At 41.4% G+C, this 57,546-nt stretch carries 68 protein-coding genes and 1 pseudogene (1 of these 69 only partly in view); 63 read left to right on the top strand and 6 right to left on the bottom strand.

All coding sequences use genetic code 11. The features are described from left to right. The 45 genes from rplJ to rpsI form a co-directional block, all read left to right on the top strand. Positions 1-133, top strand: partial view of a 50S ribosomal protein L10 gene (rplJ, locus tag J7E81_RS26445; RefSeq protein ID WP_215047109.1) — the 3' end only. Its footprint begins 368 nt before the window's first position; only the last 133 of its 501 coding nucleotides appear in the window; its start codon lies beyond the left edge, outside the window; it ends in the stop codon at positions 131-133. Positions 134-338: 205 nt separating this feature from the next. After that, complete coding sequence (gene rplL / locus J7E81_RS26440) at positions 339-701, top strand: 50S ribosomal protein L7/L12 (RefSeq protein ID WP_101645926.1); 363 nt, start codon at positions 339-341, stop codon at positions 699-701. Positions 702-900: 199 nt separating this feature from the next. After that, the gene (locus J7E81_RS26435) at positions 901-1,500 is read left to right on the top strand and encodes a class I SAM-dependent methyltransferase (RefSeq protein WP_215047107.1); all 600 of its coding nucleotides are present in this window, start codon (positions 901-903) and stop codon (positions 1,498-1,500) included. 256 nt (positions 1,501-1,756) lie between these two features. Then, positions 1,757-5,317 (top strand): DNA-directed RNA polymerase subunit beta, encoded by a 3,561-nt coding sequence (gene rpoB, locus J7E81_RS26430; RefSeq protein ID WP_215047105.1) that lies wholly within the window; start codon positions 1,757-1,759, stop codon positions 5,315-5,317. 90 nt (positions 5,318-5,407) lie between these two features. Then, positions 5,408-9,007, top strand: coding sequence for a DNA-directed RNA polymerase subunit beta' (gene rpoC, locus J7E81_RS26425; protein ID WP_215047103.1), 3,600 nt, complete (start codon positions 5,408-5,410; stop codon positions 9,005-9,007). 161 nt (positions 9,008-9,168) lie between these two features. Next, a complete protein-coding gene (locus tag J7E81_RS26420; RefSeq protein WP_215047102.1) occupies positions 9,169-9,417 on the top strand; it encodes a 50S ribosomal protein L7ae-like protein in 249 nt (82 codons plus the stop codon). Between the two features lie 102 nt (positions 9,418-9,519). Then, entirely contained in the window at positions 9,520-9,942 is a 423-nt protein-coding gene (gene rpsL / locus J7E81_RS26415) for a 30S ribosomal protein S12 (protein WP_026565517.1), read from the top strand. Between the two features lie 43 nt (positions 9,943-9,985). Further along, positions 9,986-10,456, top strand: coding sequence for a 30S ribosomal protein S7 (rpsG, locus tag J7E81_RS26410; protein ID WP_215047099.1), 471 nt, complete (start codon positions 9,986-9,988; stop codon positions 10,454-10,456). A 48-nt stretch (positions 10,457-10,504) separates the two neighbouring features. Continuing rightward, on the top strand, positions 10,505-12,586 hold the full coding sequence (gene fusA, locus J7E81_RS26405; protein ID WP_215047097.1) for an elongation factor G: 2,082 nt from the start codon (positions 10,505-10,507) through the stop codon (positions 12,584-12,586). A gap of 129 nt (positions 12,587-12,715) precedes the next feature. Continuing rightward, on the top strand, positions 12,716-13,903 hold the full coding sequence (tuf, locus tag J7E81_RS26400) for an elongation factor Tu (RefSeq protein ID WP_215047095.1): 1,188 nt from the start codon (positions 12,716-12,718) through the stop codon (positions 13,901-13,903). Positions 13,904-14,825: 922 nt separating this feature from the next. Further along, a complete protein-coding gene (gene rpsJ, locus J7E81_RS26395) occupies positions 14,826-15,134 on the top strand; it encodes a 30S ribosomal protein S10 (RefSeq protein ID WP_007085291.1) in 309 nt (102 codons plus the stop codon). A gap of 38 nt (positions 15,135-15,172) precedes the next feature. Continuing rightward, on the top strand, positions 15,173-15,799 hold the full coding sequence (rplC, locus tag J7E81_RS26390) for a 50S ribosomal protein L3 (protein WP_215047093.1): 627 nt from the start codon (positions 15,173-15,175) through the stop codon (positions 15,797-15,799). A gap of 30 nt (positions 15,800-15,829) precedes the next feature. Further along, a complete protein-coding gene (gene rplD / locus J7E81_RS26385) occupies positions 15,830-16,453 on the top strand; it encodes a 50S ribosomal protein L4 (protein WP_215047091.1) in 624 nt (207 codons plus the stop codon). Continuing rightward, positions 16,450-16,737, top strand: coding sequence for a 50S ribosomal protein L23 (rplW, locus tag J7E81_RS26380; protein WP_215047152.1), 288 nt, complete (start codon positions 16,450-16,452; stop codon positions 16,735-16,737). Before rplD ends, rplW begins: the two co-directional genes overlap by 4 nt. 29 nt (positions 16,738-16,766) lie before the next feature. Next, complete coding sequence (rplB, locus tag J7E81_RS26375; protein ID WP_215047089.1) at positions 16,767-17,597, top strand: 50S ribosomal protein L2; 831 nt, start codon at positions 16,767-16,769, stop codon at positions 17,595-17,597. 60 nt (positions 17,598-17,657) lie between these two features. Beyond that, positions 17,658-17,936, top strand: coding sequence for a 30S ribosomal protein S19 (rpsS, locus tag J7E81_RS26370; protein WP_026565526.1), 279 nt, complete (start codon positions 17,658-17,660; stop codon positions 17,934-17,936). A gap of 17 nt (positions 17,937-17,953) precedes the next feature. Further along, the gene (rplV, locus tag J7E81_RS26365) at positions 17,954-18,295 is read left to right on the top strand and encodes a 50S ribosomal protein L22 (RefSeq protein WP_098533214.1); all 342 of its coding nucleotides are present in this window, start codon (positions 17,954-17,956) and stop codon (positions 18,293-18,295) included. 3 nt (positions 18,296-18,298) lie between these two features. Continuing rightward, positions 18,299-18,955 carry a 30S ribosomal protein S3 gene (gene rpsC / locus J7E81_RS26360; protein WP_098533212.1) on the top strand — a complete coding sequence of 219 codons (657 nt, stop codon included), beginning with the start codon at positions 18,299-18,301 and terminating at the stop codon, positions 18,953-18,955. 2 nt (positions 18,956-18,957) lie between these two features. After that, positions 18,958-19,392 carry a 50S ribosomal protein L16 gene (rplP, locus tag J7E81_RS26355; protein WP_098533210.1) on the top strand — a complete coding sequence of 145 codons (435 nt, stop codon included), beginning with the start codon at positions 18,958-18,960 and terminating at the stop codon, positions 19,390-19,392. Next, entirely contained in the window at positions 19,382-19,582 is a 201-nt protein-coding gene (rpmC, locus tag J7E81_RS26350; protein WP_098533209.1) for a 50S ribosomal protein L29, read from the top strand. Before rplP ends, rpmC begins: the two co-directional genes overlap by 11 nt. Before the next feature lie 23 nt (positions 19,583-19,605). After that, positions 19,606-19,869, top strand: coding sequence for a 30S ribosomal protein S17 (gene rpsQ, locus J7E81_RS26345; protein ID WP_066094707.1), 264 nt, complete (start codon positions 19,606-19,608; stop codon positions 19,867-19,869). A gap of 39 nt (positions 19,870-19,908) precedes the next feature. Then, the gene (rplN, locus tag J7E81_RS26340) at positions 19,909-20,277 is read left to right on the top strand and encodes a 50S ribosomal protein L14 (RefSeq protein ID WP_034676100.1); all 369 of its coding nucleotides are present in this window, start codon (positions 19,909-19,911) and stop codon (positions 20,275-20,277) included. Positions 20,278-20,313: 36 nt separating this feature from the next. After that, positions 20,314-20,622, top strand: coding sequence for a 50S ribosomal protein L24 (rplX, locus tag J7E81_RS26335; protein WP_215047087.1), 309 nt, complete (start codon positions 20,314-20,316; stop codon positions 20,620-20,622). Positions 20,623-20,648: 26 nt separating this feature from the next. Beyond that, positions 20,649-21,188: a 50S ribosomal protein L5 gene (gene rplE / locus J7E81_RS26330; protein ID WP_098533207.1), complete on the top strand. Its 540-nt coding sequence runs from the start codon at positions 20,649-20,651 to the stop codon at positions 21,186-21,188. Between the two features lie 24 nt (positions 21,189-21,212). Then, entirely contained in the window at positions 21,213-21,398 is a 186-nt protein-coding gene (gene rpsN / locus J7E81_RS26325) for a 30S ribosomal protein S14 (RefSeq protein WP_007085277.1), read from the top strand. A gap of 29 nt (positions 21,399-21,427) precedes the next feature. Beyond that, a complete protein-coding gene (rpsH, locus tag J7E81_RS26320) occupies positions 21,428-21,826 on the top strand; it encodes a 30S ribosomal protein S8 (protein WP_098533206.1) in 399 nt (132 codons plus the stop codon). A 31-nt stretch (positions 21,827-21,857) separates the two neighbouring features. Beyond that, on the top strand, positions 21,858-22,394 hold the full coding sequence (gene rplF / locus J7E81_RS26315; RefSeq protein ID WP_215047085.1) for a 50S ribosomal protein L6: 537 nt from the start codon (positions 21,858-21,860) through the stop codon (positions 22,392-22,394). A gap of 32 nt (positions 22,395-22,426) precedes the next feature. Next, positions 22,427-22,789 (top strand): 50S ribosomal protein L18, encoded by a 363-nt coding sequence (rplR, locus tag J7E81_RS26310; RefSeq protein ID WP_215047083.1) that lies wholly within the window; start codon positions 22,427-22,429, stop codon positions 22,787-22,789. 24 nt (positions 22,790-22,813) lie between these two features. Continuing rightward, on the top strand, positions 22,814-23,314 hold the full coding sequence (gene rpsE, locus J7E81_RS26305) for a 30S ribosomal protein S5 (RefSeq protein WP_215047081.1): 501 nt from the start codon (positions 22,814-22,816) through the stop codon (positions 23,312-23,314). Between the two features lie 13 nt (positions 23,315-23,327). Next, the gene (rpmD, locus tag J7E81_RS26300) at positions 23,328-23,507 is read left to right on the top strand and encodes a 50S ribosomal protein L30 (RefSeq protein ID WP_098533198.1); all 180 of its coding nucleotides are present in this window, start codon (positions 23,328-23,330) and stop codon (positions 23,505-23,507) included. A 32-nt stretch (positions 23,508-23,539) separates the two neighbouring features. Continuing rightward, positions 23,540-23,980, top strand: coding sequence for a 50S ribosomal protein L15 (gene rplO, locus J7E81_RS26295; protein ID WP_215047079.1), 441 nt, complete (start codon positions 23,540-23,542; stop codon positions 23,978-23,980). Further along, entirely contained in the window at positions 23,980-25,275 is a 1,296-nt protein-coding gene (secY, locus tag J7E81_RS26290; RefSeq protein ID WP_215047077.1) for a preprotein translocase subunit SecY, read from the top strand. Before rplO ends, secY begins: the two co-directional genes overlap by 1 nt. A 56-nt stretch (positions 25,276-25,331) precedes the next feature. After that, positions 25,332-25,982 carry an adenylate kinase gene (locus J7E81_RS26285; protein ID WP_215047075.1) on the top strand — a complete coding sequence of 217 codons (651 nt, stop codon included), beginning with the start codon at positions 25,332-25,334 and terminating at the stop codon, positions 25,980-25,982. Between the two features lie 276 nt (positions 25,983-26,258). Further along, complete coding sequence (gene infA, locus J7E81_RS26280; protein ID WP_034676129.1) at positions 26,259-26,477, top strand: translation initiation factor IF-1; 219 nt, start codon at positions 26,259-26,261, stop codon at positions 26,475-26,477. A gap of 41 nt (positions 26,478-26,518) precedes the next feature. Continuing rightward, positions 26,519-26,632 (top strand): 50S ribosomal protein L36, encoded by a 114-nt coding sequence (rpmJ, locus tag J7E81_RS26275; RefSeq protein WP_000868344.1) that lies wholly within the window; start codon positions 26,519-26,521, stop codon positions 26,630-26,632. A gap of 21 nt (positions 26,633-26,653) precedes the next feature. Beyond that, on the top strand, positions 26,654-27,019 hold the full coding sequence (gene rpsM / locus J7E81_RS26270) for a 30S ribosomal protein S13 (RefSeq protein ID WP_215047072.1): 366 nt from the start codon (positions 26,654-26,656) through the stop codon (positions 27,017-27,019). A 22-nt stretch (positions 27,020-27,041) separates the two neighbouring features. After that, complete coding sequence (gene rpsK, locus J7E81_RS26265) at positions 27,042-27,431, top strand: 30S ribosomal protein S11 (RefSeq protein ID WP_024027886.1); 390 nt, start codon at positions 27,042-27,044, stop codon at positions 27,429-27,431. A gap of 174 nt (positions 27,432-27,605) precedes the next feature. Beyond that, complete coding sequence (locus J7E81_RS26260) at positions 27,606-28,550, top strand: DNA-directed RNA polymerase subunit alpha (RefSeq protein WP_215047070.1); 945 nt, start codon at positions 27,606-27,608, stop codon at positions 28,548-28,550. A gap of 52 nt (positions 28,551-28,602) precedes the next feature. Continuing rightward, positions 28,603-28,965: a 50S ribosomal protein L17 gene (gene rplQ, locus J7E81_RS26255; protein ID WP_215047068.1), complete on the top strand. Its 363-nt coding sequence runs from the start codon at positions 28,603-28,605 to the stop codon at positions 28,963-28,965. 365 nt (positions 28,966-29,330) lie between these two features. After that, the gene (locus tag J7E81_RS26250) at positions 29,331-30,170 is read left to right on the top strand and encodes an energy-coupling factor ABC transporter ATP-binding protein (protein ID WP_215047066.1); all 840 of its coding nucleotides are present in this window, start codon (positions 29,331-29,333) and stop codon (positions 30,168-30,170) included. Then, positions 30,146-31,015 (top strand): energy-coupling factor ABC transporter ATP-binding protein, encoded by an 870-nt coding sequence (locus J7E81_RS26245; RefSeq protein WP_215047064.1) that lies wholly within the window; start codon positions 30,146-30,148, stop codon positions 31,013-31,015. Before J7E81_RS26250 ends, J7E81_RS26245 begins: the two co-directional genes overlap by 25 nt. After that, positions 31,012-31,809 carry an energy-coupling factor transporter transmembrane component T family protein gene (locus tag J7E81_RS26240; protein ID WP_215047062.1) on the top strand — a complete coding sequence of 266 codons (798 nt, stop codon included), beginning with the start codon at positions 31,012-31,014 and terminating at the stop codon, positions 31,807-31,809. Before J7E81_RS26245 ends, J7E81_RS26240 begins: the two co-directional genes overlap by 4 nt. A gap of 12 nt (positions 31,810-31,821) precedes the next feature. Then, positions 31,822-32,562, top strand: a complete 741-nt coding sequence (truA, locus tag J7E81_RS26235; RefSeq protein ID WP_215047060.1) for a tRNA pseudouridine(38-40) synthase TruA — start codon at positions 31,822-31,824, stop codon at positions 32,560-32,562. A 251-nt stretch (positions 32,563-32,813) separates the two neighbouring features. After that, a complete protein-coding gene (gene rplM, locus J7E81_RS26230; RefSeq protein WP_215047058.1) occupies positions 32,814-33,251 on the top strand; it encodes a 50S ribosomal protein L13 in 438 nt (145 codons plus the stop codon). Positions 33,252-33,273: 22 nt separating this feature from the next. Continuing rightward, complete coding sequence (gene rpsI / locus J7E81_RS26225) at positions 33,274-33,666, top strand: 30S ribosomal protein S9 (protein ID WP_215047056.1); 393 nt, start codon at positions 33,274-33,276, stop codon at positions 33,664-33,666. Positions 33,667-33,768: 102 nt separating this feature from the next. On the opposite strand, the gene J7E81_RS26220 is transcribed toward rpsI, so the two are convergent. Then, on the bottom strand, positions 33,769-34,230 hold the full coding sequence (locus J7E81_RS26220; RefSeq protein ID WP_215047054.1) for a hypothetical protein: 462 nt from the start codon (positions 34,228-34,230) through the stop codon (positions 33,769-33,771). 256 nt (positions 34,231-34,486) lie between these two features. Between J7E81_RS26220 and J7E81_RS26215 the strand changes: the two genes are divergently transcribed. The 13 genes and pseudogenes from J7E81_RS26215 (at position 34,487) to J7E81_RS26160 (ending at position 48,084) form a co-directional block, all read left to right on the top strand. Then, positions 34,487-36,472, top strand: a complete 1,986-nt coding sequence (locus J7E81_RS26215) for an outer membrane protein assembly factor BamB family protein (RefSeq protein ID WP_215047052.1) — start codon at positions 34,487-34,489, stop codon at positions 36,470-36,472. A gap of 238 nt (positions 36,473-36,710) precedes the next feature. Continuing rightward, entirely contained in the window at positions 36,711-36,785 is a 75-nt protein-coding gene (gene pqqA, locus J7E81_RS31455; protein ID WP_205182009.1) for a pyrroloquinoline quinone precursor peptide PqqA, read from the top strand. A 55-nt stretch (positions 36,786-36,840) separates the two neighbouring features. After that, on the top strand, positions 36,841-37,080 hold the full coding sequence (locus J7E81_RS26205; protein WP_215047050.1) for a hypothetical protein: 240 nt from the start codon (positions 36,841-36,843) through the stop codon (positions 37,078-37,080). Beyond that, positions 37,070-38,002: a pyrroloquinoline quinone biosynthesis protein PqqB gene (gene pqqB, locus J7E81_RS26200; RefSeq protein WP_215047150.1), complete on the top strand. Its 933-nt coding sequence runs from the start codon at positions 37,070-37,072 to the stop codon at positions 38,000-38,002. The genes J7E81_RS26205 and pqqB overlap by 11 nt, the downstream gene beginning before the upstream one ends. 2 nt (positions 38,003-38,004) lie before the next feature. Beyond that, the gene (gene pqqC, locus J7E81_RS26195) at positions 38,005-38,742 is read left to right on the top strand and encodes a pyrroloquinoline-quinone synthase PqqC (RefSeq protein WP_215047048.1); all 738 of its coding nucleotides are present in this window, start codon (positions 38,005-38,007) and stop codon (positions 38,740-38,742) included. A gap of 21 nt (positions 38,743-38,763) precedes the next feature. Beyond that, positions 38,764-39,102, top strand: a complete 339-nt coding sequence (gene pqqD, locus J7E81_RS26190; RefSeq protein WP_308162291.1) for a pyrroloquinoline quinone biosynthesis peptide chaperone PqqD — start codon at positions 38,764-38,766, stop codon at positions 39,100-39,102. After that, a complete protein-coding gene (pqqE, locus tag J7E81_RS26185) occupies positions 39,083-40,225 on the top strand; it encodes a pyrroloquinoline quinone biosynthesis protein PqqE (RefSeq protein WP_215047039.1) in 1,143 nt (380 codons plus the stop codon). The genes pqqD and pqqE overlap by 20 nt, the downstream gene beginning before the upstream one ends. A gap of 288 nt (positions 40,226-40,513) precedes the next feature. Next, positions 40,514-41,761, top strand: coding sequence for an MFS transporter (locus J7E81_RS26180; RefSeq protein WP_215047037.1), 1,248 nt, complete (start codon positions 40,514-40,516; stop codon positions 41,759-41,761). Positions 41,762-42,175: 414 nt separating this feature from the next. After that, positions 42,176-42,274 (top strand): annotated as a pseudogene (locus J7E81_RS31175) (hypothetical protein); the annotation flags it as partial. A 4-nt stretch (positions 42,275-42,278) separates the two neighbouring features. Beyond that, on the top strand, positions 42,279-42,530 hold the full coding sequence (locus tag J7E81_RS31170; protein ID WP_308162292.1) for a hypothetical protein: 252 nt from the start codon (positions 42,279-42,281) through the stop codon (positions 42,528-42,530). A 41-nt stretch (positions 42,531-42,571) separates the two neighbouring features. Next, the gene (locus J7E81_RS26170) at positions 42,572-44,533 is read left to right on the top strand and encodes a putative thiazole-containing bacteriocin maturation protein (RefSeq protein ID WP_215047034.1); all 1,962 of its coding nucleotides are present in this window, start codon (positions 42,572-42,574) and stop codon (positions 44,531-44,533) included. Continuing rightward, positions 44,533-46,476 (top strand): TOMM precursor leader peptide-binding protein, encoded by a 1,944-nt coding sequence (locus tag J7E81_RS26165; protein ID WP_215047032.1) that lies wholly within the window; start codon positions 44,533-44,535, stop codon positions 46,474-46,476. Before J7E81_RS26170 ends, J7E81_RS26165 begins: the two co-directional genes overlap by 1 nt. Before the next feature lie 21 nt (positions 46,477-46,497). Further along, positions 46,498-48,084, top strand: a complete 1,587-nt coding sequence (locus tag J7E81_RS26160) for a SagB family peptide dehydrogenase (RefSeq protein WP_215047031.1) — start codon at positions 46,498-46,500, stop codon at positions 48,082-48,084. A 169-nt stretch (positions 48,085-48,253) separates the two neighbouring features. Here J7E81_RS26160 and J7E81_RS26155 read toward each other — a convergent pair whose 3' ends face one another. From J7E81_RS26155 to J7E81_RS26145, 3 genes are read right to left on the bottom strand one after another with little or no spacing between them, the layout of a single operon-like run. After that, a complete protein-coding gene (locus J7E81_RS26155; protein WP_215047029.1) occupies positions 48,254-49,315 on the bottom strand; it encodes a Ger(x)C family spore germination protein in 1,062 nt (353 codons plus the stop codon). Continuing rightward, positions 49,302-50,399 (bottom strand): GerAB/ArcD/ProY family transporter, encoded by a 1,098-nt coding sequence (locus tag J7E81_RS26150; protein WP_215047027.1) that lies wholly within the window; start codon positions 50,397-50,399, stop codon positions 49,302-49,304. The genes J7E81_RS26155 and J7E81_RS26150 overlap by 14 nt, the downstream gene beginning before the upstream one ends. Before the next feature lie 15 nt (positions 50,400-50,414). Then, a complete protein-coding gene (locus J7E81_RS26145) occupies positions 50,415-51,884 on the bottom strand; it encodes a spore germination protein (RefSeq protein ID WP_215047025.1) in 1,470 nt (489 codons plus the stop codon). Between the two features lie 175 nt (positions 51,885-52,059). Between J7E81_RS26145 and J7E81_RS26140 the strand changes: the two genes are divergently transcribed. The 3 genes from J7E81_RS26140 to J7E81_RS26130 all read left to right on the top strand — a co-directional run bounded on the left by J7E81_RS26140 (position 52,060) and on the right by J7E81_RS26130 (position 54,557). Then, on the top strand, positions 52,060-52,503 hold the full coding sequence (locus J7E81_RS26140; RefSeq protein WP_215047023.1) for a YbaK family protein: 444 nt from the start codon (positions 52,060-52,062) through the stop codon (positions 52,501-52,503). Positions 52,504-52,655: 152 nt separating this feature from the next. Then, positions 52,656-53,378, top strand: coding sequence for an N-acetylmuramoyl-L-alanine amidase CwlD (cwlD, locus tag J7E81_RS26135; RefSeq protein WP_215047021.1), 723 nt, complete (start codon positions 52,656-52,658; stop codon positions 53,376-53,378). Positions 53,379-53,504: 126 nt separating this feature from the next. Continuing rightward, a complete protein-coding gene (locus J7E81_RS26130) occupies positions 53,505-54,557 on the top strand; it encodes an Mrp/NBP35 family ATP-binding protein (protein ID WP_215047019.1) in 1,053 nt (350 codons plus the stop codon). Between the two features lie 257 nt (positions 54,558-54,814). On the opposite strand, the gene gerD is transcribed toward J7E81_RS26130, so the two are convergent. Next, a complete protein-coding gene (gene gerD / locus J7E81_RS26125; RefSeq protein WP_215047017.1) occupies positions 54,815-55,378 on the bottom strand; it encodes a spore germination lipoprotein GerD in 564 nt (187 codons plus the stop codon). A gap of 151 nt (positions 55,379-55,529) precedes the next feature. Here gerD and J7E81_RS26120 point away from each other — a divergent pair, with 151 nt between their 5' ends. Then, positions 55,530-56,219 (top strand): KinB-signaling pathway activation protein, encoded by a 690-nt coding sequence (locus J7E81_RS26120; protein WP_215047015.1) that lies wholly within the window; start codon positions 55,530-55,532, stop codon positions 56,217-56,219. A 30-nt stretch (positions 56,220-56,249) separates the two neighbouring features. Here the strand turns inward: J7E81_RS26120 and pdaB are convergent, their stop codons facing one another. Beyond that, positions 56,250-57,002, bottom strand: coding sequence for a polysaccharide deacetylase family sporulation protein PdaB (gene pdaB, locus J7E81_RS26115; protein ID WP_215047013.1), 753 nt, complete (start codon positions 57,000-57,002; stop codon positions 56,250-56,252). Positions 57,003-57,138: 136 nt separating this feature from the next. Here pdaB and J7E81_RS26110 point away from each other — a divergent pair, with 136 nt between their 5' ends. After that, complete coding sequence (locus J7E81_RS26110) at positions 57,139-57,369, top strand: hypothetical protein (RefSeq protein ID WP_215047011.1); 231 nt, start codon at positions 57,139-57,141, stop codon at positions 57,367-57,369. Positions 57,370-57,546 lie beyond the last annotated feature (177 nt).

Raw genomic sequence — 57,546 nt, 5'->3', positions numbered from 1 at the left:
TAAAGCTCTTGCTGATCTACCATCACGCGAAGGCTTGCTATCTATGCTACTCAGCGTACTACAAGCTCCAATTCGCAATCTTGCTCTTGCTGCAAAAGCAGTTGCAGATCAAAAAGAAGAACAAGGCGCATAAGCTAGAAAAGCTGAAGCGACCGTTTAGCAGCGTATGGCCTGGAGCGCTTTGACTGAGATAAAGGAAACACGGAGAGCGTAAGCGAGCCGATGTTGACTTATCGTAGGGAAAAGAGCGAAGGACACTAGCTGCTGGGAGCTGAAGCTGGACAATCTGAAGCGTTAAACTAATAAAAGGTAACGAAAACTAAGGAGGAAAACTAATCATGACTAAAGAACAAATCATTGAAGCAGTTAAATCTATGACTGTTTTAGAACTTAACGATCTTGTAAAAGCAATTGAAGAAGAATTCGGCGTAACTGCTGCTGCTCCTGTAGCAATGGTAGGCGGAGCTGGAGCTGCTGCTGTTGAAGAGCAAACTGAATTTGATGTAATCCTAGCTAGCGCTGGCGATCAAAAAATCAAAGTTATTAAAGTTGTACGTGAAATCACTGGTCTTGGTCTTAAAGAAGCAAAAGACCTTGTTGACAACACTCCAAAAGCAATTAAAGAAGGCGTTGCTAAAGAAGAAGCTGAAGCAATCAAAGCTAAGCTTGATGAAGTTGGAGCTAACGTTGAAGTTAAGTAATTCTACTATAAAAAAGCTCGCTGCATAAGCGGGCTTTTTTTGGCTATTTTAAAGCAAAGGCGACTTGGTTTGCGATTCATGGAGAATCCATTCGTTGCTAGTCGTTTGAGCAGATAGTTCATAAGGTTCAAAGGGTTATACTTTAATGATGAGCTATTCCTCTTATTTCTTCATATAATGATCTCCGGAGGTGAGTCTATTGTCCGAACACTACTATTCTCGAACTCAAAATGTGGAAAGTGATCCGAAATATTGGGATTATCGCTTACGAAACCATTCTTTCCGTTTTAAGACTGATAACGGTGTTTTTTCAAAACGAGAAGTAGATTTTGGCTCACGTTTACTCATAGAGTCTTTTATGATGCCAGACGTTGAAGGACATGTTCTTGATGTAGGCTGTGGGTATGGACCAATTGGTTTATCGATTGCGAAGGAATTCAATGGCCGCTTTGTTCATATGGTAGATGTAAATGGGCGGGCCATTGAGTTAGCTAAGGAAAATGCCACTATAAATCATATTACAAATGTTGATATTTATGAAAGCGACCGCTTATTAAATATTAAAGGTGATCATTTCGCAGTCATCTTAACAAATCCACCGATTAGAGCAGGTAAACAAACTGTTCATGATATTTTTGAACAAAGCTTTGCGCATCTGGTTCCTAATGGCGAACTTTGGATTGTCATCCAAAAGAAACAAGGAGCTCCGTCTGCGCTTGAAAAATTAAAAACCCTATTTTCTGAAGTTGAGACCGTCGACAAAACCAAAGGTTATTTTATTATTAAGGCAATAAAATAGTTGACTCGACTTTGTCGTTGTGTTAGCATTATAAAATGCCATCATAATAATTTCCGATTTATTCCTAAAAATACTTATTTTCTTAGTATAAAAACGGCATAAGAAGGAAATGATGACAAAATAATAATCAAAATGTGAAAATGTGGTTTTTAATGAAAAAACCCTTTTTCTTTTTGTCTAATTGGTAGAGTTTTTAACTTCTATTATTAGACGTAATAGATTTATTAAAAAACGCTTGATTTGAGGGGTGAATCAGTTGACAGGTCAACTAGTTCAGTATGGACGACACCGCCAACGTAGAAGTTACGCACGAATCAGTGAAGTTTTAGAATTACCAAATCTTATTGAAATCCAAACCTCTTCTTATCAATGGTTCTTGGATGAGGGATTACGTGAAATGTTTCAAGATATTTCACCGATTGAAGATTTTACTGGTAACCTATCACTGGAATTTATTGATTACAGCCTTGGCGATCCAAAGTATTCTGTAGAAGAATCGAAAGAACGGGACGTTACATATTCTGCTCCATTACGTGTAAAAGTACGTCTTGTAAACAAAGAAACTGGTGAAGTAAAAGACCAAGATGTATTTATGGGTGATTTCCCGCTGATGACAGAAACAGGTACATTTGTCATTAATGGGGCAGAACGCGTTATAGTATCACAGTTAGTGCGTTCACCGAGCGTTTACTTTAGTGGAAAACTTGATAAAAATGGCAAGAAAGGTTTTACTGCGACAGTAATTCCGAACCGCGGTGCTTGGCTGGAGTATGAAACAGATGCCAAAGATGTAGTTTATGTAAGAATAGATCGTACTCGGAAACTGCCCGTTACGGTTCTTTTGCGTGCATTAGGCTTTGGTTCCGATCAAGAAATCATTGAATTGATTGGTGATAACGAGTACATCCGCAATACGCTTGAGAAGGATAACACAGAGGGTGTTGACAAAGCGCTATTAGAAATTTATGAGCGTCTTCGTCCGGGCGAACCGCCTACCGTTGATAACGCTAAGAGTTTGTTAGTGTCTCGTTTCTTTGATCCGAAGCGTTATGATCTGGCTAATGTTGGGCGTTACAAAATCAATAAAAAGCTTCATATTAAAAATCGTTTATTCAACCAGCGTTTAGCAGAGTCACTTGCTGATCCTGAAACTGGTGAAATCATTGCCGAAAAAGGAACACTCCTTGATAGGAGAAACCTTGACAGAATTATCCCTGCCCTTGAAAAGAATATTAATTTCCGAGGCCACAACCCTGTTGGCGGTGTAGTAAGCGAAGAAATCATTCTTCAAGGCATTAAAATCTATGCTCCTGGCGATGAAAATGAAAAAGTGATTAATGTACTAGGTAATGCCTATGTGGCAGAGCCAATTAAAAATATTACACCAGCAGATATCATTGCATCGATTAGCTACTTCTTTAATTTATTACATGGAGTAGGCGATACAGATGATATTGACCACTTGGGTAACAGACGTCTTCGTTCTGTTGGTGAATTGTTACAGAACCAATTCCGGATCGGCTTGTCTCGGATGGAGCGTGTTGTTCGTGAAAGAATGTCCATTCAAGACACGGCAACGATTACACCGCAGCAGCTAATTAATATTCGTCCGGTAATTGCTTCTATTAAAGAGTTCTTTGGAAGTTCGCAATTATCACAGTTCATGGACCAAACCAACCCGCTTGCGGAGTTAACTCACAAGCGTCGTCTATCAGCATTAGGACCTGGTGGTTTAACACGTGAACGTGCAGGGATGGAAGTACGTGACGTACACTACTCCCACTATGGACGTATGTGTCCAATTGAAACGCCTGAAGGTCCAAACATTGGTTTGATCAACTCGCTTTCATCTTATGCGAAGGTAAACCGTTTTGGTTTTATTGAAACACCATACCGTCGTGTTGACCCAGATACTGGCAGGGTGACAAGCCGAATCGATTATCTTACAGCGGATGAAGAAGATAACTATGTAGTAGCACAGGCGAATTCTCGTCTTGGTGATGACGGTGCCTTCCTCGATGACGAGGTAGTAGCTCGTTTCCGTGGTGAAAACACAGTTGTAAAACGCGAACGCATCGACTACATGGATGTATCACCAAAACAGGTAGTATCAGCGGCAACCGCGTGTATCCCGTTCCTAGAAAATGATGACTCAAACCGTGCTTTGATGGGTGCGAACATGCAGCGTCAAGCAGTGCCTTTAATGCAGCCTGAAGCGCCAAGAGTTGGTACTGGTATGGAATATGTATCAGGTAAAGACTCCGGTGCAGCGGTTATCTGTAAGCAGGATGGTATTGTTGAACATGTTGAAGCCCGTGAAGTTTGGGTTCGTGAAGTTAAAGAACTAGATGGCCAAGAAGTAAAAGGCGATCTTAAAAAATATCGATTATTGAAATTTATCCGTTCTAACCAAGGTACTTGCTATAACCAACGTCCAATCGTGGCTGTTGGCGACCGCGTGAAAAAAGGTGAAATCTTAGCGGACGGTCCATCCATGGAATTAGGTGAGTTAGCACTTGGACGTAACGTCCTCGTTGCCTTCATGACATGGGATGGTTATAACTATGAAGATGCCATCATTATGAGTGAACGTCTTGTAAAAGATGATGTTTATACTTCCATTCATATTGAAGAATATGAATCAGAATCTCGTGATACCAAGCTTGGACCTGAGGAAATCACTCGTGACATTCCAAACGTAGGGGAAGATGCTCTTCGTAATTTGGATGAACGTGGTATTATCCGTACTGGAGCTGAAGTAAAAGATGGTGACCTTCTTGTTGGTAAAGTAACGCCAAAAGGTGTAACAGAATTAACAGCTGAAGAACGTCTCCTTCACGCTATCTTTGGTGAAAAAGCTCGTGAAGTTCGTGATACGTCACTAAGAGTTCCACATGGCGGCGGCGGTATTGTTCATGACGTTAAAGTCTTCAATCGTGAAGATGGTGATGAACTGCCACCAGGTGTAAACCAGCTTGTCCGTGTTTATATCGTTCAGAAACGTAAGATTCACCAAGGTGATAAAATGGCGGGACGCCACGGTAACAAAGGGGTTATCTCACGGATTTTACCGGAAGAAGATATGCCTTACTTACCAGATGGCACACCTGTAGATATCATGTTAAACCCATTAGGGGTACCTTCTCGTATGAACATCGGTCAGGTGCTTGAGCTTCATTTGGGAATGGCAGCAAGATACCTAGGTATTCATGTTGCTACACCAGTATTTGATGGTGCTCGAGAAGAAGATGTTTGGGGTACGATCGAAGAAGCAGGTATGGCTCGTGATGCCAAAACCGTTCTGTATGATGGCCGTTCAGGGGAGCCGTTTGATAACCGTGTATCCGTTGGTGTCATGTATATGATTAAATTGGCGCACATGGTTGACGATAAACTCCATGCCCGTTCTACAGGACCATACTCACTTGTTACACAGCAGCCATTGGGCGGTAAAGCTCAATTCGGTGGTCAGCGTTTCGGTGAGATGGAGGTTTGGGCACTTGAAGCATACGGTGCTGCCTATACACTTCAAGAAATCCTAACCGTTAAATCGGACGACGTTGTTGGTCGTGTGAAAACATATGAGGCGATTGTAAAAGGTGAAAATGTTCCGGAGCCAGGTGTTCCTGAATCATTCAAAGTATTAATTAAAGAACTTCAAAGCTTAGGTATGGATGTAAAAATCCTTTCCGGCGATGAAGAAGAAATTGAAATGCGAGATACAGAAGATGATGACGACTTACAACAAGTTGACACATTAAACATCGCACCAGATGCACCAAGTTTCGAATCTGAAAAAGTAGGTTCAAAAGAGTAATTTCTCGAGCTGAAGCGCACGCAACATGTGTGTGCGCTTCTGCTTTTCTAATAAGGGTAGAACCTGGATATCGAAAGGGAGGTAGGCCCCTTGCTTGACGTTAATAATTTTGAGTATATGAAAATTGGTCTTGCTTCACCGGATAAGATCCGTTCATGGTCATTCGGAGAAGTGAAAAAGCCAGAAACCATTAACTATCGTACGTTAAAACCTGAGAAAGACGGCTTATTCTGTGAGCGAATCTTTGGTCCAACGAAGGACTGGGAATGTCATTGCGGAAAATATAAGCGTGTCCGTTACAAGGGCGTTGTTTGTGACCGTTGTGGTGTTGAAGTAACACGTGCAAAAGTACGTCGCGAACGTATGGGTCATATTGAATTAGCTGCACCTGTCTCACATATTTGGTACTTTAAAGGTATTCCAAGCCGAATGGGTCTTGTGTTAGACATGTCCCCTCGTGCTTTAGAAGAAGTTATCTACTTTGCTTCATATGTCGTGACAGAATCAGGTGATACTCCACTTGATAAAAAGCACCTTTTATCTGAAAAAGAATATCGTGCCTATCGTGAAAAGTATGGAAGTAAATTCCAAGCTGCCATGGGCGCAGAAGCGATTAAAAAGCTTCTTTCTGATATTGATTTAAATAAAGAAGTAGACATCCTAAAGGAAGAACTTAAGACCGCACAAGGCCAGCGCCGTACACGCGCGATTAAGCGTCTTGAAGTGTTGGAAGCCTTCCGTAACTCTGGTAATGAGCCATCATGGATGATTCTTGATGTACTTCCAGTTATTCCGCCGGAACTTCGTCCGATGGTACAATTGGATGGCGGACGTTTTGCAACATCTGACCTAAACGATCTTTATCGCCGTGTTATCAACCGAAATAACCGATTAAAGCGTTTATTAGATCTTGGTGCTCCAAGCATTATTGTTCAAAACGAAAAGCGTATGCTTCAAGAAGCAGTCGATGCCTTAATCGATAACGGCCGTCGCGGCAGACCTGTTACAGGTCCTGGTAACCGTCCGTTAAAATCTCTTTCTCATATGCTTAAAGGTAAACAAGGACGTTTCCGTCAAAACTTACTTGGTAAACGTGTTGACTATTCAGGCCGGTCCGTTATCGTTGTTGGTCCAAACCTAAAAATGTATCAATGCGGTCTTCCGAAGGAAATGGCTCTTGAATTATTCAAGCCATTTGTGATGAAAGAGCTAGTTGAAAAAGGATTGGCACACAACATTAAATCGGCAAAACGTAAAATCGAACGTGTATCTCCGGATGTTTGGGATGTACTTGAAGATGTTATTAAGGAGCATCCAGTTCTGTTAAACCGTGCCCCTACACTTCATAGATTGGGTATTCAGGCATTTGAACCAACACTAGTTGAAGGACGGGCGATTCGCCTTCATCCACTTGTATGTACAGCATACAACGCGGACTTTGACGGTGACCAAATGGCTGTTCACGTACCATTATCATCTGAAGCTCAAGCAGAGGCTCGTCTGTTGATGCTAGCGGCTCAAAATATCTTGAACCCTAAAGATGGTAAGCCAGTTGTTACTCCTTCTCAGGACATGGTATTAGGTAACTATTACTTAACCTTAGAGCGTGAAGGCACGATTGGTGAAGGTATGGTCTTTAAAGACACTAGTGAAGCAATCCTTGCCTACCAAAACGGCTATGTACACTTCCATACACGTGTCGCTGTTCATGCTGGTTCATTAGGCAATGAAACCTTTACAGAAGAACAAAATAATAAATTATTAATGACAACGGTTGGTAAACTTATTTTTAATGAAATTCTTCCGAAGTCATTCCCGTATATCAATGAACCAACAAGACATAATCTAGAAGTCGAAACACCTGCCAAGTATTTTATTGAAAAAGGTGAAGACGTAAAAGCTAGAATTAAAGAAATGCCTTTGATTGATCCATTTAAAAAGAAAATTCTTGGAAATATCATTGCTGAGGTCTTTAAGCGATTCAAAATTACCGAAACTTCTAAAATGCTTGACCGCATGAAGGATCTAGGCTTTAAGCATTCAACTAAAGCCGGTTTAACCGTTGGTGTGGCTGATATTGTCGTACTTCCTGAAAAACCGCAAATTCTTCATGAAGCTCAAGAAAAAGTAGATAACGTAATGAAGCAATTCAGACGTGGTCTAATTACTGAAGATGAGCGTTACGATCGTGTTATTGCAATCTGGAGTGCTGCGAAAGATACCATTCAAGGTAAACTGATGAAGTCCTTGAATAAATCGAATCCGATCTTTATGATGAGTGATTCCGGTGCCCGTGGTAATGCCTCTAACTTTACACAGCTTGCTGGTATGCGTGGTCTGATGGCCAACCCGGCTGGACGTATCATCGAATTACCAATTAAATCAAGTTTCCGTGAAGGATTAACCGTATTAGAGTACTTTATCTCGACTCACGGTGCCCGTAAAGGTCTTGCCGATACAGCCCTTAAAACAGCTGACTCAGGTTACTTAACTCGTCGTTTAGTTGACGTAGCCCAGGACGTCATTGTTCGTGAGGACGATTGCGGAACGGACCGCGGCTTCCTAATCAGTGCTTTAAAAGACGGTACAGAAATCATCGAAGGTTTGGATGAACGTTTAATTGGCCGTTACGCTCGTACACCAATTAGACATCCAGAGACAAATGAAGTTATTGTACCTGAAAATGGCTTAATTACTGAGGATTTAGCAGAAGTGATCGTTAATGCAGGAATTGAAGAAGTAAAAATTAGATCTGCCTTTACATGTAATACTCGTCATGGTGTATGTAAGAAGTGTTATGGCCGCAACTTGGCAACTGGTCAAGAAGTTGAAGTGGGTGAAGCAGTTGGTATTATCGCTGCCCAATCCATCGGTGAGCCAGGAACACAGTTAACCATGCGTACATTCCATACCGGTGGGGTTGCCGGAGATGATATTACCCAAGGTTTACCGCGTATCCAAGAGATTTTTGAAGCGCGTAACCCTAAAGGTCAAGCGGTCATCTCTGAAATTGAGGGTGTTATTGTAGGTATTAATGAAGGCCGTGACCGCCAGCATGAAATCGTGGTTCAAGGTGAAGTGGAATCTCGTACCTATAATGCTCCATATACAGCCCGCTTAAAGGTAGCAATTAATGATCATGTTGATCGTGGTCAAGAACTAACAGAAGGTTCGATTGATCCGAAAGAATTAATTAAAGTAAAAGACGTTACATCTGTTCAAGAATACCTATTGCGTGAGGTACAAAAGGTTTACCGTATGCAAGGGGTTGAAATTGGCGATAAACACGTTGAAGTAATGGTTCGTCAAATGCTGCGTAAAATCCGCGTTGGCGATGCAGGGGAAACAGATGTACTTCCAGGTACACTTCTTGATATCCATCAGTTTACTGATGCAAACGAGAAGGCTTTGCTTGAAGGTAAATTGCCTGCTACTGGACGTCCAGTCTTACTTGGTATTACCAAAGCATCACTTGAAACAGATTCATTCTTGTCAGCTGCATCATTCCAAGAAACAACAAGAGTTCTTACTGATGCTGCAATCAAAGGAAAACGTGATGAGTTACTCGGCTTGAAAGAAAATGTAATCATCGGTAAACTTGTTCCTGCTGGAACAGGAATGCAGCGTTATCGTAAGGCAGAGCCAGTCCTTCGCGATACAACCTCTGAAGAAACTGTTGCAATTGATTAAATAAGCTGTGGTACCTGCAAAATGCAGGTACCACATTTATGAAATTATTACCATTGAGTACTTTGAATAAAATTTACGAAACATTTGTTGACATCTTTTTGGTAAGATGATATTATATCAAAGGTGCTCCTATTCAACGGATACTTTGGAGGATATACTCTATGTCTTATGAAAAAGTATTAAAAGCACACAAGATTGTTATTGGTACAAAACAAGCAGTGAGAGCACTGAAAGAAGGAACTGTACAAGAGATTCTCGTTGCAAACGACGCTGAACCAAAGTTAACAGCAAAAGTCGTTGAAGAAGCACTCTTGATGAAGATCCCAATCCAGTATGTAGACTCGATGAAAAACCTCGGTAAAGCATCTGGAATTGAAGTCGGTGCAGCAACTGTCGCTATTATCCGTTAAAAACTGTTTTTGTAGATAGAGTAATCTGCAAAAACTTTGTTTTTGCAAAAAAATGAACCACCTGGATGTGTGGGCTTACAAATAACGAAGGGAGGAAAAATCATGCCTACTATTAACCAATTAGTGCGCAAACCTCGTCAATCTAAAGAGGAAAAGTCAAAATCACCAGCACTTAACAAAGGTTACAACAGCTTTAAGAAATCTCAAACAAATGTATCTTCACCACAAAAACGCGGAGTATGTACTCGTGTTGGTACAATGACTCCAAAGAAACCAAACTCAGCGTTACGTAAATATGCACGTGTACGTTTGACAAATGGTATCGAGGTGACAGCTTACATTCCTGGTATCGGCCATAACCTTCAAGAGCACAGTGTTGTTCTTATCCGTGGAGGACGTGTAAAGGACTTACCGGGGGTACGTTATCACATCGTACGTGGAGCGCTTGATACAGCTGGAGTAAACAACCGTATGCAAGGCCGTTCTAAATATGGTACTAAGAGACCAAAAGCAGCTAAGAAATAAAAACACACAATAAATAGAAGCTTCTTTGAAAGGAGGAAACAAAATGCCACGTAAAGGTCCTGTAGCAAAAAGAGACGTGTTACCTGATCCACTTTATAATTCTAAATTAGTTACTCGTCTAATCAACAAAATGATGATCGATGGTAAAAGAGGTAAATCTCAAGAAATTCTTTATTCTGCGTTCGATACAATTCGTGAACGTACTGGCAAAGAGCCGATGGAGACTTTCGAAGCAGCAATGAAAAATATCATGCCTGTTCTTGAAGTTAGAGCTCGTCGTGTAGGTGGTGCAAACTACCAAGTACCAGTTGAGGTGCGCCCTGATCGTCGTACAACTTTAGGTCTTCGCTGGTTAGTGAACTATGCGCGTCTTCGCGGTGAAAAAACAATGGAAGAGCGTTTAGCTAACGAAATCATGGATGCAGCTAACAACTCTGGCGCATCTGTTAAGAAGCGTGAAGATACACACAAAATGGCAGAAGCAAACAAAGCGTTTGCTCACTATCGTTGGTAATTTAACCTTCAATATAAAAACTTTCATACTAGGAAGGAGAAAGACCCAATGGCAAGAGAGTTCTCCTTAGAAAATACTCGTAATATCGGTATCATGGCACACATTGATGCCGGTAAGACGACTACCACTGAGCGTGTCCTTTACTACACTGGTCGTATTCATAAGATTGGTGAAACACATGAAGGTGCTTCTCAGATGGACTGGATGGAGCAGGAACAAGAACGCGGTATCACTATCACATCTGCAGCAACAACTGCATCTTGGAAAGGTCACCGCGTAAATATCATTGACACACCAGGACACGTAGACTTCACAGTTGAAGTTGAACGTTCCCTACGTGTACTAGATGGTGCAGTAGCAGTACTAGATGCACAATCTGGTGTTGAGCCACAAACTGAAACAGTATGGCGTCAAGCAACAACTTACGGTGTACCACGTGTCGTATTCGTAAACAAAATGGACAAAATCGGAGCTGACTTCCTATATTCTGTAGGGACAATCCACGACCGTTTGCAGGCGAATGCGCATGCGATTCAGTTACCTATCGGTGCTGAAGATCAGTTTGAAGCAATCATTGACCTTGTAGAAATGAATGCTGTATTCTACGGAAACGACTTAGGAACTGATATTGAAGTTCGTGAGATTCCAGAAGAATACCGCGCTCAAGCTGAAGAATACCGTGAAAAGCTTATCGAAGCAGTTGCAGAATTAGATGAAGAGTTAATGGAAAAATACCTTGGCGGTGAAGAAATCACTAAAGAAGAGCTAAAAGCAGCTATTCGTAAAGGTACTGTTAACGTAGAATTCTATCCTGTAATCTGTGGATCGGCATTCAAAAACAAAGGTGTTCAATTAATGTTGGATGCAGTTATCGATTATCTTCCATCTCCACTAGATGTACCTGCTATTAAAGGTCATGCAGTTGATGATGAAGAAGAAGTCCTTGAGCGTCACTCTAGTGATGAAGAGCCATTCTCAGCTCTTGCGTTCAAAGTTATGACAGACCCTTATGTTGGTAAATTAACGTTCTTCCGTGTTTACTCTGGTACTTTAGAGGCTGGATCATATGTTCAGAACTCAACTAAAGGAAAGCGTGAGCGTATCGGACGTATTCTACAAATGCACGCAAACAGCCGTCAAGAAATCTCTAAGGTTTTCGCGGGTGATATTGCAGCAGCTGTAGGTCTAAAAGATACAACTACTGGTGATACTCTATGTGATGAGAAAAACCTTGTTATCTTAGAGTCTATGCAATTCCCAGAGCCTGTAATTCAACTTTCTGTTGAACCAAAATCAAAAGCAGACCAAGACAAAATGACAACTGCTTTACAAAAACTTCAAGAAGAAGATCCAACTTTCCGCGCACATACAGACCAGGAAACTGGACAAGTCATCATTGCTGGTATGGGTGAACTTCACCTTGACATCATCGTTGACCGTATGCGTCGTGAGTTCAAAGTTGAAGCTAACGTAGGTGCTCCACAGGTTGCTTACCGTGAAACATTCCGTGCTTCTGCACAAGTTGAAGGTAAGTTTGCCCGCCAATCTGGTGGTCGTGGACAATATGGTCACGTTTGGATCGAATTCGGACCTAATGAAGAAGGTAAAGGATTTGAATTCGTGAACGGTATCGTCGGTGGTGTCGTTCCACGTGAATACATCCCTGCTGTACAAGCTGGTCTTGAAGATGCACTAGATCGCGGTGTTCTTGCTGGTTATCCTTTAGTTGATATTAAAGCAAGATTATTCGATGGATCTTACCATGATGTTGACTCCTCTGAAATGGCGTTTAAAATTGCTGCCTCAATGGCGCTTAAAAATGCTGCTTCTAAGTGTCAGCCAGTTATCCTTGAACCTGTTATGAGAGTAGAAGTTGTAATCCCTGAAGATTACTTAGGTGATATCATGGGTCAAATTACTGCTCGTCGTGGCCGTGTTGAAGGTATGGAAGCTCGTGGTAATGCACAAGTAGTTCGTTCAATGGTTCCACTTTCTGAAATGTTTGGTTATGCAACTGCACTTCGTTCAAGTACTCAAGGTCGTGGAGTATTCTCTATGCACTTTGATCACTATGAAGAAGTTCCAAAATCAATTTCTGAAGAAATCATCAAAAAAAATAAAGGTGAATAATTGATTTTCACCTTTATATAAAGTATAACTACTTATGTAAGAACGGAAACTGTTGATGGACTAATCCATATTAACAGTTTCCACTTAAAATATACTTAAAACCTTATAATCCAAAGGAGGATTTTCCAAATGGCAAAAGCTAAATTCGACCGTTCAAAGCCACACGTTAACATTGGTACAATCGGACACGTTGACCATGGTAAAACTACTTTAACAGCTGCAATCACTTCTGTTCTTGCTAAATCAGGTAAAGCAGAAGCTCGTGCATACGATCAAATCGATGGTGCACCAGAAGAAAAAGAACGTGGTATCACAATCTCTACTGCACACGTTGAATATGAAACTGATAACCGTCACTATGCACACGTTGACTGCCCAGGACACGCTGACTATGTTAAAAACATGATCACTGGTGCTGCGCAAATGGACGGCGGTATCCTAGTAGTATCTGCAACTGACGGCCCAATGCCACAAACTCGTGAGCACATCCTTCTTTCTCGTCAGGTAGGCGTACCTTACCTTGTTGTATTCATGAACAAGTGTGATATGGTTGACGACGAAGAGCTTCTTGAATTAGTAGAAATGGAAATTCGTGACCTATTAACAGAATACGATTTCCCTGGCGATGACACTCCAGTTATCAAAGGTTCTGCTCTTAAAGCTCTTGAGGGCGAAGCTGCTTGGGAAGAAAAAGTTCTTGAATTAATGGCTGCTGTTGACGAGTTCATCCCAACTCCAACTCGTGACACTGACAAGCCTTTCATGATGCCAGTTGAGGACGTATTCTCAATCACTGGTCGTGGAACAGTTGCTACAGGACGTGTTGAGCGTGGTGTAGTTAAAGTTGGTGACGTAGTTGAAATCGTTGGTTTCACTGAAGAGCCTAAATCTACTACTGTAACAGGTGTAGAAATGTTCCGTAAGCTTCTTGACTTTGCTGAAGCTGGTGACAACATTGGTGCCCTTCTTCGTGGTGTTGCTCGTGAAGAAATCGAGCGTGGACAAGTTTTGGCTAAGCCAAAATCAATCACTCCACATACAAAGTTTAAAGCACAAGTTTACGTATTATCAAAAGAAGAAGGTGGACGTCATACTCCATTCTTCACAAACTATCGTCCACAATTCTATTTCCGTACTTCTGATATTACAGGTATCTGTAATCTTCCAGAAGGTACTGAAATGGTTATGCCTGGCGACCATATCGAAATGACTGTTGAACTAATCGCTCCAGTTGCGATCGAAGAAGGAACTAAGTTCTCTATTCGTGAAGGCGGACGTACAGTTGGTTCAGGTTCAATCACAACAATTCAAGAGTAATCACTCTATAAAAAGCAGATGGATGACGATCCATCTGCTTTTTTTGTTTATAAATCACTTCTGGTCTTTTTTCGGAGTCAATCTCAATAACCTCATTCTATTGGACGATTTTTATAAGGAGACTGAAGGTTTGTCCGATAGACATTGTCTATAAGACAAAAACGTGGGGTGTAAAAAGGAATTTGTCCAATAGGCCCTTTCTACTGGACACTTTCATGATTTTCAAAGAGTTTTTGTCTAATAGAGGTGCTGCTATTGGACAATTTTCAAAAGGAAACTGAAATTTTGTCCATTAGTCCTTGTCTATAAGACAATATCGAGTTGGTGTTATTGAATTTTTCCCAATAGGCCGTTTCTAATGGACAAACTTATGATTTTCAAAGAGATTCTGTCTAATAGGTCAGCTGCTATAGGATAATTTTCATTTGAAAACTGAAACCTTGTCCGATAGATCCTGTCTATAAGACAAATTCGAGAGCTTGTAAAAGGTTTCTGTCCAATAGCCCCTTTCTAATGTTCAATTTATCCCCCCTTGTAAATCCCCAATACCAACCCTTAAGATCCTAATCCATAAACCCTAACAAATTCACTCCAAGTTTCTTCTATATATAAGTTAGATAATTTTGAAATTAAGAAAAAAGATGAATGAATTAGGATATTTTTGGAGATTAAGATTAACAGTTGAAAAAGGCTGCAACAGCCTTTATAATAGAAAAAGTGTTCAGGACAGAAGCATAAAGAAAAAGTCATAAAAAAATGTTGCTTTACCTTTATGTTTTATGTATAATAGACAATGTTGGTCTTTGACTGCGATGATGTGGAAGGTTGCTGACACACCCGGCCGCTTTGCCATGGCGAGTGTGTGGGAAATTTTCACTGAGAATGTCTATTTTGAAAATAGGCGAATAAAGGAGGGAAAATAATGGCAAAACAAAAAATTCGTATCCGTCTTAAAGCGTATGATCACAGAATCCTTGATCAATCAGCAGAGAAAATCGTTGAAACAGCAAAACGTTCTGGTGCGGCAGTTTCTGGTCCGATTCCGTTACCAACTGAAAAATCTGTTTACACAATTCTTCGTGCGGTTCATAAGTACAAAGATTCTCGTGAGCAATTCGAAATGCGGACACATAAGCGTCTAATCGACATCGTTAACCCAACTCCACAAACAGTTGATGCGTTAATGCGTTTAGATTTACCATCTGGTGTTGATATCGAAATTAAACTTTAATCAAATAAACATTTAAAAAAATAGGAGGTGTGACTTACATGACCAAAGGAATCTTAGGAAGAAAAATTGGTATGACTCAAGTATTTGCAGAAAACGGACACTTAATTCCAGTAACTGTTGTTGAGGTAGCTCCAAACGTTGTTCTTCAAAAGAAATCTGATGATAGCGATGGATATGTTGCTGTTCAAGTTGGTTTTGAAGACAAGCGTGAAAAGTTAGCTAACAAGCCTGAAAAAGGACATGTTGCGAAAGCAAATACTGCTCCTAAGCGCTTCATTCGCGAATTCCGCGGAGATGACTTAGCAGCATATGAAGTTGGTCAGGAAGTCAAAGTTGATATTTTCGCTGCAGGAGATATCGTAGATGTAACAGGAATTTCAAAAGGTAAAGGTTTCCAAGGCTCAATCAAACGCCACGGACAATCACGCGGCCCTATGGCTCACGGTTCTCGTTATCATCGTCGTCCAGGTTCAATGGGACCTGTTGCTCCAAACCGTGTATTCAAAGGTAAAGCATTACCAGGACGCATGGGCGGGGAACAAGTTACTGTTCAAAACCTTGAAATTGTTAAAGTTGACACAGAGCGCAACTTACTATTAATCAAAGGTAACGTACCTGGTGCTAAAAAAGCATTATTAAAAATCAAAGGTGCGGTTAAAGCATAATTCACTTTGTAAGAAAGGAGGAACAAAGGAATGCCTAAAGTAGCATTATTAAACCAAAACGGTTCACAAGTTGGAGATATCGAACTTAATGATTCAGTTTTTGGTATTGAGCCTAACCAACACGTATTATTTGAAGCAATTGTTATGCAAAGAGCTTCTTTACGTCAAGGAACTCATAAAACAAAAGTTCGTTCAGAAGTAGCAGGCGGTGGCCGTAAGCCATGGCGTCAAAAAGGAACAGGACGTGCTCGTCAAGGTTCCATCCGTTCACCACAATGGCGCGGAGGTGGTACTGTATTTGGTCCAACACCACGCAGCTACAGCTACAAATTACCGAAAAAAGTTCGCCGTTTAGCGATCAAATCTGCACTTTCATCTAAAGTGTTAGACGAAAATATCTTGGTACTTGAAAGCCTAGCTTTTGATGCACCGAAAACAAAAGAATTCAAATCAGTATTAGGTGGCCTTTCTGTTGAGAAGAAAGCACTAATCGTTACTGCTGACCTTGATGAAAACGTAGCATTATCTGCTCGTAACATCCCTGGTGTAACAGTTGTAACAGCTGATGGAATCAACGTTTTAGACGTTGTAAATCATGATAAGTTAATCATGACTAAAGCAGCGGTTGAAAAAGTAGAGGAGGTGCTTGCATAATGGATGCACGCGATATCATTAAGCGCCCCGTTATCACTGAACGGTCTACTGACCTAATGTCTGAAAAGAAATATACGTTTGAAGTTGATGTTAGAGCTAATAAAACACAAGTTAAAGATGCGATTGAAGAAATCTTTGGCGTAGATGTTGAAAAAGTAAACATCATGAACTATAAAGGTAAATTCAAGCGTATGGGAAAATTCGGCGGTTACACTAACAAGCGTCGTAAAGCAATTGTTAAATTAACTGCTGATAGCAAAGAAATCGAAATCTTTGAAGCATAAGAAGCTATCAAGAAGAGGAGGGAAATAATATGGCGATTAAAAAGTACAAACCTACCTCCAATGGTCGTCGTGGAATGACAGTTTCTGATTTCGCTGAAATCACAACTAGCACTCCAGAGAAATCTCTATTAGCTCCATTAAAGAGCAAAGGCGGCCGTAATAACCAAGGTAAGTTAACTGTTCGTCATCAAGGTGGCGGCCATAAGCGTCAATATCGTTTAATTGACTTTAAACGTAACAAAGATGGCATTCCAGGACGCGTTGCTACAATTGAATACGATCCAAACCGTTCTGCAAATATTGCCTTAATTAATTATTTAGACGGAGAAAAGCGTTATATCTTAGCTCCTAAAAACTTAGAAGTTGGTATGGAAATCGTGTCTGGTCCTGAGGCTGACATTAAAGTGGGTAACGCACTTCCATTAGCTAACATTCCAGTTGGTACAGTAGTACACAACATCGAATTAAAACCAGGTAAAGGCGGACAGCTAGTTCGTTCTGCAGGAACATCTGCTCAAGTACTTGGTAAAGAAGGTAAATACGTACTAGTACGTTTAACTTCTGGTGAAACTCGTATGATCCTTGCTGAGTGCCGTGCTTCAATCGGTCAAGTTGGTAACGAGCAGCACGAACTTATTAATATTGGTAAAGCAGGTCGTTCACGCTGGTTAGGCAAGCGTCCAACTGTACGTGGATCTGTTATGAACCCTAACGATCACCCACATGGTGGTGGTGAAGGACGTTCACCAATCGGACGTAAGTCACCAATGTCTCCTTGGGGTAAACCAACTCTTGGATACAAGACTCGTAAGAAGAAAAATAAGTCAGATAAGTTTATCGTACGTCGTCGTAAAAAATAACGGGACTAACCTACGGTTCATGAGTAGAACCGTAGTACAGTCACGAAGGGAGGTTCCTTCATGGGTCGCAGCTTGAAAAAAGGACCATTTGTTGATGATCATTTAATGGTTAAGGTCGAAAAGTTAAATGAAACTGAGAGTAAACAAGTTATTAAAACTTGGTCTCGACGTTCTACGATCTTCCCACAATTTATCGGCCACACTATCGCAGTTTATGATGGTCGCAAACATGTGCCTGTATATGTTACTGAAGACATGGTAGGACACAAGCTTGGAGAATTCGCTCCAACACGTGCTTACAAAGGCCATGGTAATGATGACAAGAAAACAAGACGTTAAGAGAGGAGGGCATCCAAATGCAAGCTAAAGCTGTTGCAAGAACAGTTCGTATTGCTCCTCGTAAAGCACGTTTAGTCGTTGATTTAATCCGAGGTAAGCAAGTTGGTGAAGCGGTGGCGATTTTAAATCTCACTCCTAAGGCTGCTTCTCCAATCGTGGAAAAAGTACTAAAATCTGCTATGGCAAACGCTGAGCACAACTATGAAATGGACGTTAACAATCTAGTTGTTGCACAAGCATTCGTCGACGAAGGACCAACCTTAAAACGTTTCCGTCCTCGTGCTATGGGCCGTGCAAGCCAAATTAACAAGCGCACAAGCCACATTACAATCGTATTAACAGAAAAGAAGGAGGGATAAGCTGTGGGTCAAAAAGTAAATCCAGTCGGTTTGCGTATCGGAATCATCCGTGATTGGGAATCAAAGTGGTACGCAGGTAAAGACTTCGCTGATCTTTTACACGAAGACCTTAAAGTTCGTGAGTATATCACGAAGCGTTTAAAAGATGCTTCTGTTTCTAAAGTAGAAATCGAACGTGCGGCTAACCGTGTGAATGTAACTGTTCATACTGCGAAACCTGGTATGGTTATCGGTAAAGGCGGTACTGAAGTAGAAGCACTTCGTAAAGCTCTAAATCAATTAACTGGCAAACGCGTTCACATCAACATCCTTGAAATCAAGAGAGCTGACGTTGATGCTAAACTAGTTGCTGAAAATATTGCTCGTCAATTAGAAAACCGTGTATCTTTCCGTCGTGCACAAAAGCAAGCTATCCAACGTGCTATGCGTGCAGGTGCAAAGGGTATTAAAACAATGGTATCTGGTCGTTTAGGCGGAGCTGATATCGCTCGTTCTGAACACTATAGCGAAGGTACTGTTCCACTTCACACACTTCGTGCAGATATCGACTATGCTACAGCTGAAGCTGATACTACTTATGGTAAGCTAGGCGTTAAAGTATGGATCTATAAGGGAGAAGTCCTTCCTACTAAGAAGAAAAATGCGGAAGGAGGCAAATAATTATGTTATTGCCAAAACGCGTAAAATATCGCCGTCAACACCGTGGAAAGATGCGCGGTCAAGCTAAAGGCGGTACTGAAGTAACATTCGGTGAATACGGCCTACAAGCTTTAGAAGCTTCTTGGATTACAAACCGTCAGATTGAAGCAGCTCGTATTGCGATGACTCGTTACATGAAACGTGGCGGTAAAGTTTGGATTAAAATTTTCCCTCACAAGCCTTACACTGCTAAACCGCTAGAAGTTCGGATGGGTTCCGGTAAAGGTGCTCCTGAAGGATGGGTAGCTGTTGTAAAGCCAGGAAAAATCATGTTTGAAATCGCTGGTGTTTCTGAGGAAATCGCACGTGAAGCACTTCGTCTTGCAATGCACAAACTTCCAGTTAAATGTAAGTTTGTAAAACGTGAAGAAATTGGTGGTGAATCAAGTGAAAGCTAATGAACTACGTGAACTTACCACTGCTGAAATTGAACAAAAAGTTAAATCTCTAAAAGAAGAACTTTTCAACCTTCGCTTTCAATTGGCGACAGGACAACTTGAAAACACAGCTCGTATTCGTGAAGTACGCAAATCGATTGCTCGCATGAAGACAGTTGTTCGTGAAAGAGAAATCAGCGTTAACAAGTAATTATCCGAGAGGAGGTTCACACAATGAGTGAACGTAACCAGCGCAAAGTTTACACTGGACGCGTTGTTTCTGACAAAATGGATAAAACCGTTACTGTACTAGTAGAAACACATAAAAAGCATCCTTTATATGGTAAACGCGTGAAATACTCTAAAAAGTTTAAAGCTCATGATGAGCAAAACGAAGCAAAGATCGGCGATGTAGTACGCATCATGGAAACTCGCCCACTTTCAGCTACTAAACGTTTCCGTTTAGTTGAAATCGTAGAAAAAGCAGTTATTATTTAATTGTTCGGATAAGCTTCATTCCGAAGGGAGGTTACACACATGATTCAACAAGAATCACGTTTAAAAGTTGCTGACAACTCTGGTGCTCGTGAAGTACTTACGATTAAAGTTCTTGGTGGTTCTGGTCGCAAAACTGCTGGTATTGGTGATGTGATCGTTTGTACAGTAAAACAAGCAACACCAGGTGGCGTTGTTAAAAAAGGTGACGTTGTTAAGGCTGTTATTGTTCGTACAAAGAGCGGTGCGCGTCGTCCCGATGGTTCTTACATTCGTTTCGATGAAAACGCATGTGTCATTATTAAAGATGATAAAAGCCCTCGTGGAACTCGTATCTTCGGACCAGTTGCCCGCGAACTTCGCGACAACAACTTTATGAAAATCGTTTCTTTAGCTCCAGAAGTATTATAATTTTAAAATTAATTGCCTTTAAGGAGGTGCGCACAGATGCATGTAAAAAAAGGTGATAAAGTAAGAGTCATCTCTGGTAAGGATAAAGGCAAAACAGGTGTAATCCTGGCTGCTTATCCAAAAGATAACCGTGTAGTGGTTGAAGGTGTAAACATTGTGAAAAAACACTCTAAGCCATCTCAAGTGAATCCACAAGGCGGTATCATTAACTTTGAGGCTCCTATCCATGTATCAAACGTAATGCCTATCGATCCTAAAACAGGTAACCCAACTCGTGTAGGTTACACAACGGTTGATGGCAAAAAAGTACGCGTAGCAAAATCCGGTGAAGTATTAGATAAATAGTTTATAAAAGAAGGGAGGTACAATGAATGAACCGCCTAAAAGAAAAATTTGTTAAAGAAGTAACACCTGCTCTAATGAGCAAGTTCAACTATAAATCAGTTATGGAAGTTCCAAAACTTGAGAAAATCGTAATCAACATGGGTGTAGGTGACGCAGTTGCAAATGCTAAAGCACTTGACAATGCTGTTGAGGAGCTAGCTACTATTACTGGTCAAAAGCCAGTTGTAACTCGTGCGAAGAAATCTATCGCTGGTTTCCGTCTTCGTGAAGGTATGCCAATCGGTGCAAAGGTTACACTTCGCGGTGAGCGCATGTACGAATTCTTGGATAAATTAGTTTCCGTTTCTTTACCTCGTGTACGTGACTTCCGTGGTGTTTCTAAGAAAGCATTTGATGGTCGCGGTAACTACACTTTAGGTATTAAAGAACAATTAATCTTCCCTGAAATTGATTACGATAAAGTAAGCAAAGTTCGTGGTATGGATATCGTTATCGTAACGACAGCAAACACTGATGAAGAATCACGTGAACTTTTAACTCAATTTGGAATGCCATTCCAAAAGTAATCGTTAAATAAGGGAGGCGAAAACGTGGCTAAAAAGTCAATGATTGCGAAACAACAACGCACGCCTAAATTCAAAGTACAAGAGTACACTCGCTGCGAACGTTGCGGACGTCCACACTCTGTATACCGTAAATTTAAGCTTTGCCGTATTTGTTTCCGTGAATTAGCATACAAAGGACAAATTCCTGGTGTTAAAAAAGCTAGCTGGTAAAACTAGAAGTTGGGAAGGAGGTAAAAATAATGGTCATGACAGATCCTATTGCTGATATGCTTACTCGCATTCGTAATGCGAACATGGTACGTCACGAAAAATTAGAAGTGCCTGCTTCTAATTTAAAGAAAGAAATCGCTGAAATTCTGAAGCGCGAAGGTTTCGTTCGTGATGTAGAGTTTATCGAAGACAACAAACAAGGTATCATCCGTATCTTCTTAAAGTACGGTGCAAATAACGAACGTGTTATTACTGGTCTTAAGCGCATAAGCAAGCCTGGACTTCGAGTTTACGCTAAATCAAATGAGGTACCACGTGTACTTAACGGACTTGGTATTGCATTAGTTTCAACATCAACTGGTGTTGTTACCGATAAAGAAGCTCGTGCAAAACAAATCGGCGGCGAAGTTCTAGCATACGTTTGGTAATTAAGTTTTTGAATGAATGGAGGTGCACTAAATGTCTCGCGTAGGAAAAAAACCAATCGAAATTCCAGCAGGAGTTACGGTTACTTTAAACAACAATACTGTGACTGTTAAAGGACCTAAAGGCGAACTTACTCGTACTTTTAATCCTGATATGTCAATTAACGTAGAAGAAAACACTGTAACAATTACTCGTCCATCTGACGTAAAAGAACACCGCGCATTACATGGTACTACTCGTGCCGTGATCGCAAACATGATCGAAGGTGTTTCTACTGGCTTCACAAGAGGCTTAGAGTTAATCGGGGTTGGTTATCGTGCTCAAAAGCAAGGTAACAAGCTTGTATTAAACGTTGGTTACTCACATCCAGTTGAAATTGAACCTGAAGCTGGCCTTGAAATCGAGGTACCTGCTAATACTAAAATTGTTATTAAAGGTACTGACAAAGAACGTGTTGGTGCATTAGCAGCCAACATCCGTCAAGTTCGTCCTCCAGAGCCATATAAAGGCAAAGGAATTCGTTACGAAGGTGAATTCGTTCGTCGTAAAGAGGGTAAAACCGGTAAGTAATGCCGCATAAGTAAACGAAAGGAGTGACGTAAATGATTACGAAGCAAGATAAGAACGCTACTCGCAAGAAAAGACACGCTCGTGTTCGTGCGAAACTTAGCGGTACTTCTGCTCGTCCACGTCTAAATGTGTACCGTTCAAATAAACACATTTATGCTCAATTAATCGATGACATGAATGGAGTCACTTTAGCAAGTGCCTCTACAATAGAAAAAGATTTCGCTCTTGAATCTACAAGTAATCTTGAAGCTGCAAAAGCGGTCGGTGAATTAGTCGCTAAACGTGCGGTTGAAAAAGGTATCACTGCTGTGGTCTTTGACCGTGGGGGATACCTATATCACGGACGTGTGCAAGCACTGGCTGATGCAGCCCGTGAGAACGGCTTACAATTTTAATAGACAAAGGAGGGACACAAAAAGATGCGTCGTATTGATCCAAACAAACTTGAACTAGAAGAACGCGTAGTAACCGTTAACCGTGTTGCGAAAGTTGTTAAAGGTGGACGTCGTTTCCGTTTCACTGCTCTTGTAGTAGTTGGAGATAAAAACGGTCATGTAGGTTTCGGAACTGGTAAAGCTCAAGAAGTTCCAGATGCAATCCGTAAAGCTATCGAAGATGCAAAGAAAAATTTAATCGAAGTACCAATGGTTGGAACTACAATTCCTCACCAAGTAATTGGACGTTTTGGTGCTGGCGAAATTCTCTTAAAACCTGCTTCTGAAGGTACTGGAGTTATCGCTGGAGGACCGGTTCGTGCTGTCCTAGAATTAGGCGGTGTTGCTGACATCCTTTCTAAATCATTAGGAACTAACACTCCGATTAACATGGTTCGCGCAACAATTGATGGTTTAACACAATTAAAACGTGCTGAGGACGTAGCTAAATTACGTGGTAAATCAGTAGAAGAACTGTTAGGATAAGGGGGGAATTCAAATGGCGAAACTTTTAATTACCCTCAACCGCAGCGTAATTGGTCGCCCTGAGGACCAACGTGAAACAGTTAAAGCGCTAGGTTTACGTAAATTAAATCAAACAGTTGAGCATCAAGATAACGCTGCTATTCGCGGTATGATCAACAAAGTTGCTCACCTTGTAACAGTTAAAGAACAATAATTTATTGTTTTCTTTCATAAGGAGGTGCCAATATGAAACTTCATGAATTAAAGCCTGCCGAAGGTTCTCGTCAAGAACGCAAGCGTTTAGGCCGTGGAATCGGTTCTGGTCAAGGTAAAACAGCAGGTAAAGGTCATAAAGGTCAAAACGCTCGTTCTGGCGGCGGTGTACGCTTAGGTTTTGAAGGTGGTCAAACACCTTTATTCCGTCGTTTACCAAAACGTGGTTTTACCAATATCAACCGTAAAGAGTATGCTGTTGTCAATCTTGATGCTTTAAATCGCTTTGAAGAAGGTACAGAAGTTACTCCAGAACTTCTTATCGAAACAGGCGTTGTAAGTAACGAAAAAGCAGGAATTAAGATTCTTGCAAAAGGGAACGTAGAGAAAAAGTTGACTGTTAAAGCTCACAAATTCTCCTCTGCTGCTAAGGAAGCTATCGAAGCTGCTGGTGGAACTACTGAGGTGATCTAATGTTCCAGACAATCTCCAATTTTATGCGCGTGGGTGAGATAAGACGTAAAATAATATTCACCCTTTTAATGTTAGTCGTTTTTCGACTAGGTACATTTATTCCTGTACCGAATGTAAATGCTGATGTACTTGCTAATCAAGATAAGCTAAGTGTTTTCGGTATCCTTAATACCTTTGGAGGTGGAGCATTAAAACAATTCTCCATCTTTGCAATGGGTATTATGCCATATATCACTGCTTCGATTATCATTCAGCTTTTACAAATGGACGTAGTTCCGAAGTTTACAGAATGGTCCAAGCAAGGTGAATCGGGCCGTCGTAAGATTGCTCAATTTACCCGATACTTTACTGTTGTGCTTGGATTTATCCAAGCATTAGGTATGTCCTACGGATTTAATAATCTAGCCAGCGGACAATTGATTGAGAATCCAGGTGTTGGTACGTATCTATTAATTGCGGTTACCTTAACTGCCGGAACATCATTCTTAATGTGGCTTGGCGAGCAAATTACTGAAAAAGGTGTTGGAAATGGAATTTCCATTATCATCTTTGCAGGGATTGCTGCTGGGATTCCATCAACTGTTAATCAAATTTATGTTCAACAGTTTGAGAATGCCGGTGAAGCATTATTCTTACGTATTGTGACGGTTGTATTAATCGTGATTGCGATTATTGCGATTGTTGTAGGAGTTATCTTCATTCAACAAGCAAATCGTAAAATACCAATTCAATATGCAAAACGTATGGTTGCAGGTCGTAATCCTGTAGGCGGACAGTCTACTCATATGCCGTTAAAGGTTAACGCTGCAGGTGTTATCCCAGTTATCTTTGCGGTATCTTTCATTGTAACGCCAAGAACCATTGCATCATTCTTTCCAACTAATGATGTAACATTGTGGATTACAAGAAATCTTGACTATACTCATCCTATTGGGATGACGTTATATGCCATTTTAATTATCGCGTTCACATATTTCTATGCTTTTATCCAAGTTAACCCAGAACAAGCAGCGGAAAACTTACAAAAGCAGAGCGGCTATATTCCTGGTATTCGTCCAGGAAAAAGTACGCAGGAATACTTAACTCGCGTCTTATACCGTTTAACCTTTGTTGGTGCTCTTTTCCTTACCATTATTGCGATACTTCCTACTATTTTTATAAAATTAGCGAATTTACCGCAATCGGCTCAAATTGGTGGAACAAGCTTGTTAATCGTAATCGGTGTTGCACTGGATACGTATAAACAACTTGAGGCACAGCTAGTTAAACGTCATTATAAAGGCTTTATAAAATAGGTTTTTAGGGACCTTTGGCCCCTAAAAACCCATTTAAAGCACGAGGGGGAACACGTGTGAATTTAGTATTAATGGGGCTTCCAGGTGCCGGAAAAGGCACACAAGCTGAAAGAATCGTCGAACAATACGGCATCCCTCATATCTCTACAGGAGATATGTTCCGTGCAGCGATGAAAGAAGGAACAGAACTAGGTATACAGGCTAAATCATTCATGGATAAAGGCGAACTTGTTCCCGATGAGGTAACTATTGGTATTGTTCGTGAACGACTTAGTAAAGAAGATTGTCAAAAGGGCTTCCTTTTAGATGGATTTCCTAGAACTGTACCTCAAGCTGAGGCTTTGGAAAATCTACTAACTGATTTAAATAAAAAGATTGACTATTGTTTAAATATCAATGTTGATAAAAGTATTTTAATGGATCGTTTGACTGGACGTCGGATTTGTAAAGTGTGTGGTTCAACATACCATCTAATCTTTAATCCTCCTGCAAAAGAGGGAACTTGCGACAAATGTGGCGGGGAACTGTACCAACGTGCGGATGATAATGCTGAAACTGTTCAAAATCGCTTAGATATTAATATCAAACAACAAGAACCATTACTTACTTTTTATGAAACAAAAGGCTATCTTCGTAACATTGATGGCCAGCAAGATATAAAGAAAGTATTTGCTGATATTCAACAGATACTTGAGGAATTACGTTAATGGTCATTGGTACCAATGTGCGAGCGACTCTCGACAACTCTTCCATTAGATCTAAAAGTATGTGCTAGAAAATTGCTTTTCTATAGTACTGAGTATGTAGAACCGAGAGTTGGGCAAGACTTACAGAGGAATTACTTATTCTTGCATATGTAGAAAAAAGTTGCGGACAGAAGACGAACAATATGGTAATATTATAAGGTTGCTAATGTTGAACGAATGATAGTTTTGCAATAGATTTTCGAACACTATTTTTGATTAAAGAAGGGAGACGAGACGATGGCCAAAGATGATGTTATTGAAATTGAAGGTAAAGTACTAGAAACTTTGCCAAATGCGATGTTTAAGGTAGAATTAGAAAATGGTCATACAGTGCTGGCTCATGTTTCTGGTAAAATTCGTATGCATTTCATTCGGATTCTTCCAGGAGACAAAGTAACAGTTGAGCTTTCTCCATATGACTTAACACGCGGAAGAATTACCTACCGCTTCAAATAAACTGCTTGCTTGCACTCCGTACTATTAAGGAGGTTAGGATAATGAAAGTAAGACCATCTGTCAAACCGATCTGCGAAAAGTGCAAAGTTATCCGTAGACGCGGAAAAGTTATGGTTATCTGTGAAAACCCTAAACATAAACAAAAACAAGGTTAATTTTAAGGAGGTGCGCTCATTATGGCACGTATTGCTGGTGTAGATATTCCACGTGAAAAGCGTGTAGTTATCTCTTTGACTTACATTTATGGTATTGGTAAAGCTACTGCACAAAAGGTATTAGCTGAAGCTGGTGTTTCAGAAAATACTCGTGTACGTGATCTAACTGAAGACGAATTAAACAAAATCCGTGACATCCTCGACAGATTAAAAGTCGAAGGTGATCTTCGCCGTGAAATTTCTCTTAACATTAAGCGTTTAATGGAAATCGGCTGCTACCGCGGATTACGTCATCGTCGTGGTTTACCGGTTCGTGGACAAAATACGAAAAACAACGCTCGTACACGCAAAGGTCCTCGTAAGACTGTTGCGAACAAGAAGAAGTAATCGGCAAAGGAGGTTAATTTAAATGGCTCGTAAAACTAATACACGTAAACGTCGTGTTAAAAAGAATATTGAATCTGGTATCGCTCATATCCGTTCAACATTTAACAATACTATTGTAACTATTACTGATGTTCATGGTAATGCAATTTCATGGTCAAGTGCAGGTGCGCTTGGATTTAGAGGTTCTCGTAAATCTACTCCATTCGCAGCGCAAATGGCAGCTGAAACTGCAGCTAAAACTTCTATCGAACATGGTATGAAAACTTTAGAAGTTACCGTTAAAGGACCTGGTGCTGGCCGTGAAGCTGCGATTCGTGCTCTTCAAGCTGCTGGTCTAGAAGTAACTGCTATTAAAGACGTTACACCTGTTCCTCATAATGGATGCCGTCCGCCAAAACGTCGTCGTGTTTAATTTTTCTGTATAGAATTCTTATCATATGTCTATAATGGGATATGATATTAATTATTTGCACTAATACAGAATATTTTATTCCAGTTGTTGTGCACAAAACGGGAACGTATACATGGGGGAATTTCAGTTAGGAATACCTAATGAAGTTTCGACGTTTTGAAGGAGGGTTATTTGATGATCGAAATAGAAAAACCAAAAATCGAAACGATTGAGATCAACGATGATGCCAAGTACGGTAAGTTCGTCGTAGAGCCACTTGAGCGTGGATATGGTACCACTTTGGGTAACTCCTTACGTCGTATCCTATTATCTTCACTCCCAGGTGCCGCTGTTACATCGATTCAAATCGATGGGGTACTTCATGAGTTCTCAACAATTGAAGGCGTCGTAGAGGATGTAACATCCATCATTTTAAACATTAAAAAATTGGCTTTAAAAATCTACTCTGATGAAGAGAAAACTCTTGAAATTGATGTTCAAGGTGAAGGACCTGTTAAGGCTAGCAGCATTACCCATGACAGTGATGTTGAGATCTTAAATCCAGACCTTCATATTGCTACAATGGCTACAAATGGACATCTTCGTATGCGTCTAACCGCTAGACGTGGTCGTGGATATACACCGGCTGAACAGAACAAAAGAGAAGATCAACCGATTGGTGTTATTCCGATTGACTCTATTTATACGCCAATTTCACGTGTTTCTTATCAAGTAGAAAATACTCGTGTAGGTCAATTATCTAATTTTGATAAGCTAACGCTTGATGTTTGGACAGATGGAAGCACTGGGCCAAAAGAAGCGATTGCTCTTGGTTCGAAAATTTTGACCGAGCATTTGAATATTTTCGTAGGTTTAACCGACGAAGCCCAAAATGCTGAAATTATGATTGAAAAAGAAGAAGATCAAAAAGAAAAAGTTCTTGAAATGACTATTGAAGAACTAGACCTTTCTGTTCGTTCTTATAACTGCTTAAAGCGTGCTGGAATCAACACTGTTCAGGAACTAGCTAATAAAACTGAAGAAGATATGATGAAAGTTCGTAACTTAGGCCGCAAATCACTCGAAGAAGTGAAGGCAAAACTAGAAGAGCTTGGATTAGGCTTACGTAAAGACGACTAGTCAAGCGTAGCTGATATCTGTTTTATGACTTCAACAAAGGAGGGAACCCTTCATGGCATACAGAAAGTTAGGACGCACAAGCGCACAGCGTAAAGCTATGCTACGTGATTTAACTACAGATTTAATTATCAACGAGCGCATCGAAACAACAGAAACTCGTGCGAAAGAACTTCGCTCAACTGTTGAAAAAATGATTACATTAGGTAAGCGCGGAGATCTTCATGCTCGCCGTCAAGCTGCTTCTTACGTTCGTAATGAAGTTGCTAATGCTGAAAATGGTCAAGATGCAGTTCAAAAACTTTTCGCTGATATCGCTCCACGTTACCAAGAGCGTCAAGGTGGATACACTCGTATTATGAAACTTGGACCTCGCCGCGGTGACGGTGCGCCAATGGTTATTATCGAGTTAGTTTAATACACTTTAACAGACAACAAGGGCGCTGGACAGTTTACAAACAAACTTGTTCTTTGCCCTTTTTCTGTAAAGGAAATTTTTATAATTGTTCGACACAAGCCAAACGAGTGTTATGATGAGCGTGACTCTTATCTTAAGAGCCATCAGAGGTCCTTTTTCCCTCTTCGGAATGAAAACCATTTTTGTTTTCTTCTTCACGTCTCGTCTAGCTCATGCACCTCCTCCCATTTCTTTTTAGAAATCCCTTTATTTGCAGTTGAATACGTGCTGCTTAGGGACGAGGTGCAGGCTTTTTTTGTTATATACAAGGTAAAATGATGTTTGCAGCATGTGAGCGGAGAAAAGTTTAGCTAGGAGAATGGGCGATGAAAAAGTCAATTGTATCTCTTAAAGGTGTATCCTTTCAATATGATACACAGGAACGCTATGCCTTGAAAAATGTGAGCTTTGATATTTATGAAGGGGAATGGCTAGCGATTGTTGGACATAATGGGTCCGGTAAATCAACAATGGCGAAATTATTAAATGGTCTTCAGTTTCCCCAGGAAGGCGATATTACCATTGATCATGTCGTGTTGACTGAAGAAACGATTTGGGATGTACGAAAAAAAGTCGGTATGGTTTTTCAAAATCCTGATAACCAATTCGTAGGGACAACGGTTGAGGATGATGTGGCTTTTGGTTTAGAAAATAATGGGGTACCTCGAGAAGAAATGGTGCAACGCGTAGAGGATTCATTAAAAAGGGTAAAAATGGATCAATTTCTATATCAAGAGCCCCACCATCTATCAGGTGGACAGAAGCAGCGTGTAGCGATTGCAGGTGTACTAGCCTTAAGACCGTCCATTATTATTCTTGATGAGGCCACCTCTATGCTAGACCCAAGGGGCCGTGAAGAGGTATTGGAGACTGTACGTCTGCTTAAACAAGAAAAGTCTCTTACTGTCATTTCCATTACCCATGACCTCGATGAGGCCGCCAAAGCTGACCGAATAATTGTCATGAACCAGGGAGAAGTATTTCGTGAGGGAACACCGGAAGAGATTTTTGCCATGGATGAACAATTGATCCAGTTAGGATTGGACATCCCTTTCTCTGTAAAGATGAGCAAAGCTTTCCGTCAAAATGGATTGACACTATCAAAGCACTATTTAACGGAAGAAGAGTTGGTGACAGAGTTATGGACATCTCGCTTCAGCAAGTAGAATACCGATATCAAGCAAATACCCCTTTTGAACGGCTGGCGATTGAAGATGTCTCGATTGATATCCCAGCTGGCACCTACATGGCGATCATTGGTCATACGGGCTCAGGCAAGTCAACGGTCTTGCAGCATTTAAATGCATTGCTGCAGCCCTCCAAGGGGACTGTGAAGATTGGTAGTCATGAAATTAAATCTGGACAGAAAAATAAACATTTAAAGCCTGTCCGACAAAAGGTTGGTATCGTTTTTCAATTCCCAGAGCATCAGTTATTTGAAGAAACGGTGGAAAAGGATATTATTTTTGGACCGATGAATTTTGGAGTATCTGAAACAGAGGCTAAGGAGCGGGCAAGGCTTGCACTAAAACAAGTGGGACTTGCAGAAGAGATCCTACACAAATCACCCTTTGACCTCTCAGGCGGGCAAATGCGGCGTGTGGCCATTGCCGGCGTGCTAGCCATGGAGCCTGATGTGATTGTCTTAGACGAGCCGACAGCAGGGCTAGACCCGCGAGGCCGTAAAGAGATTATGGATATGTTTTTTGAACTTCATAAGGAAAGAAAGCTTTCTACCATATTAGTAACCCATAGTATGGAGGATGCAGCAAGGTATGCGGATCAAATTGTTATCATGCAGCAGGGCAGAGTCGCAAAAAAAGGGACACCAGAGGAAATCTTCTCAGCCCCGGCTGAATTAGTACAAATGGGTCTTGATGTTCCGGAAGTGGTTCGCTTTCAGTTGAAACTAGAAAAACAAACAGGTATGAAGTTAGACAAATTTTATCTCACGATTGAAGAGTTATCGTCAAAGGTTGCTGAGGTTTTAAGCAGGGGTGTTCACTCATGATGGAAAAAATGATTTTTGGCCGTTATGTCCCTGCTGATTCGACTATTCACAAAATGGATCCTCGTTCAAAACTATTAATTATCTTTCTATTTGTTTGTATTATCTTTTTTGCTAATAACTGGATTACTTATGTACTTATAGGTATTTATACTTTTTATATGCTAGGCATGTCGAGGATTCCCGTCCGCTTTTTATATGGCGGCCTTAAGCCGGTCATATGGCTTGTTTTATTTACGTTAGTACTGCAGTTGTTTTTTACAAAGCAGGGTGACCTTCTATTTAAATGGGGTCCTTTGGAGATTTATGAAGAGGGAGTAAGACAGGGGATTTTTATTTCACTAAGATTCTTTTTCTTAATTCTCATGACTTCTTTATTAACACTAACAACTAGTCCAATCGAAATTACTGATGGGATGGAAACTCTATTAAATCCGTTGAAGAAGGTCCGGTTTCCGGTCCATGAGATGGCGTTGATGATGTCTATTTCCCTACGGTTTATTCCAACGCTGATGCAGGAAACCGATAAGATTATGAAAGCGCAAATTGCGCGTGGAGTGGAGTTTGACAGCGGTCCAATTAAGGAACGGGTAAAGGCAGTTATTCCACTCTTGATTCCTTTGTTTGTCAGTGCCTTTAAGCGGGCGGAGGAGCTGGCCATTGCGATGGAGGCACGAGGCTATCGCGGCGGTGAAGGAAGGACAAAGTACCGTCAGCTGAGCTGGAGGCCAGTGGATACGCTTCAAATTCTTTTATTAGTTGTATTAACTGCCTTACTTATCCTATTACGGTCATAATGGAGCGAAATGATGCAAAGGTATAAGTCGATTATTTCTTATGATGGGTCAGGATTTTTTGGTTACCAAGTACAGCCAAAGAAACGAACCGTTCAATATGAACTAGAAACTGCCTTAGCCAAGATGCATAAAGGAGAACCTATTAAAGTTTTTGCATCAGGTAGAACGGATGCGGGAGTTCATGCAAAGGGACAAGTTATTCATTTTGATTCTCCACTTCCAATTTCGGAGGAAAGATGGCAAATAGCTCTTAATTCGTTGCTGCCGGAGGATCTATCTGTTCTTTCGGTTATAAAAGCAGATTCCTCGTTTCATGCCCGTTTTGATACGATTGGAAAAGAATATCGCTATGTTCTGCAGCTTTCGAAAATGAGGGATCCTTTTCAACGGAATTTCTCTGTTCTGTACCCGTATGATTTAAATATAGAGGCCATGAAGGAAGCTAGCCGCACTTTCATTGGTACCCATGATTTTACTAGTTTTTGCTCAGCAAAGACAGAAGTTGAGGATAGAGTCCGGACCATTGAAACAATTGATTTTCTACAAAACGAAGATTTTCTGACACTGCGTTTTGTGGGCAATGGATTTTTATATAATATGGTTCGTATCCTGACAGGAACGTTATTGGAAGTGGGCAGTGGAAAGCTGAGACCGGAAGAAATCGCGGATATTTTGGTTAAAAAGGACCGCCGCTTTGCCGGAAAAACGGCTCCAGCCCAGGGTCTTTATCTTTGGAAAGTATTTTATGAATAAAATTTCTAAAACAACCTTTCCTGGTGTAACATTTTCTTGACATTTAGACCTGTAGTATTTATTATATTAGATGTGCGTGTTTTTAATCCCACGATTAAGCCCCGGAAAGTCTTCATCGTGATTGAAAATATATGATTTGAAAATGACTGCACGAGGATATCAGCTGTTTATTCCCGGAACAGAATCGAACGCTGATAGCTTTAAAAGTGCGAAAATAATAATCTTTAATGGATTTAATAGGAGGGAAACTCATGCGTTCAACGTTTATGGCAAATGCCAACAATATCGAGCGTAAATGGTATGTGATTGATGCAGAAGGCAAAACTCTTGGTCGTCTTGCTTCTGAAGTAGCTTCAATCTTACGCGGTAAAAACAAACCAACTTTTACACCACATGTTGACACTGGTGATAATGTAATTATTCTTAACGCTTCTAAAGTAGAACTAACTGGTAAGAAATTAACTGACAAGATTTACTACCGTCACACAATGCATCCAGGTGGTTTAAAAACTAGAACTGCTCTTGAAATGCGTACGAACTATGCAGAGAGAATGATCGAGCTAGCAGTTAAAGGCATGCTTCCAAAGAATTCTCTAGGACGCGCAATGTTCAAAAAATTACACGTGTATGCTGGCAGTGAGCATCCACACCAAGCACAAAAACCTGAAGTTTACGAACTTCGCGGTTAATTTAGAAGGAGGGACAAAAACTATGGCACAAGTTCAATATATCGGTACTGGTCGTCGTAAGAGCTCTGTCGCACGCGTGCGCTTAGTTCCAGGCACAGGTAAAATTGTAGTTAATGGTCGTGAAATCGAAGATTATATCCCATTTGAAGCATTACGTGTTGTTGTAAGACAACCTCTAGTTGCAACTGAAACAGTTGGCAGCTATGATGTTCTTGTAAACGTAAGCGGCGGTGGATACACTGGTCAAGCTGGCGCAATCCGCCACGGTATTGCTCGTGCATTACTTCAAGCTGACCCAGAGTTCCGTCCATCATTAAAGCGCGCAGGTTTATTAACTCGTGATGCACGTATGAAAGAGCGTAAGAAATACGGTCTTAAAGGTGCTCGTCGTGCGCCTCAGTTCTCAAAACGTTAATTTTTGCGGAACTACAGAAACTCTCAACCTTTTGGTTGGGGGTTTTTTTTTACAAATAAAAACCCCCGGCATGGCCTAGGGATCTAATAGTATATTTTTTTGCTATTTTTTAATTTGGAAATTAATTGTCCACTGTCCTTTTTGATTTAGAATTGCATCTGTACTAAGTGCCGCAGTTGAGGTTGCAGGTATATATTGCGGCAAGTTTACTCTGACTGCACCTAGATATTTCTGGCTGCTTATTTTTTTATGATTGGCATCCATTCCTTGAAGACGATTATCTGCAATAGAGATTTCCGGATTTTTTAACAGCCCTTTCACATTTTCATCCATCAAATTACCTGTTTTTGTTTCTACGGTATAATACAAAATCATCTCTTGACCATAGTTTGTGATAGCATAGTTTGTAATCGTAAGTTTGATCCCGCCATTTTCCGCTGTACCGATTGTTTTTTCCTGTGCAGCCAACGCGCTTTGAGTGGAAGGCCATGTTCCCCCAATGAGAAAGAAAAGTAATAAGACAAACCCACCCAAACATTTCGCCGTTTTTAAGAAAATCTTCATTTAATCACCATCCTAAGATTTTTAGTTCATTTCAACTATAGATTGTCTCCACATTTGGTAAATATTCCTCATCCACTATTGTTAAAAATATTAACTGATTTTAAATGGTTTTTTGCATAAATAAGGAATCCTTTACTCAATATAGAAAAAAGAGTGAGGACCAATAAAGCAGGGTTCTCCCCGGATTGGAAAATTCAGAGCATCCAAAAATTGAGGCAATCACTCTGAACTTATACACATAAGGAGGGTCTTTTTTTTGATTCGTTATTTAAAAGCAATATTCGCAGCTTTATTGGCGGTAGTATTAATTGTTGGCTGTCAGCAGCAGAAACCTGCAAAAAAACAGGACACTGCCAAAAAACAAACGACCAGTTCCAAAAAGGATACCGGTTTCCCACTTTGGGGGTATGACTTACAACAATCTCGGCATGTCCCTTATAACAAGATTACAAAAGACAATGTGAAGGATTTAGGGATTGTCTGGCAGGCAGATTTGGCAAATTGGAATAAGAAGATTCCTAATGCTTCGGAGGATTTTCCAGTAGTGAAAGATGGTGTCATGTATGTCACGACCTCAATGAACCGAGTGTTTGCCATGGATGCCTCAAATGGGAAGAAAATTTGGCAATGGACGCCGCCAAAGGATGTTCTTGACCATCTTGACCATGCGGATCTAAGCCTTTTAGAGGTTGTTGCCAGCCGGGGTGTGGCTGTTGCGGATGGCAATGTGTTTGTCCTAATTGCGGATAATCGCTTAGCCAAACTTAACGCGAAAGACGGAAAATTGATTAAAATGATCAACCTTTGGGATACAATACCAGGAGCTAAGCTTGAAAACCGATATTATGAAACAATGGCTCCGATGTACTATAAAGGAAACGTCTATGTGGGAAGCAGCGGCGGTGACAATGGTATTCGCGGCTTTGTGATGGCCTATAAAGCAAGTGACCTGACGCCAGCCTGGGATGGACCATTCTGGACAGTCCCTGAGAAGGGGGAAGGTTGGGTAAAGGGCAATTATACAGGAGGCGGAGCCGTCTGGGGACAGATTGCTTTTGACCCGGATTCTGACGTGATGTATTTTGGCACGGGTAACCCTGCTCCTGACTTTTTTAAGAAAATTCGTCCAGGTAAAAACCCTTATACGGACTCGGTCGTTGCTCTTGAAAGTAAAACAGGCAAATTGATTTGGGCAAATTCGGAAATGGATGAGGAGGACGAATGGGATTATGATGCGACCTCAACTCCGATGATCCTGAATGCTACGGTCAACAACAAAAAGCAAAAAATTGTTGTACACGGCGGAAAGAACGGAAAATGGTTTGCGTGGGATGCCAAAACAGGCGATACCATCTATAATGGCGTTCCATTTGTCAAAATCCAGCACACCACACAGCCGACGGATCCAAATAAACCGGCGATGCAATGGCCGGGAGCGGAAGGCGGACAAAACTATGCTCCGGAAACCTATGATCCTAAAACCAATTATGTATTGATTCCTGGTATTAATAAGCCATCTTTAGAGTCTGCAGCGAAAGATGAAAAGGAACTGGAGGCAAAAAATGGTTTATTCCCAGGAACTGCGATTACGTTGGCGCCAAAAGGCGAAGACATATCTGGTACCATTACCGCCATTGATGTGAATACCGGCAAGCATGCCTATCAGCTTAAGACGAAACAACCAATGCGCGGTGGTTTTACAAGTACGACTACAGGACTTGCTTTTTACGGCGAATTGGATGGAACGGTAAGTGCTCTTGATATTAAAACTGGAAAAGTCTTATGGAACATGAAAACTGGCGGAGCTCAGATTATGATGGCGCCGGCGATTTATATGGATGGCGGCAAACAATACGTTACGTTTGTTACTGGAACAAAGGTGGTAACCTACGGATTGGGAGGGGATAAAACAATAACCCCTGCAAAAGATCCGGGCGGTGCAGATCCTGAAGGTCAAGGAAAAACGGATACCGCCAATCATGGCAGCCATGGGAATAAAGAAAAAGATAAGAAGCAGCCGGCTGCTATGAATGCTGAAGTCCTTTACAAAAAGAGCTGTATGTCCTGTCATGGTGGAAATCTTGAGGGAGGTGCAGGTCCTGACTTAAGACATGTTGGAGTATCCATGTCTGAGGAGGAGATATTAAATCAAATCATTAACGGAGGCGGACGTATGCCAGGAGGTCTTGTTGGTAAGGACGAGGCTGAAGTATTGGCAAAATGGCTGTCTCAGAAGAAGTAATTTAATTTGAAGCAAGAAAACCTGAGTTTACGGACTCAGGTTTTTTTTATGATACTTTGCTTCGAAGCTTGTCCTTTTTTGCAGTATTTTGCAAAATACAGGCACATTTGGACAACCCCAAGTTGAAATTTTAGTTATTTTGGTGTTTCCGCTGACATAAGATTGTTTTGAAAGGTAATATCAGACACTCCTTTAAAAAATAATCATTATTGAAAGTGTCAAGAAAGGGGGGAATCACATGTGGTTAAAGCCTGAGTACGAAATAATCAACACTTCTTGCGAGGTGACGATGTATTCCTACATCGCAAAATAGTGGAGACTGCTTGCCTCTTGTTCATGATTTTAATCAAAAAACGGAGGGTGTGCATATGAATCGTTACTTAAAATCAGTAATTGGCGTGATGATCGGGGGTGCTACAGCAGGTGGGTGGCTGATTGTCGATCTCCTGCTTCCTGATCCAATAGGGGACTATTTGCTATATATCCTGATGGCTGTGGTGAATATGGCGATAGGGTGGCAGGTTGCAAGGTTTTTTGGAAAACCTCGGAATATAGAAAAAAATAATGCCCGCATAAAAGGGAAAGGACTGAAACCAAATTCGAATTAGAGTATTAGGAGCGGCGGCTGGAGGAGGCTTTCCGCAGTGGAACTGTGCCTGTCCCAACTGTCGGGCAGTCCGCTCAGGAAATGCTGAACTCCAGCCGTTATTACAATCTTCGCTTGCGGTAACTGCCAATGAAAAGGACTGGTACCTCATCAATGCAGGTCCGGATATTCTCAGGCAAATTGAATCGTTTGATTCACTCAATGCAGGTCCAGGCATAAGGGAGACCCCTCTTGCGGGTGTTCTTTTAACGGATGCGGAGCTCGACCATACGCTCGGGCTATTGTCACTGCGGGAGGGCTCCAGTCTGACGATTTATGGGACCAAGATGGTACGAAGCTGCTTGCACTCCGCTTTTCCGGTGTTTCCAATGCTAAAAAACTATTGTTCATGGGAATGGCAGTATCTTGATCCAGGAATTCGGCAAAGGGTGGGACCATTACTTGAAGGAACAGGAGAAACCATCACCGTTGAGCCGGTTCCCGTTTCGAAAAAACCGCCGCTCTATGCCAAGGCAACCCAGGAGCTGAATGGTCAAGAAGAGATTTGGGAGGTTGGACTGGTTCTTCATAATGAGGATTCGGGCAGGTGTCTTGCTTACTTTCCTACATTAGAAAAGATCACTCCGGCTATAGAGGCGTGTTTAAAGAAAGCCGATATTCTGATGGTAGATGGAACCTTTTGGTCGGAAGATGAATTAACCGGGTTAGGAGCAGCTGCTCGTGACGCAAGAAGCATGGGCCACTTACCGATTAGCGGACCCTCAGGCACCTTGGAGTTATTAGCTTCTCTCCCGGCAGAGAGAAAAATCCTAATCCACATTAACAACAGCAACCCTATTTTGAAAAAGGGCTCAGTGGAGAGGAATACATTAGAGCGGCTTGGAATTGAAGTCGCCTATGATGGCATGGAAATGGAGGTGTGATGATGCTGGAGCAAAAAGGGTTCATCAACCGTAATAAAAAAAGAGAAGAGCTTTGGTCGGCGGATGAATTCACGGAGCGGCTAAGGAATGTAGGGCGTTCTTCTTATCATGACAAACATCCATTTCATATCGTAATGCACCAAGGAAACTTAACCAAAGAACAGATCTGCGGCTGGGTGGCCAACCGATACTACTACCAGAAGTCAGTCCCAATTAAAGATGCAGCCATTCTGTCCAATCTGCCGTCAAGGGAACTGAGACGGGAGTGGATTGGCCGCATTCTTGATCATGACGGAAGGCCTGGTGAAGATGGCGGTATTGAAGCATGGCTGCAGCTGGGAGAAGCGGTAGGATTATCTCGGGAAGAAGTCATACGGGAAGAGCATGTGGTCCCGGGTGTTCGATTTGCGGTGGATGCCTATGTGAACTTTGCCCGGACAAAGCCGTGGATTGAAGCGGTTGCCTCAAGTTTGACGGAATTGTTTTCGCCTGACCTTATCTCAAAAAGGATAAAAGTTTTTGAGCAGCTGTATCCTTGGATTGACCGTTCAGGGCTTGATTACTTTCAAAGCCGTTTGACTCAGGCACCTTGTGATTCGGATGTGGCCCTCAGACTTGTTTTAACCCAATGTCGAACACCAGAAGCACAGCAGCGGGCTGTCAACGCATTAAGGTTCAAATGTGATGTATTATGGGCACAGCTTGATGCGATTGAAAAGGCTTATCCCCCTAAACCGTGAACTGGGAAGAATAAATGATTGGTGGTGGAGTCTATTTTTGTAGCTGGCAGTCTTCCAAAAATCGCTGCAAAGGCGCGATTAAAATTTGATAAGGTGAGAGAAAAACATCTCCTTTTGCTGCCGGAAAAGGTTGTAGTCCTAAACGAAACTGCAGCGTCGATCCTTCGTTTATGTGACGGGAGCCGGACCGTAAACACCATCACTGAATACATCAGGAATTCTCTAATGGCAGGCTCAGAAACAGGTAGTTCGGGTGCTGTGCCCGAATTGAAAACAATGGAGGCTGACATTTCCGAATTTTTACTGGAGATGGCGGATCAGGGATGGGTGGTGATTCAGCATGAAGACGCAGAGCCATAGTGCCGTTCAACCCCCTTATTCGCTGCTTGCTGAATTAACCCATCGCTGTCCTTTGCATTGTCCGTATTGTTCAAACCCTATTGAAATGGCAAAGGAAGCTAAGGAACTTTCAACGGAGGAATGGAGACGGGTCTTGTCCGAGGCCGCCGAATTGGGAGTAGTGGAAGTTCATTTTTCTGGCGGCGAACCGCTTTTTCGGGATGACCTGGAAGCCCTTATCAGCCACGCTGCTGGATTAGAGATGTATGTCAATCTCATTACAAGCGGCATTGGCTTAACAGCGGAAAAAGCGATTCGGCTAAAGGAAGCCGGTTTAGCCAATGTGCAGGTGAGCTTTCAAGCAGCAGAAGCGAAACTTTCCGATCGGATTGGCGGATACAAAGCCTTTGAGAAAAAACGGGAAGCGGTCACTGCTGTAAAACAGGCAGAACTGCATTTGTCATTAAATGTGGTGTTACACCGAATGAATCTTGATCAGGTGGGGGAAATCATTCAGCTTGCGGAAGAACTGGGAGCCGAGCGGTTGGAGCTGGCGAACACCCAGTATTATAACTGGGCACTGCTGAATCGGGAGAAACTTCTGCCAAGCAGGGACCAGATTGAGCGTGCAAGTGCAGTCTATGAAGCCGCTATAGCAAGACTGAAGCGGAAGATGGAAATTATTTGGGTTATTCCTGATTATTATGCATCTGCACCCAAGCCTTGCATGGGGGGATGGGGAGCTATTGGTCTAACGGTAGCTCCGAATGGAACTGCCCTTCCGTGTCCAACCGCCGGGATTATAAAAGAATTATCTTTTGAAAATGTCCGTGAGTCTTCGTTAGAATTTATTTGGTATGAATCAGAATCTTTTAACTGTTTCCGGGGGGAAGAATCGATGCCCAAAGCTTGTCTCAGCTGTGATTTTAGGCAGCAGGATGGAGGAGGGTGCCGCTGTCAGGCTTTTGCCTTAACGGGAGATGCCTATGCGGTGGACCCAGTCTGCCAATGGGCACCAGAACATCATTTAATTGAAAAAGCTGTACAGGAGGCCAACAGCAAATCGGTTGAATCATCATCCCCCCTAATCTATCGGAGATATTCTCAGGAAAGATCTGCAATAGAACGGTTATTAAAAAAATAGGCGTTGCCAAAGTGGTGCTGCAGGGGACACGTACATACCCTTTAGCACCATTTTTTTTCGGCTGTGTTCAACTTTAAGTCCCTTCCATTTACCTGCCATATCGAATCAATCCCTCTCCACACCTAAGCTTATCCCTCTATTTACCATAAATCCCTTGTAAACATGTCATTCCATGGTTAACTTTGTTTGTTTATACCTATGAATAAATGAAATTGAGAATTGGCACCCTTTTAAGTAGAAACCTGGTAACCTAAAAATTACCTATAAATTGAAAGGGTAGTGATTAAAGTGAAATTTACAGGAATTGGTCAAATTCATCCGGTGGTCAAGCGGCTCATGCTGGTAAATTTTGTTCGCAGTATTGGACAAGGCATGATGGTAGTGGAATTGGCTTTATATCTCGATTCACTGGGATGGAGCACGGCAGCGATTGGGAGTGTGCTTGCTGCAGGAGGATTGCTTGGTGTTGTACTTGCACCTTTTATAGGTGTGTATAGTGACAGGCTTGGCCGAAAACCGTTTGTCCTTATTTCTGAACTAGTTACCGCCGGATGTGCACTGGTCGGGGTATTAACCACTAACCCTATTTTATTGTCTATTGCCATTACACTTTCCGGGTTTGGAAAAGCAGACGCGGGTTCACCCAGTCCAAGCGCCCCTGCGGAGCAGGCCTGGCTTGCATCCTTTGTCCCAACAGCAGAACGAGGCAAAGTATACAGTTTGAATAATGCCCTCAGTTTTTTCGGAATGGGGGCGGGAGCAGTGCTAGCGGGGGCTGCTGCATCCTTTTTGAAGACTGGAGTATCTCCTAATCGCCTTCTATTCTGCTATATTCTCGTTGCATCAATGATCACAGCCTACATCATTTTAACCATTCAAGGAGGAGAAGGCGAAAACTGCCAAGGAGACAAAAAAGAGGGACGGAGGAATGAAGAAAAGAAAATCTTGCAGGAAGAAAATGCAGCGGTATACAAGCTTGCAGCCATTAACATCCTTAATGGAATTGCCATCGGGCTGACCGGGCCAATGATGTCCTATTGGTTTTCGGCTAAATTTGGGGCAAGCCCTGCTCAAATTGGCAGCACATTGGCGATTACATTTTTCACGACCGGAGCTACCTCCATTTTACAAGCAAGATTATCTCATAATCATGGGACAATCCGGTCCATTGTTTTCATCCGTTTTATCGGAAGTCTGCTTTTAATTCTGATGCCCCTACTATCATCATATGCACTCGTTTCTGTCATTTATATACTTCGAACGGCTTTAAATCGAGGTACGCAGGGGGCACAGCAGGCACTGAGTGTGAGTTTAACACGTAACCAGCGGAGCGGCTTTGCGTCAAGTATCAATCTTTTTTCAATGAAGCTGCCCACCTCAATTGGACCGTATATTACAGGCTATCTTTTTGGATTGGGCTCCCTGTCCCTGCCCTTTTACATAGCCTCATGTCTACAACTCAGTTTTGCTTATTTATACGGCAGGATTTTTTCTACATACGATATTCGCATGAAATCGCATGCTTCATCGGGTTGAGAGTTTTAGAGTTAAAATCCTGCGGACATTCCAAGACTTTCAACCACTAAGTTGAGGTCTTTTTTTTGTGCCCAAGGGATATACACTTGCCTATTTTTTGTTTGACTAGAAAACAGTGATTTAGACTAATGTACCTTTCACAGTAGTATTTTTATAATGTCCTCTTCATTTATCTTCTGCAAACAAGCAGCATTCCTTTAGATCTTCAAAGTAAAATAGGCTTTTACATTAGTAACAACGCCCCAGAAAAAACCATATTTTGTTGAAGAGAGTACATCAGTACCAAAAATTTCTTTTACACAAAATTGACAAATTATCTTACTCTCTTTTCAGGTTTCTATTGCACATGGTCATTAAATACAAAGGGGAGGAATAAAAGTGCAAAATTTTCATAATGAGCTGCAAGGGTTGGCAATGGACCCTTATCAAACGGGTGAGTTAGTTTCATACGCTCCACAATTCCAGGATGAGCGTATGTGGGGTCGCTGTGGAGGCTTTCGTTGCGGTGGCTTCCGATGTGGCGGCTTCCGATGCGGCGGCTGTTTCGGTTGCGGCGGCTGTTTCGGCTGCGGCGGCTGCGGCGGCTTTGGTTGTGTCGGCATTGGCTTTGGTTGCTTTGGCTTTGGTATTGGTTTTATTTAATCTTGCCTATGGGGAATTACAAAAGAAGAGGTTATTTTATAAAGAAAGTGCTCCTGCTCCGACTTGTGTCGCAGGGGCACTTCTTTACTATGTTATCATATTGGACAAAAAATCGTACATAAACTGATAGTGCATAGGTTGTAACGACAAGGAATAAGGAGGCGCTGAATGACAAAACTTACCTCGTCCTCACGATTGAAGGCCAAAAGGGATACGTTTTTTCTCCCGGATCAAAAAGGGGGTGTCTATTTTAGAAATAACGTAAGTTCCTTCCGAATCGAAGGCAGAACCATTTATCAATGGATTGAGAAGCTGCTGCCGATGTTTAATGGAGAGCAAACATTGGGAGATTTGACGGAGGGGTTAACGGGAGCGTACCGTGACAGGGTATATGAAATCGGAGAAACGTTGTACAAGAATGGTTTTGTTCGAGATGTAAGCAAGGATCTACCCCATCAATTAAATCGTCGAGTCCTAGAAAAGTATGCTTCACAAATTGAATTTATCGAGAATTTCTCCGAATCAGGTGCATACCATTTTCAAAAGTATCGTCAGGCAAATGTCCTGGCTGTGGGCTCTGGACCCTTCCTAGTATCACTGGTTTCTGCATTAATGGATTCGGGGCTGCCCAAATTAAATGTTATGGTCACAGAAGCAGTTCCCACCAATAGTCTGCGCCTTAATTTACATGTGGAGAATGCGAGGAAAATAGATTCCGATATCGAGTTGGTGGAAGTACCCTATCCGAAAGAGGCAGGAAAAAAGGTTTGGAAAGACGCTGTGCAGCCCTATGATTGGATTCTGTATGTCTCTCCGGATGGAGATATAAATGAATTAAGGAATCTGAATCAAATTTGCAAAGAAGATAAGAAGGCATTTCTTCCTGCCATCTATTTAGATGGAGTTGGATACTCTGGCCCGTTAACCCATCCAGAATCAGAGGGATGCTTTGAGTCTGCATGGCGCAGAATCCATCAATCTGCCGTACAAGCAAATAGGGAGCCTCTGGCCTTCTCCTCCACTTCAGCTGCTGTTTTGGCCAATGTCTCTGCGTTTGAATTTTTCAAGAGGGTTACAGGGATAGCAGATTCAAATCAAAGTAATCAAATTTTCATGCTTAATCATGAAACGCTGGAAGGAGACTGGCTTTCATTCATTCCACATCCATCGATCATGTCTATAAAGCAAACACCTGAACAGGTTGTAGATCTTGAATTAAAACTTAAACAAGAATCAGACAGGGATGAACAGCAAGAATTGCTTTTGGAATACTTCAGCCGCTTAACCTCAAAAGAGATAGGTATTTTTCATACCTGGGAGGAACGGAATTTGTTACAGCTTCCTCTATCCCAATGCTATATTCAGGCTGTTGACCCAGTGTCAGAGGGACCGGCAAAACTGCTGCCGGAAATGATCTGTTCGGGGCTGACACATGAAGAAGCAAGAAGGAATGCCGGTCTAAAGGGCATTGAAATGTATGTTTCCAAAATGATCACTTCCTATGGTTCTGGCTTCCTTAATCGGACAGATAAAGTGGGTGTTCATCTTCCAGAAGGGTTTCTTGGCATCGGTGCAGGAGAAACAACCGCAGAAGCTGTTTGCCGGGGGCTGCAAGCCTATCTAGATGAAACATTGAAAAAAAGTCAGGAAAACCACCTCAATAAGGTTTTTCGTGTGTCAATTGGAGCCATAGAGGATAAACGATGCAGGTTTTATTTAAATGCCCTGATCACCTTGAACGGTGCACCGACCATTGGTTTAAAAGAAGATGTACTAGGCTTCCCGATTGTATCGGTAAGATCAAAAGGCTATTGGTACACAGGGACAGGTCTAAACACAACATTGGCCTTACAAAATACATTGCAGCAAGCATTATTGGACGCTCAAAATCGAGTATATTCTGTCGTTAGGCAAGAGGGTGAGTCGATGATCTATCTAGAAAAAGAGGAAAGCAAACTCGAAATCACCTCTTGTGATGACATGACACCATTAGCGCTCTTACAATCTTCGATACAGGTCCTTAATCGAAACGGCAAAAAGTTAGTTGTCTATGACCTCGCGATAGAGCCTTTTTTAAAACAAGAGCTGGCAGGGGTATATGGTGTGCAGGTACGAGAGGGGGATTTCTAATGACTGCCCATATTCTCATTACCGGAGAAGGCTTATTAGCGGATTATGTCTCGGAGCAATTGTCACCCAGCCATCACATAAGACGTCAAGCCCTTTTCAAGGAGATTCCCGAAGAAACAGAATTAGCCCTAGTGCTTAGCGATGCTTGGCCTCCATCCATCCATCAACAAGCAGAAGAGAGATTTAGGTCCTCTGGTATCCTTTGGCTTCGAGGTTTTGTTTCATTTGGTGAGGGGGTCATTGGTCCATTAGTACGGCCCGACAAACCGGGATGTTCTCTCTGTGCTGATAAACGACGCTTGATAGCCGGCCCTGACCGCCTTGAAATGTGGGAGATTAACAGAAGATTAGCTAGTGGGGCGGGGGGCCAGCGTGATGCATGGGCTTCAAGGACGGGACTATCGCAAATGGCAAACTTTATCAGTAATGAAGTGAAGAAGGTTCTTCAAGGAGAGTCCACTCCCTTAGAAGGAAGGATGTTCATTACCAACCTGAGAACGTTAACAATCTCTAGTCACGTTTTCTTGCCTGATCCGTTGTGCCCGATTTGCAGTCCGTTACCTGAAGACACACCAGAATTAGCTCAAATTAGGTTGGAGTCCAGCCCTAAATTAAATGGTACTGGTTATCGCTGCCGTTCGATGGATGAATTGAAAACAGTGTTGGTCGAGGACTATCTAGATGAACGTACGGGCATCATGAATGGAAAAATGGAGGATCTCAGGCTGCCATTTGCTGATGTTTTGGTTAACATGCCGTTGTTTGGGGCTGACGAGGGGGTAGCTGGCCGTTCTAATTCTTATGAAATAAGTGAGTTAACGGCCATTTTGGAGGGATTGGAGCGATATTGCGGAATCGAGCCCCAAGGAAAAGCTAAGAAAGTTCGTGATAGTTACCGCCATTTAAAGGATTTCGCATTGAATCCGGCTAGAGTCGGTTTACATGCTCAGGAACAATATGCAAAGATGCAATTTCCGTTTAAACCGTTTCATCCTGATGCCCCCATGAATTGGGTCTGGGGTTATTCGTTTTTACAAGAACGTCCTATTCTGGTTCCGGAGCTACTCGCTTATTACAGTTTGGGCTTTAATGAGGAGGGGTTTGTTTATGAAACCTCCAACGGATGCGCATTAGGTGGAAGTATGGAGGAAGCGATATTCCACGGCATTATGGAAATCGTTGAGAGGGATTCCTTCTTGATAACGTGGTATGCACAGCTGCCGATCCCGCCTCTTGATCTCCGTTCAGCAAACGATAAAGAAATAGAGTTGATGGTTGATAGAATCCGTGAAGTTCAGGGGTATGACGTCTATTTTTACAATTCGACCATGGAACATGGAATTCCCAGTGTTTGGGCAGTGGCAAAAAACAGAGGATCAAGTGGGGTGAACCTTATTTGCGCGGCAGGGGCTAATCCTGATCCTGTAAGAGCGGTAAAAAGCGCGATTTACGAGCTGGCTGGAATGATGGTTAGGCATGACAAACTATTGGAGGAAAACCGGCAAAAATATGAGGAGATGCTAAAAGATCCATTTGCGGTCCGTAATATGGCGGACCATGGCCTGCTTTACGGTCTGCCGGAAGCGGAGGAACGGCTGAACTTTTTATTGCAGGATAATCGTCCATTACGAACGTTCGCGGAGGAATTCAAACAGCCTCCTGAGCATACCGATTTGAAGGATGATCTCCAGAATATTCTTGATCGGTTCCGACAATTAGACCTCGAGGTCATTGTGGTGGACCAAACCACTCCCATAACCAAACGGAACGGATTATTCTGTGTTAAGGTCTTGATTCCTGGGATGCTGCCGATGACATTCGGGCACCACCTCACCCGTGTTCGAGGGCTGGAAAGGGTCCTTCAAGTGCCGATGAAACTAGGGTTTACCAAACAGCCGTTAACGTATGAACAGCTTAATCCATATCCTCACCCATTCCCATAATGAAAAATAGGAGGTGTAAAAGTGGATCTTGAAACCTTTCTGCATCATCTTCACTTTGATACGGATAAGTCAGCTCCTCCCGATTGGCAAGTGGATTGGGAGGATGCACCACTTCCCTATAAACTCTACCGCGGCCTGCCGGAGATCTCACTATCTGGAGATGTTCCATTAACCCTCAAGGGAAGAGAATCTGATGCAAAACCTGCACTTGAGGAACTTGGCCATTTCTTATGGTATGTATATGGACTTACTCACTACGCTCAAACCGCCTTCATCGAGGACACTGATGAAAAAGCGGCTGTAAGTTATGCCCAGTTAGTACGAAGGTTTGTTCCCTCTGGAGGGGCACTGTACCCCAATGAATTATACGTGTATATAAAGCTTGAAGACGTACCAGTGGGAATTTACCATTACGATGTGGCACATCACCGCCTCCTTCTGTTGCGAGAAGGAAATCACGATTTTTACTTATCCAGAAGTCTAGGAAATAGCTGTGATCTGTCCGATTGTTTCTGCACGGTTTTTGTTTCAACCGTTTTTTGGAAAAACTTCTATAAATATAATAATTTTTCCTACCGGCTTCAAGGGTTAGACGCTGGTGTGTTAATAGGGCAAGCAGTAGAAGTGGCTAATCAGATGGGATTTTCTTCACGGGTATGCTACCAATTTCTTGATCGGTCGATCAATCATTTACTTGGGCTGGCTGAACAGGATGAAAGTGTATATGCCGTTCTCCCATTATCCACTAATCAGTCTATTAATTGTGTTTTCAAAAGTAATAATAGTGACGATAGTATTTCTGATACAGAATTGACCCAAGAAGTTCCAGTGCTGATACACGAGACCTATAATCGATCAAAGAGAGTCCTTGATTATCCGTTGCTGAGAATAATGAATGAAGAATCGTTGTTGGAAACAACGAATTCATTCGTCAAGATCAGAAACAATGATCGTATAAAATCTGATTTCGGTATGGAAGCAATCATGCTGCCATTTACCGAGCACTTTTCATACGATTTTGCATCCATTTGCCGGGAGCGGCATTCCCCTGATATGGATTTTATGATGAGGAAAGTCAGCCAAACGCACTTATCTACTTTGTTAAAAGAGACATTTTCCTTATCGTATCAGAATGATCTTAATGACACATACGGGCATGCTGAGAATCATGTCACAATGTATGGCAGTTTTTATAATGTGGAGGGAATTCCAAATGGTGCTTATGCCTATGACAAAAGTGCTCATGCACTGCGGAGAATAACCCAGGGGGATTTTCGAGAGCTTTTACAGTATGGGTTAACCATGCCCACTGTTAATCTGTTTCAAGTTCCTCTAGTCCTGCACCTTGTTGGAGACAAGGATCACTTTAAAAAGGAATTGGGATATCGAGGATACCGCATTCAACAAATGGAAGCGGGGATCCTCTTGCAAAGACTGCTTATAGTAGCGAGTGCATTAGGAATGGGGGGACATCCCCTATTAGGATTTAATGCGAACCAATCTGATGAACTTTACGGAATCGCTTCAAAGGAGAAAACAAGTCTAATCCAAGTCCCGGTTGGTCCTTATCGTCCCCGCGCCTGGTTAAAAGGGAGTTTGCTTAGCTAGGTAAGACTAGTTGTCATCTGTACAGGGTCTTCCTTTAATTTATAAAAGGATCTGTACGGATATATCCAAAGACTCTTAACCATATGGTTGGAGTCTTTTCTTGAGGCTTTGGATAACCTTTTTATGCTGGATCAATTTCCGTTGCTGCCGCCCCCTTCAGAAACTAAAATTAATCAATAACTCCTGATTCTGTAATCGTTACATTTGCATGAACGCTTACTTGTATATCCTTGTAATCTGTTTCCCACTTATTAAAATCGAAATGTCTTGTTTTGCTTTTAATAAAATGTCCGAATCCTACAGGGTCAAGGTTTTTTGCTTGAAATCTTTTGGTTAACCTTACACATTCGGATTCAATATTATTTTCTAATTTTCCCTCTATTTTTTTTAGTTTCTGGGGTGTTATCCGTAATCCTGAGTATTCATTTAAGATGGCCTTTACATTAATGTTGACCGTAACCTTGTAAGGATTTCTTGAAGAAAGACTCATTTTGTAATTCGAACGAATACTTTCAATGGCAGCAGCATCTTTACCAAGATCCACCTTTAACGTACCTCTACTGTATTTATCCACTAGCAGCTTAAAATAAAACATTTTGTCAGCTGGAATGGTATCGACGACATGCCCGTATCGAAAAAAGCTGAGACCGCTAATTTCAATGTCCTCCTTTCCCCACTTTTTTAAGCGGGGAAGATAAGGGGTCTTTCCTTTCTGATTAAAATCAAATAAAAAACGCTGAAGGTCTGTTTTGGGCACGTCTTTTGATTGCATATTATGGCGGATAAGATGGGATAGATAAATTGCATTGCCTCTTTCTCCATAGTTTCCATTCATCACAGACTTTGAATCTCCCTCTGTTACAGCTAAGTACAATCTTGCCCCTATGCTTGGGTCACGTTGAAAGGAGTCAATTAAGTCCAAAATTCCCTTTTCTTTTGCAAGCCGTTCACCAAAAAGGACCACTTTAAGGCTCCCTGCTACAAGTGGATCAGAAGATTGACGTTGTACATCTCTTAAAAAATCCCGGCTTAAATTTGAGGAAGATGAAAAGGTTTTGTTACTAACTGATTTATTCGATAAATAGATAGGAACTAATGCCGTCCCGTGAATTTTTCCGCCTATATAATCATAGGCAGCTCCAGTCTCTAGATTCACATCATCAACGATTTCCTTTTGGACACAACCCGCAAGAAAGGTTGAAAGGATAAGAAGAGCATTAAGAACTTTCACTTTTTTTCACCCTCTTTACAATCAACACAAGAACAAATAGAAAAGGAATATAGACATAGTCTAGGAAAAAGGAAACCATTCCTGTGTAGTCAAGGATGGTATTGATCTGCTCGCGTGTTTTTAAAAAATTTATTAAAATTAAAACCACTGCTGATAACAGAAGGACACCATGCTTCTGTTTCAGGCGGGTAACCCGTTTTAAAATCCGGCTTCCACACCAAAGGGCAATACAGATATTAGGCAGGATGATAATATTCCAATTAGCAATCCCAATGTATTCAAATCTCTCCACAAATGGCATCTCGACCACTTTCCAAATAGTCAAGGTAGCCCAGATATTTTTTTGGAGCTGGCCTTCAGAAAAATAGGAAAAGGTGGTAATGGTGATGACTGTATAGAGAATGGTGGTATATAGGACACCCAGGTGAGCCCATTTCTTAGACTTCTCGGGATCTTTGATATAAGGATAAAAAAATAAAAGTGTCTCATAGCCAAGATAGGTAAGTGACATTTGATAGGCTGCCTTAATCAAATCACTGATCGAGTGATCAAAGATTGGAAGTAAGTTTCTGAAATCGGAATAGGGGAAGGCAAAGAAAAAGGTGAAAATTAAATAGAATGGAAGAACCACTCCAAAAAAAGCTACCCCTGTAACGGTACGAAAGCCGCCAAATACGATATAGACAGCCAGCAGACAGAAAACGAAGGAATACCAAAATGTACTCATATCCTGAAACATCCAGACTTGAACCACTTCGATAAATGACCGGAGCAGGATTATAGCGACGCATAAAAAGTAGAGCACAAAAGGAAGTGAAAGGATTCGGCCCAATTTATCGCCAAAAACATAGGAATGGGCAGATATCAAATCGCCTTTTACGGTTCCAAGAATCTTATACATCATATAGAGAATGACATGAATGCTTAGTCCGGCTAAAATGACCGAAATCCATGCATCATATCCAGCTGTTAACGCAATAATACGCTGAAACCCTAAAACACCAATGCCTAGCTGTATGGTATGGACTAGAAAAAAAACCAAAAAGGGCGATATTTTTGCTTTTTCAGGTACTAAATGTTCCATAGACCCTCCTCCGCTTTACTCGTCAATGTCGCTTTTTTTAGAATAACGAACGGGATTTTTTGTCCTAAGTGCCTGTGGTCGTAAGGATTGTTTGTTAAATGGCAGTCTGATAAGAGAATCCTTAAGGTCTGTCCTTCTAGGCGGATATAAAGGTTCCAAAAAGGGCCTGTTTAAAGAGGTCAGCCGGATTAAATGGGTCATTAAAAAACAAAAGCACAGGACAATCCCCAGCAGCCCCCAGAGCTCGGCAAAAAACAAAAATGGAAATCGGAGCAGTCGAATGGCATTGCCCATTTTATAAACAGGGGTTGTAAAAGAGGCCAATGCTGCAAGAGCGACAATGATAAGTAGAACATTACTCGTTAATCCAGCCTCAACGGATGCCGTTCCAATTACAATACCGCCTACGATACCTATAGTTTGCCCTACCTTTGTAGGCAGACGGGCTCCTGCCTCTCTTAGGAGTTCAATGGTCAGCTCTAAGAAGAATGCTTCTAAAATAGGCGGAAGCGGTATATCTCTCCGGGAAGTAACCAGGGTGTTCATCAAGTCTGTCGGTATTAATTCATAATGATAGGATAATGTCGCTACATAAACAGGTGTTACCAAGATCGAAAATGCAACAGCAAAGAGCCGAATTAACCGGAAAAATGAAGCCAGCACCCAATTTAAAAAATAGTCCTCGAAGGAACTGAAAAATTCAACGAGTGTAGTAGGGGTAATCAAGGCATGCGGCGAACCATCTACGAATATGGCAATTTTCCCCTCAGCTAAAATAGACGTAACCCGGTCTGGCCGTTCCGTATCCAATAACTGTGGAAAGGGGGAATTTCGATTATCGCAAATTAACTGAACAATATAAGAGCTATCCGTAATTGCATCGAATTCTACATTTTTAAGCCGGTCCATTACGGTTTGGACGTTGGCAGGGTCAACGATGCCGTCCATATATAAAATCGATATCTTTGTTTTGGAAAGCGACCCAAGTGTCAGCTCTTCGACGATTAATTCCTTGACGGGAAGCCGCTTGCGAATAAGGTTTACATTTTGATCGATTGACTCAACAAAGGCCTCTTTTGGACCAATGACGCTGAACTCCACCTCGGGTGGTGAAATGCTTCGGACGAGTTCCTTTTGTGCAGCTAAAAATACATAATGATGGCGGTCAGAATCCAACGTCAAAAGGACATAGCCAGTGAACAACTTCTGTTCAATCTCATTTGGATCGGTACTAATTTGGACATCGGCGAGAGCTATAATTTTCTTTACATCCTCAATTTTTTCAAAGGGTTTCTCCAATAAATAGGGAAGAGCGTTCTCCTGTAAAATGCTCTCATCAATAAGGGTTGAAATGAACCAAATAGAAAACTGTTTATTCGTCGGTACGTTGATATAAGAGATCTTTTTAAAATCCTTTGACCGCTTGAGGAACTTCTCCAATTCCTCTCTTTCATGTTGTTGATTATTTTTTGAGAACCAGCCCATGTTTACTCTCACCCCTATTTAGCCTGATATTATCGTTTCCCTATATTGGAAGGATTATGAATAACAACGGTATACGCTTGTCTTAAAATAAAAATGTGCTTTTAAAAATTGGAAATCATGACTTTGCATTTCTTAGACCTAAGGGATAAAGAATAGTCCTAAGAGGTGAAAAGTAGTGACTGTTATAACAACCTTTAAAGAAAAACGACGTGAAAAGCAGATTAAATATGAACGTTCCGTACTGCGGGATTTATCGATTAATACATTGAAGGAAAGAGTTAAACACTATTTCGGTTCCACGAGCCTTGCGACAAGCTTTGTGATGAATACAGGAATAGAGGAAGCCTGTTATGATGTCGCCTTAGAAGCATTTCTCTTGGGAGCAAAATTCAGTAAGTTTGGCTATTATGGTGAAAATGTAGAAGATGTACGCAAACGATGTTTTAAAGAAGAAAAACATCTAATTGATACGCTCTATAATTTCCTGCTTTACTGGGGAAATGGACAAGAAGGCACGATGAGTGAATCCCTTTACTATCTCTGCGAGCAATATATCATTGCCTGGTGGAATGAGGGGTATGAAAAAGGGCAGAGACGTCATAAGTTGAGATTACATTAAACGAGGTAAACCAAAAGCATCCTGCTGTGACTTACTGTGCGAGGCTTTATGAATGCTCAGTACACTGCTTTATGGATGCTTTTTACGGTTCTAAAACTTCCCCTTGTCCCATATAGTTAACTGAACAGGGACGAGCGGGAAGGAGGATATGGGTGGCAAAAGGCAGAATAAAAATTATTAGCTTTATTACAGGATTAATTGTGTTATTTTTTATACTACAGCATGATTTTAGTGAAAATAATTCATGGAAAACCTGGAACCTTCCTTTATCAGGAAAAATAATCTTGTTGGATGCTGGCCATGGCGGGCCGGATGGCGGGGCAGGAACGGGCCAAACGCTTGAAAAGGATATCGCTTTAGAAATCACCAAAAATGTTCGTGATTATCTACAAGGGCAGGGAGCTCTTGTAATCATGACAAGGGAAAAGGATGAGGATTTAGCTGATCCTGATACCAGGGGCTATAGCCGCAGGAAGGTAGAGGACCTTAAAAAAAGATTAAAAATGATAAATAATACCGACATTGATTTGTTTGTCAGTATTCACTTAAATGCCATTCCTTCTTCAAGATGGAGCGGTGCCCAGACCTTTTATGCTCCACAACATAAGGAAAACGCTCGAGCAGCAAAATTTATCCAGGAAGAGCTCCGCAGGAATCTTGAAAACACCGAACGGAAGGCTAAGCCGATCAATCAAGTGTATATCTTAAAGAATGCCAAAAAACCAGGTGTCCTAGTAGAAGTAGGTTTCCTCTCTAACCCAAGAGAGAAGGAGCTGTTAAAAAAGGAATCCTATCAAGAAAAAGTGTCCGCATCGATCAATAACGGCATTCTGCGCTACTTTACGAATGAAAAAGAATTAAAAGAAACAGATTAAGGAGGATGGAAGCATCTTCCGTTTTTTTATGGTAAATAGTTACGAAACAGTGATTGAATTAACTGTTTCTTGTTTAGGTTATGGTATACTGAAAATGGAAAAGAATTCATAGGTGAGGTGCATGTTATGTTAACAGAGAAAAAAGTCCGAGAAGTTCTGGGCGGCCTCAAAGAGCCCTTTTTACATAAAACATTAGCTGAATTAAATGCAATAGAGGAAATTAAAATTAAAGAAGAAAAGAACCATGTTAGTGTGAAGGTACTCATTGCTAAAACGGGTACAAGTGAACAGCTTCAGCTGCAAACACAAATTGTCAATGTGTTAAAGGAAGAAGGAGCGGCTACCGTGGGGATTCGATTTGCTGAATTGCCTGAAGAAGTATTGGCACAACACCGTAATGCAGAACCTGAGAACAATCAAACCCTTCTTAATTCTAAGGATACAACCTTCATTGCGATTGCAAGTGGAAAAGGGGGCGTTGGTAAATCTACAGTTTCCGTTAACCTGGCTGTGGCGCTAGCTCGTTTAGGCAAAAAGGTTGGACTAATTGACGCCGATATCTACGGATTTAGTGTGCCTGATATGATGGGCATAACGAATCGTCCTGTTGTGCGCGGCGAAAAAATCATTCCAGTTGAACGGTTTGGTGTACAAGTTATTTCAATGGGCTTCTTTGTAGAGGACAATGCCCCTATAATCTGGCGTGGACCGATGTTAGGAAAGATGCTGAATAGTTTCTTTAGTGAGGTAGAATGGGGAGAGCTTGATTATTTATTATTAGATCTGCCTCCTGGTACAGGGGACGTTGCATTAGACGTTCACACCATGCTGCCATCTTGTAAGGAAATTATTGTCACAACTCCACATCCGACCGCTGCTTTTGTAGCAGCACGCGCAGGTGCAATGGCACTGAAAACCGAGCATGAAGTACTGGGTGTTATTGAAAATATGGCCTACTTTGAAAGTAAGCTAACCGGAGAAAAGGAATATGTGTTTGGCCGTGGCGGCGGTGATAAACTGGCTGAAGAATTAAATACAGTCTTGCTTGGACGTTTGCCGCTGAACCAGCCTGATTGGAATGATGAAGATTTTGCCCCATCGGTTTATCAAGAAGATCATCAAATCGGAAAAATTTACTTAGAAATTGCTGAAAAAGTAACTGGCCTGCTGAAAAAATAAGAAAAAGAAGAGGCTTACCCAAAAGGTGGACGATGAATAATTTTTGCACACTATGTTGATTGGAGCGGAAGGCACGAAGACTCCTGCGGGAGTACGGGGCAGGGGAGACCCCGCAGGAGCGAAGCGACGAGGAGGCTCCCCGTACCGCCCGCGGAAAGCGAAGTGCCTGGAGCGGAAATCAACATACTAGTTTAATGTATAAAAACAAGAAGGTGCCCCTAAAAGTTATACTTTTGGGACACCTTCCTTTTTGTTATCTATGATTTTTTAGATGCTTCCTCAGCAGCCTTTAGCAGCAATTCCTGAATTTTAGCCTTATAAAGCGGACTATCAATTGTTTCTGTAATGACCTTTTGAAGGTGTTCCCGGTATTCCTTACTTTTGAGAGCATCAGCCATTTGTTTTTGAATTTCTGGCTCTTTAGAAACTTCAATCATCATGGCCCGATACTCAGGGTCATTCATTAATTCCTTTAATAAAGCTTTATTTTCGTTTTTCATACTTTTAGCTACACCTTTGGCAAACTTAGGATCGCTAAACGTTTTTTTCCAAAAATCAGTTGCTTTATCGGATGTAAGAGTTGTTTGGATGGTGTCAGCAACAACCTTTTGGTCCATGACAAGCTTCTCTTTCATTGCTTCGGATGTCATCACATCTTGAATTGCCTTCTTACCATCATCGGTTTTAAGAATATCAACCACCATTTTTTTGGTCTGATCATAGTCAGGTTGTACCGCCGCGTTGCTTAAATCATTACTAGAAGAACAGCTAGTCAGGAACAACAGAATGGGCAGGAGGAGCACCATACTTTTTCTTCTCATTTTAAAGCTCCTTTCACAAATAAATCCTTAATTTTAGGATGAGAAATTACAGCGAGATTATTCGCATGAAAAAATGAAATTATGGATTTTTCACATTTTGATTGGTACAATCAGTAGGGTAATCATTTTTTGTATGCTGGAGGTTTGATTAGTGACAAGCCGTAATTGGGTAAGACTATTTATGTCCACATTATTAGTTGGCGGGGTCACGACGGCTATTGTGGGTTTTATCATTCGCTGGGGAGAATTTCAGCCCTATTTTATTCATTTTAAAATTATCGATATTTTATCCACGTTAGTTTGGCTTATTGTTATGGGATTTCTGTTTAGTGTCATTAGCCAAATGGGCTTTTTTTCTTATTTAACGATCCACCGGTTTGGATTAGGGATATTTAAGTCCGTATCGCTCTGGAATTCTGTGCAAGTCGTTCTTATTCTGTTTGGTTTATTTGATTTAATCTACCTTCGTTATACGAACTTTGCTAAGCCTGGGGATTCCGTGCTTCCTTACTTGGGACCAGCCATTCTTCTTTTAGCTGTTTCCCTTGTTGTTGCCTGGTATAAAGTAAAGCAAACAAACCGAGGAGCTTTTATCCCGGCGTTATTTTTTATGGTTGTTGCTACATTAGTGGAATGGGTTCCGGTGCTTCGTGAGAATGAGAAGAATTGGTTCTATCTCATGATGATTTCTTTACTAGCATGTAATGCCTATCAAATTTTAATACTTCATAAATTAAACGCTCAATCCGAACAAGAGAGGCAAAAGCGAGCGGAGCAAACCATTCCGAAAACAAAAAACACAAACAAAAATAAAAAGATGACAAAAAAACCGTCCATGTAATATGGGCGGCTTTATTAGTTGAAATTCAAGTTAATTGATTTCCTTAGAATGGACCTCACCGTTAGCGATCATTTCTGAAATTGATACAAGTTTTAGTCCTTTCTGTCGAATATCAGCAAGAATCAGCGGCAGGGCTTTCGCTGTTTGTTTTGCTGAATCTGAGGCATGAAGTAGGACGATATCCCCATCCTCTGCTCTACTTACATTTTCCACAATTTTTTCAACGCCTGGATTTTGCCAATCCTTAGAGTCTACCTTCCAATGAACAACGGTATAACCATAACGCTTCGCTATTTTTAATGTACGTTCATCAAAATGACCTGTCGGTGCCCGTAAAAGCTTAACATTCTTTACGTTTAATTTAGTGAAGACTTCTTGGGCTTTGGAAATATCCTTCGCAATTTTAGCATCCTCTACATCAAGGTAATCAACATAATCATAGCCTAGAACCCCAATTTCGTAGCCATCTTTAACGATGCGGCTGACAAGGTCAGGGTGACGTTCGGCCCAGGAACCTGCTAGGAAAAAAGTTGCAGATTTAACATTCTCTTTTTTCAGCACATCTAAAATAGGTTCCGCTTTTTCATCCCCCCACCCAATATTAAACGTAAGGGCTAAATCTTTTTCACCCCGATAAATAGCATTTGTGCTGTCCTTTGTGGAAAACACAGGTATCTGGACTAAGTTTTCCAGGTAGAGAAACCATGCTGTAAAAAAAGCAGCAACGAGAATCAGTGATACATTTTTTAGAGCTTTTCCATTAAACACAAAAAAGAAATTCATTCTTCCCACCTCGTCCAATACATCCTTGTCTCAACCTATGCTTTGTTTTTTGATAATATGATTAAACTTTTTAATTATAAAATTTCTAAATTTGGAAAAGACTACTATAACTAATTATTTCGCTGGAGGTTTTTCAATGTTTGGGCTTCTAATAAGTGAGAAAGAAGTAAAAGAAATGGAATACCTTATTAAGAGAGAAATGGATGAAATTTTATTTGACTTAAAAGATGAACGAATTGACCATATTGTAAAAAGATCAATGGAAGAAAGATATAAGATTCTTTTTACTTTATTTAAGCGGGTTGCCTCTCCGCAAGAATGTTTTAAATACATACGAAGAGGCACAAAGGATCGGAAAAAGGGCTGAGATTTAAAAAATATAAAAAACACGTTGACATATAATTATTATCTTGTTATAGTAATAAACGTCGCTGCTGGTGGTAAAAAAATATCTTAAAAAAGATGTTGACTTTGCCAGCTACAGATGATATATTATAAAAGTCGCTTTTAGCGAATTGATAATTTGTTCTTTGAAAACTAAACA

This window comes from Bacillus sp. ISL-18, from assembly GCF_018613415.1.
Classification (GTDB): domain Bacteria; phylum Bacillota; class Bacilli; order Bacillales; family Cytobacillaceae; genus Neobacillus.
This window is presented reverse-complemented; position numbering and strand designations above follow the sequence as displayed.

Coding starts and splice junctions, on each gene's coding strand:
- J7E81_RS26420 (WP_215047102.1), top strand. CDS start 9,169: ATGTCTTATGAAAAAGTATTAAAAGCACACAAGATTGTTATTGGTACA.
- rpsK (WP_024027886.1), top strand. CDS start 27,042: ATGGCTCGTAAAACTAATACACGTAAACGTCGTGTTAAAAAGAATATT.
- J7E81_RS26240 (WP_215047062.1), top strand. CDS start 31,012: ATGATGGAAAAAATGATTTTTGGCCGTTATGTCCCTGCTGATTCGACT.
- rplL (WP_101645926.1), top strand. CDS start 339: ATGACTAAAGAACAAATCATTGAAGCAGTTAAATCTATGACTGTTTTA.
- rplR (WP_215047083.1), top strand. CDS start 22,427: ATGATTACGAAGCAAGATAAGAACGCTACTCGCAAGAAAAGACACGCT.
- pqqE (WP_215047039.1), top strand. CDS start 39,083: ATGAAGACGCAGAGCCATAGTGCCGTTCAACCCCCTTATTCGCTGCTT.
- pdaB (WP_215047013.1), bottom strand. CDS start 57,002: ATGAATTTCTTTTTTGTGTTTAATGGAAAAGCTCTAAAAAATGTATCA.
- secY (WP_215047077.1), top strand. CDS start 23,980: ATGTTCCAGACAATCTCCAATTTTATGCGCGTGGGTGAGATAAGACGT.
- rpmD (WP_098533198.1), top strand. CDS start 23,328: ATGGCGAAACTTTTAATTACCCTCAACCGCAGCGTAATTGGTCGCCCT.
- rplX (WP_215047087.1), top strand. CDS start 20,314: ATGCATGTAAAAAAAGGTGATAAAGTAAGAGTCATCTCTGGTAAGGAT.
- rplP (WP_098533210.1), top strand. CDS start 18,958: ATGTTATTGCCAAAACGCGTAAAATATCGCCGTCAACACCGTGGAAAG.
- rplN (WP_034676100.1), top strand. CDS start 19,909: ATGATTCAACAAGAATCACGTTTAAAAGTTGCTGACAACTCTGGTGCT.
- J7E81_RS26245 (WP_215047064.1), top strand. CDS start 30,146: ATGGACATCTCGCTTCAGCAAGTAGAATACCGATATCAAGCAAATACC.
- rpsE (WP_215047081.1), top strand. CDS start 22,814: ATGCGTCGTATTGATCCAAACAAACTTGAACTAGAAGAACGCGTAGTA.
- J7E81_RS26145 (WP_215047025.1), bottom strand. CDS start 51,884: ATGGGCTGGTTCTCAAAAAATAATCAACAACATGAAAGAGAGGAATTG.
- infA (WP_034676129.1), top strand. CDS start 26,259: ATGGCCAAAGATGATGTTATTGAAATTGAAGGTAAAGTACTAGAAACT.
- rpsJ (WP_007085291.1), top strand. CDS start 14,826: ATGGCAAAACAAAAAATTCGTATCCGTCTTAAAGCGTATGATCACAGA.
- rpsQ (WP_066094707.1), top strand. CDS start 19,606: ATGAGTGAACGTAACCAGCGCAAAGTTTACACTGGACGCGTTGTTTCT.
- J7E81_RS26130 (WP_215047019.1), top strand. CDS start 53,505: ATGTTAACAGAGAAAAAAGTCCGAGAAGTTCTGGGCGGCCTCAAAGAG.
- J7E81_RS26260 (WP_215047070.1), top strand. CDS start 27,606: ATGATCGAAATAGAAAAACCAAAAATCGAAACGATTGAGATCAACGAT.
- J7E81_RS26205 (WP_215047050.1), top strand. CDS start 36,841: ATGAATCGTTACTTAAAATCAGTAATTGGCGTGATGATCGGGGGTGCT.
- J7E81_RS26170 (WP_215047034.1), top strand. CDS start 42,572: ATGACAAAACTTACCTCGTCCTCACGATTGAAGGCCAAAAGGGATACG.
- rplC (WP_215047093.1), top strand. CDS start 15,173: ATGACCAAAGGAATCTTAGGAAGAAAAATTGGTATGACTCAAGTATTT.
- rpmJ (WP_000868344.1), top strand. CDS start 26,519: ATGAAAGTAAGACCATCTGTCAAACCGATCTGCGAAAAGTGCAAAGTT.
- rpsL (WP_026565517.1), top strand. CDS start 9,520: ATGCCTACTATTAACCAATTAGTGCGCAAACCTCGTCAATCTAAAGAG.
- tuf (WP_215047095.1), top strand. CDS start 12,716: ATGGCAAAAGCTAAATTCGACCGTTCAAAGCCACACGTTAACATTGGT.
- rpsS (WP_026565526.1), top strand. CDS start 17,658: ATGGGTCGCAGCTTGAAAAAAGGACCATTTGTTGATGATCATTTAATG.
- rplE (WP_098533207.1), top strand. CDS start 20,649: ATGAACCGCCTAAAAGAAAAATTTGTTAAAGAAGTAACACCTGCTCTA.
- J7E81_RS26110 (WP_215047011.1), top strand. CDS start 57,139: ATGTTTGGGCTTCTAATAAGTGAGAAAGAAGTAAAAGAAATGGAATAC.
- pqqC (WP_215047048.1), top strand. CDS start 38,005: ATGCTGGAGCAAAAAGGGTTCATCAACCGTAATAAAAAAAGAGAAGAG.
- J7E81_RS26220 (WP_215047054.1), bottom strand. CDS start 34,230: ATGAAGATTTTCTTAAAAACGGCGAAATGTTTGGGTGGGTTTGTCTTA.
- J7E81_RS26250 (WP_215047066.1), top strand. CDS start 29,331: ATGAAAAAGTCAATTGTATCTCTTAAAGGTGTATCCTTTCAATATGAT.
- rplV (WP_098533214.1), top strand. CDS start 17,954: ATGCAAGCTAAAGCTGTTGCAAGAACAGTTCGTATTGCTCCTCGTAAA.
- truA (WP_215047060.1), top strand. CDS start 31,822: ATGCAAAGGTATAAGTCGATTATTTCTTATGATGGGTCAGGATTTTTT.
- rplQ (WP_215047068.1), top strand. CDS start 28,603: ATGGCATACAGAAAGTTAGGACGCACAAGCGCACAGCGTAAAGCTATG.
- J7E81_RS26165 (WP_215047032.1), top strand. CDS start 44,533: ATGACTGCCCATATTCTCATTACCGGAGAAGGCTTATTAGCGGATTAT.
- rplM (WP_215047058.1), top strand. CDS start 32,814: ATGCGTTCAACGTTTATGGCAAATGCCAACAATATCGAGCGTAAATGG.
- gerD (WP_215047017.1), bottom strand. CDS start 55,378: ATGAGAAGAAAAAGTATGGTGCTCCTCCTGCCCATTCTGTTGTTCCTG.
- rpsG (WP_215047099.1), top strand. CDS start 9,986: ATGCCACGTAAAGGTCCTGTAGCAAAAAGAGACGTGTTACCTGATCCA.
- J7E81_RS26150 (WP_215047027.1), bottom strand. CDS start 50,399: ATGGAACATTTAGTACCTGAAAAAGCAAAAATATCGCCCTTTTTGGTT.
- rpsH (WP_098533206.1), top strand. CDS start 21,428: ATGGTCATGACAGATCCTATTGCTGATATGCTTACTCGCATTCGTAAT.
- rplO (WP_215047079.1), top strand. CDS start 23,540: ATGAAACTTCATGAATTAAAGCCTGCCGAAGGTTCTCGTCAAGAACGC.
- rplB (WP_215047089.1), top strand. CDS start 16,767: ATGGCGATTAAAAAGTACAAACCTACCTCCAATGGTCGTCGTGGAATG.
- rplF (WP_215047085.1), top strand. CDS start 21,858: ATGTCTCGCGTAGGAAAAAAACCAATCGAAATTCCAGCAGGAGTTACG.
- fusA (WP_215047097.1), top strand. CDS start 10,505: ATGGCAAGAGAGTTCTCCTTAGAAAATACTCGTAATATCGGTATCATG.
- rpsM (WP_215047072.1), top strand. CDS start 26,654: ATGGCACGTATTGCTGGTGTAGATATTCCACGTGAAAAGCGTGTAGTT.
- rpsI (WP_215047056.1), top strand. CDS start 33,274: ATGGCACAAGTTCAATATATCGGTACTGGTCGTCGTAAGAGCTCTGTC.
- rplD (WP_215047091.1), top strand. CDS start 15,830: ATGCCTAAAGTAGCATTATTAAACCAAAACGGTTCACAAGTTGGAGAT.